General features: G+C 69.1%; 56 protein-coding genes (1 of these 56 only partly in view). 38 read left to right on the plus strand and 18 right to left on the minus strand.

The features are described 5' to 3' along the window. Both HCA44_RS13505 and HCA44_RS13510 read right to left on the minus strand, forming a co-directional pair. A partial coding sequence (locus HCA44_RS13505; RefSeq protein WP_206038114.1) for a DUF6542 domain-containing protein occupies positions 1 to 582 on the minus strand: 582 nt, incomplete at its 3' end. Between the two features lie 24 nt (positions 583 to 606). Beyond that, positions 607 to 1770, minus strand: coding sequence for a DNA recombination protein RmuC (locus HCA44_RS13510; protein ID WP_169649160.1), 1164 nt, complete (start codon positions 1768 to 1770; stop codon positions 607 to 609). Positions 1771 to 1866: 96 nt separating this feature from the next. On the opposite strand from HCA44_RS13510, the gene HCA44_RS13515 reads away from it, so the two are divergent. Together HCA44_RS13515 and HCA44_RS13520 are read left to right on the plus strand one after the other, a co-directional pair. Then, on the plus strand, positions 1867 to 3045 hold the full coding sequence (locus HCA44_RS13515; RefSeq protein WP_169649162.1) for an exonuclease SbcCD subunit D: 1179 nt from the start codon (positions 1867 to 1869) through the stop codon (positions 3043 to 3045). Next, positions 3042 to 6023 carry an SMC family ATPase gene (locus tag HCA44_RS13520; protein ID WP_169649164.1) on the plus strand — a complete coding sequence of 994 codons (2982 nt, stop codon included), beginning with the start codon at positions 3042 to 3044 and terminating at the stop codon, positions 6021 to 6023. Before HCA44_RS13515 ends, HCA44_RS13520 begins: the two co-directional genes overlap by 4 nt. Positions 6024 to 6025: 2 nt before the next feature. On the opposite strand, the gene HCA44_RS13525 is transcribed toward HCA44_RS13520, so the two are convergent. The 4 genes from HCA44_RS13525 to HCA44_RS13540 all read right to left on the minus strand — a co-directional run bounded on the left by HCA44_RS13525 (position 6026) and on the right by HCA44_RS13540 (position 10714). Next, a complete protein-coding gene (locus HCA44_RS13525; RefSeq protein WP_169649452.1) occupies positions 6026 to 7153 on the minus strand; it encodes an AI-2E family transporter in 1128 nt (375 codons plus the stop codon). Between the two features lie 145 nt (positions 7154 to 7298). Further along, positions 7299 to 8168: an SDR family oxidoreductase gene (locus tag HCA44_RS13530; RefSeq protein ID WP_169649166.1), complete on the minus strand. Its 870-nt coding sequence runs from the start codon at positions 8166 to 8168 to the stop codon at positions 7299 to 7301. Between the two features lie 69 nt (positions 8169 to 8237). Beyond that, complete coding sequence (locus HCA44_RS13535; protein WP_169649454.1) at positions 8238 to 8417, minus strand: YbdD/YjiX family protein; 180 nt, start codon at positions 8415 to 8417, stop codon at positions 8238 to 8240. A gap of 20 nt (positions 8418 to 8437) precedes the next feature. Then, complete coding sequence (locus HCA44_RS13540) at positions 8438 to 10714, minus strand: carbon starvation CstA family protein (RefSeq protein WP_169649169.1); 2277 nt, start codon at positions 10712 to 10714, stop codon at positions 8438 to 8440. Positions 10715 to 10867: 153 nt separating this feature from the next. Between HCA44_RS13540 and HCA44_RS13545 the strand changes: the two genes are divergently transcribed. The 10 genes from HCA44_RS13545 to HCA44_RS13595 all read left to right on the plus strand — a co-directional run bounded on the left by HCA44_RS13545 (position 10868) and on the right by HCA44_RS13595 (position 18032). After that, the gene (locus tag HCA44_RS13545; RefSeq protein ID WP_169649171.1) at positions 10868 to 11446 is read left to right on the plus strand and encodes a class I SAM-dependent methyltransferase; all 579 of its coding nucleotides are present in this window, start codon (positions 10868 to 10870) and stop codon (positions 11444 to 11446) included. Between the two features lie 83 nt (positions 11447 to 11529). Further along, entirely contained in the window at positions 11530 to 11970 is a 441-nt protein-coding gene (locus HCA44_RS13550) for a CD225/dispanin family protein (RefSeq protein ID WP_169649173.1), read from the plus strand. Positions 11971 to 12082: 112 nt separating this feature from the next. Next, complete coding sequence (gene ychF / locus HCA44_RS13555) at positions 12083 to 13162, plus strand: redox-regulated ATPase YchF (protein WP_169649175.1); 1080 nt, start codon at positions 12083 to 12085, stop codon at positions 13160 to 13162. 33 nt (positions 13163 to 13195) lie between these two features. Next, positions 13196 to 13477, plus strand: coding sequence for a type II toxin-antitoxin system RelE/ParE family toxin (locus HCA44_RS13560; RefSeq protein WP_169649177.1), 282 nt, complete (start codon positions 13196 to 13198; stop codon positions 13475 to 13477). Further along, positions 13452 to 13772 (plus strand): HigA family addiction module antitoxin, encoded by a 321-nt coding sequence (locus HCA44_RS13565; RefSeq protein ID WP_169649179.1) that lies wholly within the window; start codon positions 13452 to 13454, stop codon positions 13770 to 13772. Before HCA44_RS13560 ends, HCA44_RS13565 begins: the two co-directional genes overlap by 26 nt. Next, positions 13769 to 14056: an antibiotic biosynthesis monooxygenase gene (locus HCA44_RS21050; RefSeq protein ID WP_169649181.1), complete on the plus strand. Its 288-nt coding sequence runs from the start codon at positions 13769 to 13771 to the stop codon at positions 14054 to 14056. The genes HCA44_RS13565 and HCA44_RS21050 overlap by 4 nt, the downstream gene beginning before the upstream one ends. Before the next feature lie 851 nt (positions 14057 to 14907). Next, complete coding sequence (locus HCA44_RS13580) at positions 14908 to 15261, plus strand: DUF1801 domain-containing protein (RefSeq protein ID WP_169649185.1); 354 nt, start codon at positions 14908 to 14910, stop codon at positions 15259 to 15261. A gap of 95 nt (positions 15262 to 15356) precedes the next feature. Next, positions 15357 to 16502, plus strand: a complete 1146-nt coding sequence (locus HCA44_RS13585) for an RNA-guided endonuclease TnpB family protein (RefSeq protein WP_169649187.1) — start codon at positions 15357 to 15359, stop codon at positions 16500 to 16502. 16 nt (positions 16503 to 16518) lie between these two features. Continuing rightward, positions 16519 to 17058, plus strand: a complete 540-nt coding sequence (locus HCA44_RS13590) for a hypothetical protein (RefSeq protein WP_206038116.1) — start codon at positions 16519 to 16521, stop codon at positions 17056 to 17058. A 23-nt stretch (positions 17059 to 17081) separates the two neighbouring features. Next, the gene (locus HCA44_RS13595) at positions 17082 to 18032 is read left to right on the plus strand and encodes an alpha/beta hydrolase (RefSeq protein WP_169649189.1); all 951 of its coding nucleotides are present in this window, start codon (positions 17082 to 17084) and stop codon (positions 18030 to 18032) included. Between the two features lie 18 nt (positions 18033 to 18050). Here HCA44_RS13595 and HCA44_RS13600 read toward each other — a convergent pair whose 3' ends face one another. Beyond that, a complete protein-coding gene (locus HCA44_RS13600) occupies positions 18051 to 18623 on the minus strand; it encodes a YdeI/OmpD-associated family protein (protein WP_169649190.1) in 573 nt (190 codons plus the stop codon). A gap of 9 nt (positions 18624 to 18632) precedes the next feature. Beyond that, a complete protein-coding gene (locus HCA44_RS13605) occupies positions 18633 to 19619 on the minus strand; it encodes a pseudouridine synthase (RefSeq protein WP_169649192.1) in 987 nt (328 codons plus the stop codon). Between the two features lie 417 nt (positions 19620 to 20036). On the opposite strand from HCA44_RS13605, the gene HCA44_RS13610 reads away from it, so the two are divergent. From HCA44_RS13610 to HCA44_RS13635, 6 genes are all read left to right on the plus strand, one after another. Next, positions 20037 to 21134 carry a HAMP domain-containing histidine kinase gene (locus HCA44_RS13610; RefSeq protein ID WP_169649194.1) on the plus strand — a complete coding sequence of 366 codons (1098 nt, stop codon included), beginning with the start codon at positions 20037 to 20039 and terminating at the stop codon, positions 21132 to 21134. Between the two features lie 101 nt (positions 21135 to 21235). Beyond that, entirely contained in the window at positions 21236 to 22096 is an 861-nt protein-coding gene (locus HCA44_RS13615; protein ID WP_169649196.1) for a GGDEF domain-containing protein, read from the plus strand. Further along, positions 22093 to 23448 (plus strand): poly-gamma-glutamate synthase PgsB, encoded by a 1356-nt coding sequence (gene pgsB / locus HCA44_RS13620; RefSeq protein WP_169649198.1) that lies wholly within the window; start codon positions 22093 to 22095, stop codon positions 23446 to 23448. Before HCA44_RS13615 ends, pgsB begins: the two co-directional genes overlap by 4 nt. Next, entirely contained in the window at positions 23441 to 24454 is a 1014-nt protein-coding gene (locus HCA44_RS13625) for a poly-gamma-glutamate biosynthesis protein PgsC/CapC (RefSeq protein ID WP_169649200.1), read from the plus strand. The genes pgsB and HCA44_RS13625 overlap by 8 nt, the downstream gene beginning before the upstream one ends. A gap of 22 nt (positions 24455 to 24476) precedes the next feature. After that, positions 24477 to 26612 (plus strand): CapA family protein, encoded by a 2136-nt coding sequence (locus HCA44_RS13630; protein WP_169649202.1) that lies wholly within the window; start codon positions 24477 to 24479, stop codon positions 26610 to 26612. Further along, complete coding sequence (locus HCA44_RS13635) at positions 26609 to 27538, plus strand: hypothetical protein (RefSeq protein ID WP_169649204.1); 930 nt, start codon at positions 26609 to 26611, stop codon at positions 27536 to 27538. Before HCA44_RS13630 ends, HCA44_RS13635 begins: the two co-directional genes overlap by 4 nt. A 159-nt stretch (positions 27539 to 27697) precedes the next feature. On the opposite strand, the gene HCA44_RS13640 is transcribed toward HCA44_RS13635, so the two are convergent. Continuing rightward, a complete protein-coding gene (locus HCA44_RS13640) occupies positions 27698 to 29152 on the minus strand; it encodes an MDR family MFS transporter (protein WP_169649456.1) in 1455 nt (484 codons plus the stop codon). Positions 29153 to 29444: 292 nt separating this feature from the next. Here HCA44_RS13640 and HCA44_RS13645 point away from each other — a divergent pair, with 292 nt between their 5' ends. Continuing rightward, positions 29445 to 30401 carry an alpha/beta hydrolase family protein gene (locus HCA44_RS13645; RefSeq protein WP_169649206.1) on the plus strand — a complete coding sequence of 319 codons (957 nt, stop codon included), beginning with the start codon at positions 29445 to 29447 and terminating at the stop codon, positions 30399 to 30401. On the opposite strand, the gene HCA44_RS13650 is transcribed toward HCA44_RS13645, so the two are convergent. Both HCA44_RS13650 and HCA44_RS13655 read right to left on the minus strand, forming a co-directional pair. Then, the gene (locus HCA44_RS13650; protein WP_346764708.1) at positions 30356 to 31252 is read right to left on the minus strand and encodes a PE-PPE domain-containing protein; all 897 of its coding nucleotides are present in this window, start codon (positions 31250 to 31252) and stop codon (positions 30356 to 30358) included. The genes HCA44_RS13645 and HCA44_RS13650 overlap by 46 nt on opposite strands. Positions 31253 to 31331: 79 nt before the next feature. After that, entirely contained in the window at positions 31332 to 32165 is an 834-nt protein-coding gene (locus HCA44_RS13655; RefSeq protein WP_169649210.1) for a methyltransferase domain-containing protein, read from the minus strand. A 190-nt stretch (positions 32166 to 32355) separates the two neighbouring features. Between HCA44_RS13655 and HCA44_RS13660 the strand changes: the two genes are divergently transcribed. Continuing rightward, the gene (locus HCA44_RS13660) at positions 32356 to 32967 is read left to right on the plus strand and encodes a carboxymuconolactone decarboxylase family protein (RefSeq protein ID WP_169649212.1); all 612 of its coding nucleotides are present in this window, start codon (positions 32356 to 32358) and stop codon (positions 32965 to 32967) included. Here HCA44_RS13660 and HCA44_RS13665 read toward each other — a convergent pair. Beyond that, positions 32930 to 33907 carry a sigma-70 family RNA polymerase sigma factor gene (locus HCA44_RS13665; protein WP_346764709.1) on the minus strand — a complete coding sequence of 326 codons (978 nt, stop codon included), beginning with the start codon at positions 33905 to 33907 and terminating at the stop codon, positions 32930 to 32932. The two genes, HCA44_RS13660 and HCA44_RS13665, sit on opposite strands and share 38 nt — an antisense overlap. A 137-nt stretch (positions 33908 to 34044) precedes the next feature. Between HCA44_RS13665 and HCA44_RS13670 the strand changes: the two genes are divergently transcribed. Genes HCA44_RS13670 through HCA44_RS13680 form a run of 3 tightly spaced genes read left to right on the plus strand, consistent with a single transcriptional unit; the run spans position 34045 to position 35306 of the window. Next, on the plus strand, positions 34045 to 34257 hold the full coding sequence (locus HCA44_RS13670; protein ID WP_169649214.1) for a DUF4287 domain-containing protein: 213 nt from the start codon (positions 34045 to 34047) through the stop codon (positions 34255 to 34257). A gap of 12 nt (positions 34258 to 34269) precedes the next feature. Then, a complete protein-coding gene (locus HCA44_RS13675; protein WP_169649216.1) occupies positions 34270 to 34854 on the plus strand; it encodes a mismatch-specific DNA-glycosylase in 585 nt (194 codons plus the stop codon). Positions 34855 to 34910: 56 nt separating this feature from the next. Beyond that, on the plus strand, positions 34911 to 35306 hold the full coding sequence (locus HCA44_RS13680; protein WP_169649217.1) for a hypothetical protein: 396 nt from the start codon (positions 34911 to 34913) through the stop codon (positions 35304 to 35306). Positions 35307 to 35361: 55 nt separating this feature from the next. On the opposite strand, the gene HCA44_RS13685 is transcribed toward HCA44_RS13680, so the two are convergent. Beyond that, positions 35362 to 37059 (minus strand): fumarate hydratase, encoded by a 1698-nt coding sequence (locus HCA44_RS13685; RefSeq protein WP_169649219.1) that lies wholly within the window; start codon positions 37057 to 37059, stop codon positions 35362 to 35364. A 136-nt stretch (positions 37060 to 37195) separates the two neighbouring features. Here HCA44_RS13685 and HCA44_RS13690 point away from each other — a divergent pair, with 136 nt between their 5' ends. Continuing rightward, the gene (locus tag HCA44_RS13690) at positions 37196 to 37975 is read left to right on the plus strand and encodes a CPBP family intramembrane glutamic endopeptidase (RefSeq protein ID WP_169649220.1); all 780 of its coding nucleotides are present in this window, start codon (positions 37196 to 37198) and stop codon (positions 37973 to 37975) included. A 9-nt stretch (positions 37976 to 37984) separates the two neighbouring features. On the opposite strand, the gene HCA44_RS13695 is transcribed toward HCA44_RS13690, so the two are convergent. Beyond that, positions 37985 to 39151 carry a winged helix DNA-binding domain-containing protein gene (locus HCA44_RS13695; RefSeq protein WP_346764710.1) on the minus strand — a complete coding sequence of 389 codons (1167 nt, stop codon included), beginning with the start codon at positions 39149 to 39151 and terminating at the stop codon, positions 37985 to 37987. A gap of 124 nt (positions 39152 to 39275) precedes the next feature. Here HCA44_RS13695 and HCA44_RS13700 point away from each other — a divergent pair, with 124 nt between their 5' ends. From HCA44_RS13700 to HCA44_RS13710, 3 genes are all read left to right on the plus strand, one after another. After that, on the plus strand, positions 39276 to 39809 hold the full coding sequence (locus HCA44_RS13700; protein ID WP_169649224.1) for an OmpA family protein: 534 nt from the start codon (positions 39276 to 39278) through the stop codon (positions 39807 to 39809). Between the two features lie 55 nt (positions 39810 to 39864). Then, complete coding sequence (locus HCA44_RS13705; RefSeq protein ID WP_169649226.1) at positions 39865 to 40788, plus strand: restriction endonuclease; 924 nt, start codon at positions 39865 to 39867, stop codon at positions 40786 to 40788. 63 nt (positions 40789 to 40851) lie between these two features. Continuing rightward, positions 40852 to 41565: a DUF1906 domain-containing protein gene (locus HCA44_RS13710; protein ID WP_169649228.1), complete on the plus strand. Its 714-nt coding sequence runs from the start codon at positions 40852 to 40854 to the stop codon at positions 41563 to 41565. A 29-nt stretch (positions 41566 to 41594) separates the two neighbouring features. On the opposite strand, the gene HCA44_RS13715 is transcribed toward HCA44_RS13710, so the two are convergent. Both HCA44_RS13715 and HCA44_RS13720 read right to left on the minus strand, forming a co-directional pair. After that, positions 41595 to 41918, minus strand: a complete 324-nt coding sequence (locus HCA44_RS13715; RefSeq protein ID WP_169649230.1) for a hypothetical protein — start codon at positions 41916 to 41918, stop codon at positions 41595 to 41597. Between the two features lie 86 nt (positions 41919 to 42004). Further along, complete coding sequence (locus HCA44_RS13720; protein ID WP_169649460.1) at positions 42005 to 42736, minus strand: hypothetical protein; 732 nt, start codon at positions 42734 to 42736, stop codon at positions 42005 to 42007. A gap of 455 nt (positions 42737 to 43191) precedes the next feature. Between HCA44_RS13720 and HCA44_RS13725 the strand changes: the two genes are divergently transcribed. Then, positions 43192 to 44475, plus strand: coding sequence for a mannosyltransferase (locus HCA44_RS13725; RefSeq protein WP_346764726.1), 1284 nt, complete (start codon positions 43192 to 43194; stop codon positions 44473 to 44475). On the opposite strand, the gene HCA44_RS13730 is transcribed toward HCA44_RS13725, so the two are convergent. Continuing rightward, on the minus strand, positions 44420 to 44707 hold the full coding sequence (locus tag HCA44_RS13730; protein WP_169649232.1) for a 4a-hydroxytetrahydrobiopterin dehydratase: 288 nt from the start codon (positions 44705 to 44707) through the stop codon (positions 44420 to 44422). The two genes, HCA44_RS13725 and HCA44_RS13730, sit on opposite strands and share 56 nt — an antisense overlap. 16 nt (positions 44708 to 44723) lie before the next feature. On the opposite strand from HCA44_RS13730, the gene HCA44_RS13735 reads away from it, so the two are divergent. The 8 genes from HCA44_RS13735 to HCA44_RS13770 all read left to right on the plus strand — a co-directional run bounded on the left by HCA44_RS13735 (position 44724) and on the right by HCA44_RS13770 (position 53592). Continuing rightward, positions 44724 to 45179 carry an NUDIX domain-containing protein gene (locus HCA44_RS13735; RefSeq protein WP_169649464.1) on the plus strand — a complete coding sequence of 152 codons (456 nt, stop codon included), beginning with the start codon at positions 44724 to 44726 and terminating at the stop codon, positions 45177 to 45179. A gap of 183 nt (positions 45180 to 45362) precedes the next feature. Next, positions 45363 to 47258: a translational GTPase TypA gene (typA, locus tag HCA44_RS13740; protein ID WP_169649234.1), complete on the plus strand. Its 1896-nt coding sequence runs from the start codon at positions 45363 to 45365 to the stop codon at positions 47256 to 47258. A gap of 88 nt (positions 47259 to 47346) precedes the next feature. Further along, positions 47347 to 49233 (plus strand): ABC transporter family substrate-binding protein, encoded by a 1887-nt coding sequence (locus tag HCA44_RS13745; protein WP_346764711.1) that lies wholly within the window; start codon positions 47347 to 47349, stop codon positions 49231 to 49233. Then, on the plus strand, positions 49230 to 50093 hold the full coding sequence (mshB, locus tag HCA44_RS13750) for an N-acetyl-1-D-myo-inositol-2-amino-2-deoxy-alpha-D-glucopyranoside deacetylase (protein ID WP_169649235.1): 864 nt from the start codon (positions 49230 to 49232) through the stop codon (positions 50091 to 50093). The genes HCA44_RS13745 and mshB overlap by 4 nt, the downstream gene beginning before the upstream one ends. Positions 50094 to 50177: 84 nt before the next feature. Continuing rightward, positions 50178 to 50336, plus strand: a complete 159-nt coding sequence (locus HCA44_RS13755; RefSeq protein ID WP_169649237.1) for a hypothetical protein — start codon at positions 50178 to 50180, stop codon at positions 50334 to 50336. A gap of 14 nt (positions 50337 to 50350) precedes the next feature. Continuing rightward, on the plus strand, positions 50351 to 50782 hold the full coding sequence (locus tag HCA44_RS13760; protein WP_169649239.1) for a hypothetical protein: 432 nt from the start codon (positions 50351 to 50353) through the stop codon (positions 50780 to 50782). Between the two features lie 53 nt (positions 50783 to 50835). Next, a complete protein-coding gene (locus tag HCA44_RS13765) occupies positions 50836 to 52362 on the plus strand; it encodes a catalase (protein ID WP_169649241.1) in 1527 nt (508 codons plus the stop codon). Positions 52363 to 52446: 84 nt separating this feature from the next. Then, complete coding sequence (locus HCA44_RS13770; protein WP_169649243.1) at positions 52447 to 53592, plus strand: RNA-guided endonuclease TnpB family protein; 1146 nt, start codon at positions 52447 to 52449, stop codon at positions 53590 to 53592. A gap of 157 nt (positions 53593 to 53749) precedes the next feature. On the opposite strand, the gene HCA44_RS13775 is transcribed toward HCA44_RS13770, so the two are convergent. Continuing rightward, positions 53750 to 54436: a fasciclin domain-containing protein gene (locus HCA44_RS13775; RefSeq protein WP_169649245.1), complete on the minus strand. Its 687-nt coding sequence runs from the start codon at positions 54434 to 54436 to the stop codon at positions 53750 to 53752. Between the two features lie 192 nt (positions 54437 to 54628). On the opposite strand from HCA44_RS13775, the gene HCA44_RS13780 reads away from it, so the two are divergent. Together HCA44_RS13780 and HCA44_RS13785 are read left to right on the plus strand one after the other, a co-directional pair. Next, on the plus strand, positions 54629 to 56203 hold the full coding sequence (locus tag HCA44_RS13780; RefSeq protein ID WP_169649247.1) for a molybdopterin-dependent oxidoreductase: 1575 nt from the start codon (positions 54629 to 54631) through the stop codon (positions 56201 to 56203). Between the two features lie 20 nt (positions 56204 to 56223). Next, positions 56224 to 56901 carry the 5' portion of a uroporphyrinogen-III synthase gene (locus tag HCA44_RS13785; RefSeq protein WP_169649249.1) on the plus strand. It continues 144 nt past the right edge of the window, so only the first 678 of its 822 coding nucleotides appear in the window; the start codon lies at positions 56224 to 56226; its stop codon lies off the right edge, out of view.

A 56901-nucleotide genomic window follows, 5' to 3' on the forward strand; every position in this document is an offset into this window, starting at 1 on the left:
GGCAGGGCCGGACGCGGGCCGTGCGCGCCGACGGCGTCGCTCCGCGTCGGGCGCCGACGGCGCCGCCCGTCGGGCTGCGGCCTTCTTCTCCCGTGCGCCGGAGCGGGCGACCCGCGCACGGTCGTGCGACCGCGCGGGACCGGCGCGCCGCTGCGAGAGCAACAGCAACCGCAGCCCGCCGACGAGCGCGGTGAGCACCGTTGCGGTGAGCATCACGGGAAAACGGTCGATGAGCGGATAGGCGACGTTGATCGCGAGGTCGCGCAGCGCGGTCGAACTCTCGTCGGACACGACCATCTGCGCGAGGGGGACACCGACGAACAGGATCAGCGGTGGCTGCACCATCGCGGTGAACACCGCGCGGTTGGACGCGAACACCACCGCGAGCACGCATCCGAGCACGTAGAGCGTCGAGAACACCGAACTGAGCTCGCTACCGCGAGCGGTGTCGACGACGAACCCGACACAAGTCAGGCCGGCAGCGAGGCAGACGACACCCCACCAGGGCAGTCCCGGGACCGTCGGGAACGTGGACCGCCGATCGAGCGGCACCCCCGAACGTGCTCGTTGGATTGCAGACACACGAACGACAGTAGCCGCATTTGCTCAACTCGCTTCGTTGGCATGACCACGGGGTGTCGGGGCTTCGGCCGTCGTGGGCCTGCGTGGCCACGACTCGATCCGTTGTGCTTCCCGGACCTCGGAGTCGAAAATCTCCAGGTCGTGCAGCTTGCGCGCGGTGACGGTGACTCTGGATTCCATCGATGCAACTGTGAGATTGAACGAGTCGACGGCTTTGCCCAGTTGGCCGCCCAGTTTGTCCAGATGTCCGGCGACGGTGCCGAGCCGCCCGTACAGCTCGCGGCCGAGGCGATGGATCGTGGCGGCGTCGCGCGACAGGGCTTCCTGACGCCACGTGTGCGCGATGGTGCGCAACAAGGCGACGAGGCTGGTGGGCGTCGCCAGGACGACATTGCGCGCGAAGGCGTACTCGAGCAGTTCCGCGTCGGCGCCGAGGGCGGCGTCGAGAAACGGATCGCCCGGCACGAACAACACGACGAACTCCGGGCTCGGATCGAACAGCTCCCAGTACGCCTTGGCCGACAGCTGGTCGACGTGGGTGCGGAGCTGCCGGGCATGACGTGCGAGATGCCGATCGCGGTCGCCGACGTCCTCCGCCTGCGCGGCGTCGAGATACGCCGCGAACGGCACCTTCGCGTCGACCACGATCTGCTTCCCGCCCGCGAGATGCACCACGAGGTCGGGTCGCGCGCCGGGGGCGGTGACCTGGGTGTCGAAATCGCAGTGCCGCACCATGCCCGCCAGCTCGACGACTCGCTCGAGCTGGATCTCGCCCCACCGGCCGCGCACCTGCGGGGCACGAAGTGCGGTGACGAGCTGCCCGGTCTGCGACGACAGCGCGTGCGACGTGCGGTGCATACCCTCGACCTGTTCGGTGAGCCGTGCGTACGCATGGATGCGATGCCGCTCGACGTCCTCGACCTGATCGGCGAGCGCGCCCACCGCATGTTGCAGCGGGCCCACGAGCTCGGCGATCCGGTCGCCGAACGCACCCGAGTGGCTGCGCGCGGCGTCCTCGCCCGCCGACCGCACCGACTCGCGCACGAGCGCCTCGTTCTCCCGCACCGCCCGCAATTCGGCCCGAGCGGCCGCGAGCGCGGCGCCCGCGCGCGCCGAGTGGGCGAGCCAGCCGAGGGCGGCGCCGAGCACGAGGGCGCCGAGCATCGCGAACATCACGGCCGCACTCATGCCGCCATCGTGCAACGTGCCCCCGACAAGTACCGGCTCCGACACGGCACACCGGCGGCGCATCGGTGTCCGGCCCGTGCTCTACCGTTTCGGGTCATGCGGATCCTGCACACCTCGGACTGGCACATCGGGCGCACCTTCCACGGCGTCGACCTGCTCGCCGACCAGGCCTCTGCACTCGAATCCGTCGCGGCGCTCGTGCGCAGCCACGAGATCGACGTCGTGGTCGTGCCCGGTGACGTGTACGACCGCGCGATCCCCAGCGCCGACGCCGTCGCGGTGTGCCAACGCGCGTTCGAGGCGATCCGCGAGGCGGGCGCCGTGATCGTCGCGACCTCGGGCAACCACGATTCGGCGACGCGTCTCGGCGCGGGTGCGGCGTTCACCGGCGCGGGCGGGTTGCACCTGCTCACGTCGGTCGACGGCCTCGACCGTCCGGTCGTGCTGCAGGACGCGCACGGCGACGTCGAGTTCTACGGGATCCCCTATCTCGAGCCCGAGATCAGCCGCACGCGGCTGGACGCTCCCGACGCCCGCTCGCACGCCGACATCCTCTCGGTGGCGATGGCGCGGGTACGCGCGCGGCACGGCGACAGCTCCCCGGGCACGCGGTCGGTGGTCCTCGCGCACGCGTTCGTCGTCGGCGGCGAAGCCACCGGGTCCGAGCGGTCGATCTCGGTCGGTGGTGTCGAGACCGTGCCCGCGGGAGTGTTCGACGGCGTCGACTACGTCGCGCTCGGGCACCTGCACTCGCCGCAGACCGTCGTGGAGCACGTGCGGTACTCGGGCTCCCCGTTGCCGTACTCGTTCGGCGAGCGCAGCCACCGCAAGGCCGTGTGGATCGTCGACCTCGACGCAGCGGGGCTCGCGTCCGTCGAACGCGTCGACCTGCCGGTCGTGCGGGGGCTGAGTCAGCTCACCGGCACCCTCGACGAGTTGACGGCGTCGGCCGAGTTCGACGACGCGGAAGAGCATTACGTGTCGGCCGTCCTCACCGACCCCGTGCGCCCGGTCGACGCGATGCGGGTGCTGCGCGAGCGGTTCCCGCACGCGATCCACCTGGAATGGCAACGGCCCGGCGGTCTCGACGACCTCGAGTACCGGCGCAAGGTCCGCGGCCGCAGCGATCTCGACGTCGCGCGCAGTTTCGTCGCGGACGTGCGCAGCGACGCCACCGACGGCGAGCTCGCGCTCCTCGAACGCGCCCTCACTCACAGCCGAGTCTCCGGCGAGCACGCGGTGACGGTGGAGCGCGCGGCGGGCGCGGGCGAATGAGGCTGCACCACCTGCGCGTGCAGGCATTCGGTCCGTTCGGCCGCGAGGTCGACGTCGACTTCGACGCGCTCGGCGCCGACGGGCTGTTCCTGCTGCACGGTCAGACCGGCGCGGGGAAGACCACGATCCTCGACGCCGTCGCGTTCGCGCTGTACGGCACCGTGCCGGGCGCACGACGCGAGGGCAAACGGTTGCTCTCCGATCACGCCGCGCCCGGCTCGGTGCCGAAGGTCCGGCTCGAGGCGACGCTCGGGGGGCGGCGGGTGCGCATCGAACGCAGCCCCGAGTACACACGTCCGAAGCTGCGCGGCAGCGGCACCGTCGTCGAGAACGCGAAGGCGACGCTCGAGTGGCTCGACGGCAGCGGCGAGCCGCTGTCTCGGATCCCCGAGATCGGGGCCGAGATCGGCCGCCTCCTCGGCATGAGTGCCGACCAGTTCTTCCAGGTCGTGCTACTGCCGCAAGGCGAGTTCGCGCGGTTCCTCCGTGCCGACAACGACGAGCGCGGCGCGCTGCTCGAGCGATTGTTCGACACGTCCCGGTTCGGCGACGTCGAAACGTGGTTCGTCGAGCGCCGCCGCGAATCGGGGCGCGCTCTCGAAGCCGCCGAGCGCGACGTCGACCTCCTGGTCGCGCGCATCGCGGCGGTCGCGGGGCTCGACGCGGGAACCGACGAGGACCCGTCGACGTGGGCGGGAAGGCTCGTCGAGGACGCCACCGACGCGCAATCCGCCGCGAACCTCGACCTCGAGACGGCCCGCGGGCACGCCACCCGTGCGCGTGGCGCGCTCGAACACGCGCAGCGCATCGCCGACGCACAGCACCGCGCCGCGCAGGCGCGGCGGTCGCTCGCCGAACTCGACGCCGACGCAGACCGCGTGCGCGCGGCCGAGGCCGAAGCCGATGCGGCGCGCCGCGCGGCACCGATCCACGCGGCCGACCGCGAACTGCGCGCGGCCGAGGCCGCGGTCGCCGACACCGAACTCGCGCGCACCGCCGTGACGGCTGCGCTCGAAGCCGATCCCGACGGCCGCGCCGTCGCGGCATCGCTCACGTGGCCGCCACGCGAAGCCGACCGAGCCGCGTTGCGGGACGCCGTGCGGGCGTGGAGCGACGAGGTCGTGCGCCTCGACGTCCTCGTCGACGATGCACGCCGCGCACAGGGCCTCGCCCGCGAACTCGACACGCTCGGGCAGCGCCGCACGGCACTTGCGTCGGCAGAGGCCGAATGCCGTCGACGTGCCGAGTTGCTCCCCGGGGAGATCGCCGAGGCCGACGCGGCACGGGCGGCCGCGCAACGCGCCGACGGCGAGGTCGCCGCCGCGCGGCACGAGCACGAGCGGGCCGTCGACGCGCTCGACGCGTCGCGCGAATGGCAGCGTGCACAGGCCCGGCGTACCGACGTGCGGGCAGCGCACGTCGAGGCGCGCGAGGCGCAGCAGAGCGCCTACGCGCGGGTGCTCGAGCTACGGGGGCGCCGACTGGCCGGTATGGCGGCCGAACTCGCGGCGGGCCTCGAAACGGGTCAGGCGTGCGTCGTGTGCGGTGCCACCGAACACCCGCGCGTCGCCGAGCCCGCGGACGACGCCGTCACCAAGGCCGACGAGGAGGCCGCGGCCGAGGCGCACACCGCGGCGACCGCGGAGGTCGAGCGGGTCGCAGGCGAACTCGCCGCGCTCGACCGGACACTCGACGTCCTCGCGCAGCGCGGCGGCGACGCGGACCCGGACGCGCTCGCGGCCGCCGAGGCCGACACGCGGAGCCGGTTTGAGTCCGTCGGGTCGTCGGCCGCCACGCTCGCCGCGCGCGAGCAGGCGCTCACTGCGCTGCGCGCCGAGGACACCGAACTGCGCACGCGGCTCGCCGATCTCGACGTCGAGGCGGCATCGTTGCGCGAGAAGACCGCGGCCATCACGGCCGAGCTCGACGCGACCCGCGCACGCGTGGACGCGGCTGCAGGCGACGACGCGTCGGTGTCGGTCCGGCGCGACCGGCTCGCGCGGCTTGCGGAAGCCGGCGGGCGGCTCGCCGAGGCGCGCGACGAGGGAGCTCGCGCGGAGGCACGAGTGCGGGAAGCGGTCGAGCGACGCGACACGGTCGCGCGCGACGCCGGTTTCGGCGACGCGGCCGAGGCCTCCGCGGCGGTGCGTCCGGACGACCGCGTCGCGCAGCTCGAGAGCGCCGTCGCGCAGGCCCGTGATGCGCGTGCGGCGGCGCGGGCGGTGCTCGACGACCCGCACGTGCGCACCGCGGAGGAGGCCGATCCGGTCGACGTGGCGGCTGCGCGGACGTCGGCCGACGCTGCGACTGCGGCGAGCGACGCGGCCCTCACCCGGGCGAGCGAAGCCGAGCGGCGCCTCGCGGATCTCGAGCGGTACCTGTCGCGGCTGCACGCGGCCCTCGACGCGCTCGCCCCGATCCGCGCGGGGCACGACGAGCTCGCGGGCCTCGCGGACGTCGTCGCCGGCCGCGGGCAGAATGCGCGCCGGATGTCGCTGCGTTCCTATGTGCTCGCGGCCCGGCTCGAAGAGGTCGCGTTGTCGGCGTCGGTCCGGTTGCGGCGCATGTCGGGTGGCCGTTACGAGTTCGTCCACACCGACGAAGCGGGCCCGCGGGGAAAGCGAGGCGGCCTCGGGCTCGACGTCCGCGACGATTTCACCGGTGCGGTTCGCTCGGCGAAGACCCTGTCCGGCGGTGAGTCGTTCCTGGCGTCGCTGTCCCTCGCACTCGGCCTCGCGGACGTCGTGGCCGCCGAGAGCGGCGGCGTCGTGCTCGACACGATGTTCATCGACGAGGGCTTCGGCACTCTCGACGCCGAGACCCTCGACGAGGTGATGGGGGTGCTCGACGAGTTGCGCGACGGCGGCCGTGTCGTCGGCATCGTCAGTCACGTCGACGAGATGCGTCAGCGCATCCCGAGCCGGCTCCACGTCGTACGGGGGCGCACCGGGTCGGTGCTCGAGATGACGGCCGGCTGACGTCAGTCCTCGGTGCGCTTCGCGCTCGGGTCGTCGTCCTTCATGAGGCCGTCCGGGTCCGGGTCGGGGCCCGTCTCCTGCGCTGCCTCCGGGGACACGCCGTCGACGGCGCGCGCGTCGATCTGTTCGTTGATGTAGCGCAGCAGTACTGCGGCAACGGCCGCGGTGGGCACGGCGAGGAACGCGCCGACGATGCCGAACAGCGAACCGCCCGCCGTCACGGCGAGCAGGACGACGACGGCGTGCAGCTTCATGCTGCGGCTCTGCAGCACCGGCTGGAGCACATTGCCTTCGATCTGCTGGACGGCGATGATGATGCCGAGCACGATGAGCGCGGTGGTGAATCCGTTCGCCACCAGTGCGATCAGTACGGCCAGCGCACCCGCGACGAAGGCGCCGACGAACGGGATGAAGCCGCCGAAGAACGTGATGATCGCGAGGACGGGGGCGAGCGGCACGCCGAGGATCAGCAGGCCCGCCCCGATGAACACCGCGTCGATGAGGCTCACGAGCGCCTGCGTGCGGATGAATCCGCCGAGCGTGTCCCACATGCGGGTCAGCACGGCTTCGATGTGCCTGCCCGCACGGCCGCCGCTGATCGAGTGCAGCCACGGCAGGAAGCGCGGCCCGTCCTTGATGAAGAAGAAGGACAGCACGACGACGAGCAAGGCGGTGATGATCAGCGAACTCGCGGTGCTCACCCCGCTGAACACGCCGGACGCGATGGCGCTGCCGCTTTCCTGGATCTTCGCCACGATCGTGTCGACGAATCCCTCGATCTGCTCTTCCTGCAGATTGACCGGCGGACCCTGCACCCAGTCCTGAACCTGGTTGATGCCGTCGGTGGCCTTGTCGGTGAGCTCGGGCACCTGGTCGACGACCGCGGGCACGATGAGCGCGACGACGCCGGCGACGATCGCGACGAAGAACAGCAGGGTGGCGGCCGCGGCGAGCGCGGGCGGCACGCCCCGCTTGGTCATCATCCGCGTCGTCGGCCACAGGACGGTGCTCACGACGACCGCGAGGAGGACGGGCAGCAGGATGACCCACAGCTCGGCGACGATCCAGCCGAGCACGACTGCGCCCGCGGCGATCGCGACGAGCACGAGCGACCATTTCGCGAGGGCCATGCCACCGATGCCGATCAGCTGGACGCGATCGCGTCCCCGGGTCTGCGACTCGTCGGCCGCATGTGGCGTGCTCTCGCTCACGACTTTCCCTCCTGGCGTGTTTCCCGCCCGCTGTTCTCACGATGCGGACGCACAGCCGCCGATCCTATCCGCCGCGGCCGGTGCGCCGGGAGAACCGAGCGAAGCGAGCCAGATAGCGCGGGACCTGGCGCACCGGGACGGGGCGGGGCCAGTCGTCGGTGCGTAGATACGCATCGGATCCACCGTCGACGAACACGACCGAGCCGCACAGAAAGTCGGCGCTCGGCGACAGCATCAGCTGAACCCAGTCGGCGATCTGGTCGGGAGTGCCGAATCCGCCGACCGGCACCGGGAACGAGCGCACGGCGCGGCCTTCGCTCGGGCTGTCGAGCTGTCGTTCGAGCAGGGGTGTGCTGACGGCGCCGGGGGCGATCGCGTTGAGCCGGATGCCCGCTCCGGCCCATTCCGGTGCGATCGCGGTCCGCCGGACCCAGCGGCTGACCGCGACCTTCGACGCTGCATACACGAGCGGGGACGCGCGTTTGCCGAGCCGCCGGACCCGGCGTACCGCCGACTCGGTGTCGCCGTCCAGGAGTGCGCGCACGGCGCGTCGCGACACGAAGGGGACGGTCGTCGACGAATTGCTGCCGAACACGACCACTTTCGCGTTGCCGCTCGCAGCCAGCGCGGGGCGCCATGCCTCGAGCAGATCGACGACGCCTCGGTAGTTGACGTTCGCGATGGTGCCGAACATCGTGGCGTCGGGCGTGGGGCCGAGGCCTGCTGCCATGACGGCACCGTCGAGCCGGTTGTCGGTCGCCGACAGGACCTGCTCGATCGCGGCATTTCTGCCGTCCGCCGTCGACAGATCCGCCACGACGTCGGCCGTCGCACCGATGTCGACGCCGACGACGGTGTGCCCGTCGGCGCGTAGCCGGGTGACGACGGCGGCACCCATGCCGGATGCGGAGCCCGTGACAGCGTAGATACCCATCGGGTGAAGGTCCTTTTCGTCGAGGAAGTGGCGCTCCGCGCGAGGTCGTCGCGGGAGAGGCGCGCGCTGTCAGCAGCAGCGCGCGCCGGGCGTGGCGTCGGCGTCCGCGTGCCTGCGGCGCCAGTACTCGCGTTCGGTCAGCACGGGCGCGTGTGGGTCGTGCCTGCGGGTGAACTCGACGTAGCGCGCGTAGTCGTGATCGCCCATGAGCGCGCCCACCCACCACCACGCGCGGCGCACCGAGCGCAGGGGGGCCGCGAGCGCCCGCGTCACGACGAGCCGTCCGTGTGCGCCGGGGCCCCGGGGGCACGCACCTTGCCCGCGGCGATGAGGTCGTTCCACTCCTTCTCGACTTCCTTCTCGGTCGGCGTCGCGATCAGCCCCGCAGGCGCGAAGATGCGTGACGGCTCGGGAGGTGCCTCGGTGGTGGGCAGCCCGCCTGCGCGAATCGACTTGGCGCACACGTACACACCGGCCACGACGACGATCAGCACGAGCACGGCGAACACGATCGACAGCGTGCCCTGGATGAACGTGTTGCGGATGACGGCGTCGATCTCGTCGGGAGTCTTCGCCGACCCGAAGCTCGTCCGGCCTGCGGCCTTCGCGTTCTGGAATGCCGCATGCTGCGACCAGTAGCCGACCGAGGTGTCGCCCGAGAAGATCTTCTGCCACGACGCCGTCATCGTGACCACGAGATCCCACGCGAGCGGGACGCCCGGGATCCACGCCCACTTCAGCAGGCCGCGTTTGACGACGACCGTGAGCACCACGGTGAGCGCGATCGCGGCGAGCAACTGGTTCGCGATGCCGAACAGCGGGAACAGGGTGTTGATGCCGCCCAGGGGGTCGGTGACGCCCATCAGCAGGATCGCGCCCCACGCCGCGACCACGATGAGCGAACAGATCCAGGCGCCGACCCGCCACGACGGGTCCTTGAAGCGCCGCGCGCCGCCGGGGATGTTGCCGAGCGAGTCCGACAGCATGAAGCGCGCGACGCGGGTGCCCGCATCGACCGTCGTGAGGATGAACAGCGCCTCGAACATGATCGCGAAGTGGTACCAGAACGATTTGAGGCTTTCGCCGCCGATGAACTGATGCATCACCTCGGACATACCGAAGGCGAGCGTGGGGGCGCCGCCCGTGCGCGAGATGATGCTGTCCTCGCCGACGTCGGCCGCGGCATTCGAGAGCACCGACGGGTCGATGTCCGGACCCGAGAGGCCGAGGCCGTTGACATAGGCGGCGGCGGTCTCGGGGGTGCCGCCCGTGAGGGTCGCGGGTGCGTTGAGCGCGAAGTAGATGTGCTGGTCGATGATGCACGCCGTCACGAGCGCCATGATCGCGACGAACGATTCGGTGAGCATGCCGCCGTAACCGATGAAGCGCGACTGCTTCTGCTTGGCGAGCAGTTTCGGTGTGGTTCCCGACGAGATCAGCGCGTGGAATCCGGAGAGCGCGCCGCACGCGATCGTGATGAACAGGAACGGGAACAGCGAGCCCGCGAAGGCGGGGCCGTCGCCGGCGATCGCGAACTTCGTGACGTCGGGCATCTCCAGGTTCGGGCGCGCGAACAGGATGCCGATCGCGAGCAGCACGATGGTGCCGACCTTCATGAACGTCGACAGGTAGTCGCGCGGCGCCAGCAGCAGCCACACCGGCAGGACCGACGCTGCGAAGCCGTAGGCGATCATGAGCCACGCGATCGTCACCTTCGACAGCGTGAACCAGCTGCTGCCCCAGTCGGTGTCGGCGACCCATTCGCCCGACACGATCGCCAGGAGCAACAGCACCAGGCCGATCAGGGACACCTCGGACACCTTGCCGGGCCGCAGGTAACGCAGGTAGACGCCCATGAACAGCGCGATCGGGATCGTCATCGCGATCGAGAAGACGCCCCACGGGCTCTCGGCCAGTGCGTTGACGACGACGAGCGCGAGGACCGCGATCAGGATGATCATGATGACGAACACGCCGAGCATCGCGGCGATACCGCCGACGCGGCCGAGTTCGTCCCGCGCCATCTGGCCGAGGCTGCGGCCGCGGCGTTTCGTCGACATCCACAGCACGAGGTAGTCCTGCACGGCGCCCGCGACCACGACACCCACGACGATCCACAGCGTGCCCGGCAGGTAGCCCATCTGCGCGGCGAGGACCGGACCGACGAGTGGGCCCGCGCCGGCGATCGCGGCGAAGTGGTGGCCGAACAGCACCCGACGGTCCGTCGGCATGTAGTCCTTGCCGTTCTCGAGCACCTCGGCCGGGGTCGCCTCGTCGTCCCGCGGTTGCACGATCTTGCGTTCGATGAACTTCGAGTAGAAGCGGTACGCGATCAGGTAGGTGCACACCGCGGCGACGACGAACCACACCGCATTCGGATTCTCGCCGCGGACGACCGCGATCATCACCCACGAGAGACCGCCGAGGACCGCGATCACGAGGAACGTGATGCGGGCCGTGATCGACATCGGGCTGCGATCCTCGACGCCCACGGGTGGGAGGTCGGGATCGGTGCGCAGATACTCGACGTCCGGCCGCACGGTCATCGACAGGCTCCTCTCGACGAGTCCCGTTCCCGCGGTGGCGGGCGCGAACTCTGGCGTGAATCGACTATGGCGTGAATCACTGTATGCGCCCGGGGTGTTCTGCACGTGAGGCCGGGGAGGGTGTCGCGTCCCCATCGGTCCTACGCTGCCCCAATGCAGAAGACGAGGTGGCAGAGCGAGCGCGACGCGGACGATTCGCGCCGGTACGTCGAACGATTCGCCGAACTCGAGGCGTCCGGCGCGGATCTGCACGGCGAGGCCCGGTTCGTCGACGTCCTGCTTCCGAGAGGTGCCCGGGTGCTCGATGCGGGCTGCGGCACCGGGCGCGTGGGCGCCGAGTTGCTGCGGCGAGGGCACCGCGTCACGGCCGTCGACCTCGACCCGGTGCTGCTGGCCGAGGCCCGCAGGTGTCCGGGACTCGACGTGCGCGCGGCCGACCTCGCCGAACTCGATCTGGAGGAGCACTTCGACGCCGTCGTCGCGGCGGGCAATGTGATGGTCTTCGTCGCGCCCGGCACCGAGGACGACGTGGTGCGGCGCGTGCGCCGCCATCTCGACGCCGGTGGACGGTTCGTCGCCGGGTTCACGACCGACGCGCGCTACGGCGTGCGCGAGTTCGACCGGGATCTCACGGCGAACGGTTTCGAACTCGTGCATCGTTTCGCGGGGTGGGCGATGGAGCCGTGGCACGACGACGCCGAGTGGGTCGTCACGGTCGCCCGGGCGATGTGACCGTCTCCACGTCGTGACCCCGCTGGCCTGCTAGGTTTTTGGCGCCGGGCACGACCGGCATCATCGACACGAGGGGGAGATTCATGACCGAGACGCCAGGAAGCGGCGATTCCTCGAACCAGTACGGATCGGGGTACCCGCAGTACCAGGCCTACGGTTCGACGCCGTCCGGCCAGCAGTACCCGGCGTACGGCCAGGGGCAGCAGTCCGGGTACGGCTACCAGGGGGCCACCACTCCGGCGGGCGCGCCGCCGCTCCCGCCGTCGAACGCGGGCTGGGCCGTGGCCGCGGTGCTGTTCTTCTGGCCCGTCGCGTTCTCGGCGTTCAACCACGTTCATCAGGTGTACCCGCGGTGGGCGATGGGGGACTACCAGGGCGCGCAGTACGCATCCGACCGTGCGAAGTACCTCGGCAAACTGTCGCTCTGGATCTTCATCGGCCTGTGGGTGCTGTTGATCGTCTTCTACGTCGTCGTCATCGCGGCGATCGTGTCGAGCACGGGCAGTTCGACGTCCGACTGGTGACGCCGCCCGCCGGGTCGACATCCGTCCGGCCGGACACGATGTCGCAGCGTGTGCGCTCGATGCACACGCTGTGACATCGCGCCCAGGGGTAGGGCCGTAGAATCCGGTAACCGTGAGCCTTACTCTCGGAATCGTCGGACTGCCCAACGTCGGCAAGTCCACACTCTTCAACGCCCTGACCAAGAACGACGTGCTCGCCGCGAACTACCCGTTCGCCACGATCGAGCCCAACGTGGGTGTCGTCGAGCTGCCCGATCCGCGGCTGAACAAGCTCGCCGAGATCTTCTCGTCGGAGCGGATCATGCCGGCGACGGTGTCGTTCGTCGACATCGCGGGCATCGTCAAGGGAGCGTCCGAGGGCGCTGGGCTCGGCAACAAATTCCTCGCCAACATCCGTGAGGCCGACGCCGTGTGCCAGGTGGTGCGGGTGTTCGCGGACGACGACGTCGTCCACGTCGACGGTGAGATCAACCCGCTCGCCGACATCGAGGTCATCGAGACCGAGCTCATCCTCGCCGACATCCAGACCCTCGAGAAGGCCGTGCCGCGGCTCGAGAAGGAAGCGAAGAAGAACAAGGACCTCGAGGCGCAGCGCAAGGAGGCCGTCAAGGCTCAGGGCATCCTCGACGGCGGCAAGACGCTGTTCAGTGCCAAGGACCAGCTCGACTTCGCGCTGCTGCGCGAGCTGAACCTGATGACGACGAAGCCGTTCCTGTACGTCTTCAACGCCGACGAGTCCGTCCTCACCGACGACGCGCGCAAGGCCGAGCTCGCGGCCGCCGTCGCACCCGCCGACGCGGTGTTCCTCGATGCGAAGGTCGAGGCCGAACTCCTCGAACTCGACGACGAGTCCGCGCTCGAACTGCTCGAGTCGATCGGCCAGACGGAGCCGGGCCTGCATGCCTTGGCCCGCACCGGTTTCCACACCCTCGGCCTCCAGACCTACCTCACGGCGGGCCCGAAGGAAGCGCGTGCCTGGACGATCCGCAAGGGCGACACCGCGCCGCAGGCCGCAGGCGTCATCCACACCGACTTCGAGCGCGGCTTCATCAAGGCCGAGATCGTGTCCTTCGACGATCTCGTCGAGGCCGGCTCGATGGCCGCGGCCAAGGCTGCGGGCAAGGTACGGATGGAAGGCAAGGACTACGTCATGCGTGACGGCGACGTGGTGGAGTTCCGGTTTAACGTATAGCGTTATTGACGACTGTCGTTATAGAATGTCGGAGTGATCAGATCCTTCGGCGACAGGAACACCGAACGGATCTGGCACGAGCAGTATGTGAAGGGTGTAGACCAGAAAGTTCAGCGCGCAACGCTGCGGAAGCTGGAGATGATCCACGCGGCAAAAGTCGTGGATGACCTTCGGGTACCACCGGGTAATCGCATGGAACGTCTTGTCGGCGACCGCCGTGGGCAGCACAGCATCCGCGTGAACTCTCAATGGCGTATCTGCTTTGTCTGGACGGAAGGAGGTGCAGAAGATGTCGAACTCGTCGACTACCACTGAGGACGGTCGGATCGAGCCGGTTCATCCGGGTGAGATCCTGATGGAGGACTTCATCGCGGCCTTTGGGATAACCCAGAACAAGCTGGCCGTGTCCATCGGTGTTCCGCCTCGGCGGATCAACGAGATCGTGCACGGCAAGCGCGGGATCACTGCAGACACAGCTATCCGGCTGGCGCGCTACTTCGGGACCTCGGAAGAGTTTTGGATGAATCTGCAGTCGAACTACGAGTTGCGGACGGAGCGTCGTTCGTTGAGGCAGGCAGTGTCCGAGATCGTGCCCCTGGGAGCTGCGTGAGTGTCGTCGTGCTCGCAGGTCATCTGATCTGCGCGAATGGCGATGACGCGGCTGTTGTGCGGCAGCAATTGAACCGACACGTCGAACTCACGCGTGCCGAAGAGGGGTGCCTGCACTTCGATGTTGAGCCCACACAGGATCCGCTCGTGTGGACTGTCTCCGAGCGATTCGTGGATCAGGCGGCGTTCGACGCACACCAGAAGCGAGTCCGATCGAGCGAATGGGGTCAGGCGACCGCAGACATACAGCGGGACTACATGATCATCACCGTCGGCGGTAGGTAACAAGTCGTGCTGGAAGCGGGACGTCGTGGAGTTCCGCTTCAACGTGTAGTCGAACCTCATTTCACTTTCTCGCGCCGCCGATTTCCGCGAGTCGGGACAGCACTGTCGAGACCGGACGGTCGACTCCCTCCGCGGTGTCGACACGCAGGACCTGCTCGCTCCATGGTTCGTAGCGTCGTTCCCGGACTTGTTCCCACGTCGGCACGGTCAAGCCGGTGAGGTCGGACTCACGTGATTCGACTCGGCTCCTGTGAAGTTCGACGTCGCCGCACGCCACTTCGATGTTCACGAGTTGTGATCCGGTATCGCGAGCACAGCTCGACCAGGATTCTCGCGTCACTGCGAGAGGATTCACGGAGTCCGCGACGACATCGTGCCCCGCCACGAGATGGTCGTGGGCGAGTGCCCAGGCGATGCGATAGCCGACCGCGGGAAACGCTTGCCAACCCCCGGCTCGCTCGATGATTCCCGAGCTGGTGAGTGCCGCCTCGATCGTGTCGAGTCGTAGATGGATGGCTCCGATTGCTGCACTCAGACGCTTCGCAAGGGTGGTCTTCCCGACGCCGGGTAGTCCGGACAGGACGATGAGTGTCGACGGCCGAGCAAGCATCCTGCGAGGCTACGGCGCTCGACCACTCGGCGCCGCATCCGGGCACAGGCGAGGGCGCCGGCAACCGTGCGCAGGTATTCTGGGGGCGGTGGTTCCACCACCGACGGCACTTCCACGTGAGGACCACGTGAATCATCGCGGAGAGGCCTGAGTAGCTCAGGACATGTCCGGATGGGGTGCGGCGCGTCGATGCGCCGACTTCATACTGCCGATGGCACATCGGCCGACGGAAGGACATGACATGTCGTCGAAGGACGAGAAGAACCTGCAACAGGTCGTGGACAAGATCGCGAAGATGGACGAACCGCGCCGGTCGGTGGTGCAGCGCGTGCACGAGGTCATCCTGGCTGCCGCTCCCGGCTTGAAGCCGCGGATCTGGTACGGGATGCCCGCCTATGCGGAGTCGGCAGGCACGCCTGCGCTGGTGACTCTGCGTAACGACGACCGCCTGAACCTCGCGATCACCGAGAAGGCGGCGTTCCGGCCTGCCGGCGGGTCGGACGGGGCACTGATGCCCGCCGCGTGGTATTTCGAAACCGTCGACGAGGACACGGAGAAGCGCATCACGGAGATCGTCCGTTCGGTGGTCTCCTGACCGTTCGGTGACCAGGGGACGTAGCGGGCAAGCCCGGTCGTTCAGGGCCGGGTTAGCGCATCAACTGCGTCGGTGGTCAGGGATAGGGTGCGCCTGTGCAGCTTCGGTATCAGTACCGTGTCTATCCGACTCCCGGCCAGCAGAACGCGCTGGCTCGGTCGTTCGGGTGTGCGCGGGTGGTATTCAACGATGCACTGCGTGCCCGCCAGGACGCGTTCGCCGCTGGGATGAAGATCAGCGACACCGAGGTTCAGAAGCGGGTCGTCACCAACGCCAAGAACACGCCCGAACGCGAATGGCTCGCCGGCGTGGCGTCGGTGGTGTTGGTGCAGTCGGTGCGCGACTCGGCGACGGCCTGCAAGAACTGGTTCGCTTCCCTGTCGGGGAAGCGGAAGGGGCGCAAGGTCGGTCCGCCGCGATTCAAGTCCCGCAAGGACAACCGTCAAGCGATCCGACTCACTCGCAACGGCTTCACGCTGCGCCCGAACCGGAAGCTGTATGTCGCGAAGGTCGGCGAGCTGAAGGTGGCATGGTCGAGGGATCTGCCGTCCGACCCGTCGTCGGTGACGATCATCAAGGACTCTGCGGGCCGGTACTTCGCGAGTTTCGTCGTCGAGGTCGACCAGCAACCACTGCCGGAGATCAACACCGAAGTGGGTATCGACCTGGGGCTCACCACGTTCGCTGTCCTGTCGAATGGCAAAACGATCACGTCGCAGAAGTTTCTGCGACGCGCGGAGCGCAAGCTCTGCAAGGCTCAGCAGACCCTTTCCCGCAAGGAGAAGGGCAGCAGGAATCGGGCGAAGGCCCGGTGGAAGGTCGCTCGGGCGCACGCCCGAGTGGCCGATTCGCGTCGCAACTTCGTGCACCAGCAGTCCACGGCGATCATCCGCGACAGCCAAGCGGTGTATGTCGAGGACCTGGCGGTGTCGGGGTTGGCGCGAACACGGTTTGCGAAGTCGGTGCACGACGCGGGATGGGCGATGTTCACTCGCATGCTCGAGGAGAAAGCCGCACGATATGGGCGGACGTTCGTGAAGATCGACCGCTGGTTCCCGTCGAGCCAGACGTGCTCGGCGTGTGGAGTGGTCGACGGGCCGAAGCCGCTCTCGATTCGAGAGTGGACGTGCCCGTGTGGCGTGGTCCACGACCGCGACCTGAACGCTGCGAAGAACATCCTCGCCGCCGGACGGGCGGAGAGACGAAACGCCTGTGGAGGGACCGTAAGCCCTGCCGCGTAGCGGAAGGCAAGTCCCGGTGAAACAGGAACCCACCGAAGCGGCACGACGTGCCGCTGTAGGAATCCCGGTCGTTCACGACCGGGAGGACGTCAACGTCGAACTCATCCGATCGGCGGCTGTCGCCGACATCTTTCGAGCCGGGGTGCGCTCGCTCGCGGCACAGCCGAAGCCCGTCGCCGTCACCGGATTCGGTACAGCGACATGGCGTGGCGCGGGCGATGTGGCGCCGCGCAGCATGGAGATCGTCGACAACGACGAGACGGGTGCGCCGCTCCGTCTGAACGACGCGTACGAGCGCGACGAAGCCGGGCAGGCCGCCTACCTCACCGAACTGCTGGACATCTTCGACAGCGAGGGAGTGGACAGCGCCTTCGTCTTCCTCTTCGCCCTCGACAACATGCCGCACCGGCCCGACGGCGACCCGCGCGACGATCTGGATCTCGCCAGTTTCGGCATCGTGAGAGTCCTCGAAGACCGCAGGGGCAGCAGCTATCCCGACATGCCGTGGGAGCCCAAGGCCGCCTTCGCGGCAATTGCCGATTTCTATACTCGATGACGTCCGCACCCTAAGATTTCAGGATGAGACTCGCGCTGTCTTCGTTGATCGACCCGACGCTGTGGCCGCTCGTCGACGAGGCCCGCGAGTTCTATGCGCGCCGGCGGCCCGGCCGCGGGCCGGCGAACCTGGACGAGCTGCTCGCTGCGCGCGGGGCCGCGGCGGCGCCTGTCGAATGCGATCCACCGCCGTCGGTCGAGACGGTGCGCGCGGGCGGCCGGGACGCGCGCGTCCGAATCCATCGTCCGGAGGGCCGGCCCGCTGCGGGCGTACTCGTGGAGATGCACTCCGGCGGCTTCTACCTCGGGTCGGCGGCCGGCAGCGACGTGCGCAACCGTCACCTCGTCGACGCATGCGGTGTCGCGGTGGTGAGTGTGGACTACCGGCTCGCTCCGGAGCACCCGTGGCCCGCCGCGCCGGACGACTGTGAGACCGCCGCGTTGTGGGTCGTCGAGAACGCCGAGGCGAGATTCGGCACGACGCGGCTCGCGGCGAGTGGCTTCTCCGCCGGTTCCACCCTTGCGTTGACGACGCTGCTGCGCCTGCGGGACAGAGGGATTCCCGCGTTCGACGGCGCGGTGCTCCAATGCGGAACGTACGACCTGTCGACACGAACCCCCGCCGGACGACTGATCGCCGACGAGTTCTTCCTCGATGCGTACGCAGGCGGCGTCGCCGACCGGACCCACCCGGACCTCTCGCCGGTGTTCGCCGAGTTGAACGGGCTGCCACCGCTGCTGATGGTGATCGGCGCCGACGACATCCTTCTCGACGACAACCTTGCCATGGCGGCGAGGCTGGTGGCCGCGGATGTCGACGTCGACCTGCGGGTGTATCCGGCGTCGCCGCACGCGTTCACGGCGCACCCGACGCCGATGGCGGCTGCTGCTCTGGATTCGATCGCCGAATGGCTTCGAGCTCGCCTCGACGCTACTCGGTTGCCGTCGTCGGGCGCGCAGGGACGCGCGACATAGGAAATCGACTGGCGACGCTCACGTGGGGCGTTCGTTGCGGCCGGCCTTCTCGACGATTCCGGCGATGCGCCTGGTCTTGGTCGCCGATTGCTTGGCGAACGCGATCTGGCTGAGGGCGTACTTGCGGACGCTCGGCGGCCACGCGTCCCAATGGGCGCGGGCTTGCGGGTCGGCGTCGAGTGCTGCGGCGAGTTCCGGTGACTCGACGAGTGCCTCGGCGTCGTCGAGGAGAGTCCACAAGCCGCGTCGCTTCGCGTCGTCGACGACGGCCTGTCCGGCCGGCTGCATCCGTCCTTCGGCGAGCAGATCGGCCACCCGGGCCTTGTTGGACGCGGCCCACGCACTGTTGCGACCGCGACGGGTGAACCACATGCCTCGGCGGTGCTCGTCGATGGTCCGGGTGTGGCCGTCGACCCATCCCCAGCAGAGTGCTTCTCGCACGGCCCCGTCGTAATCGAGGGGGGTTTTGCCGGACTCCCTGCGCCAGAACACGAGCCAGACGCCGGGTGATCGGTCGTGGTTGTCCCGGAGCCAGGCGTGCCACTCGTCGAGGGATCCGGGATGCAGGTGTTCGGCGTTCGGATCGGCCATGGTGGAAGGCTAGTACGTCCGAGCGTGCCGGTCGGCGATCGGAACCGGTGCTTCGCTCAGCGAGCGGTGGGTGACGAACCGCCGCTGCACTTCCGACAGCGGGTCGGTGAACTCGAGCTCCCGTGCGAGCAGCTGCAGGGGGAGAGCGTGGTCGTCCGCTTCCTCGGGCAGCAGATCGGGGTACCAGCGGTCGCCCAGGATTCCGATGCCGAGTGCTGTGAGGTGCACGCGCAACTGGTGCATCCGGCCGGTGCGGGGACGCAGGGTGGTGTGCAGAACGTCGCGTCCGGACGCGCTGGTTCCGCTGCCGCGCAGGTCGACGACCGTCTCGGCGTTGGGTTCGCGGGAATCGTCGACGACGACCCGCAGTCGGCCGCGTCGCGCGTCGAGGTGATTGCGGTACTCGAGCGGCAGGGCGCGCCCTCCGAGAGCAGGGGAATCGGCGTCCCATCCGGGCGGGAGCGCCGACACCGCCTCGTACACCTTGGTGACCCGCCGCTTCTCGAACATCGACTGGTACGCGCCGCGGGTGGCGGGGCGAGCCGAGAACATCACCAGTCCCGCGGTGGCGCGGTCGAGTCGATGGATCGGCGTCAGCTCCGGATTGTCGAGCCGCGTCCGCAGCCGGACGAGAGCGGACTCCCGCAAGTAACGCCCGCCGGGTGTCGTAGGCAGGAAGTGCGGTTTGTCGACCACGACCAGGTCGTCGTCGACGTAGAGGATCTCCTCGTCGAACGGGACGCGTTCCTCCGCAGGGATGTCCCGGTAGTACCAGACGAATCGGTGCGCACCCAGTTCGGTGTCCCGGGTGATCGGACTGCCGTCGATGCCCACTATCTCGCCGGCGTCGAATCGTCGATCCAGGACGTCGGAATCCAGGTGGTCGAATCTGCCCACCACGTACTCGGCGATCGTCGCCCACGGACCGACGGTGGGCACGCGCAGACGCGTCGGCCCGATCCCGTCCTTGACGGGTAGCGGCGACGGCATCGGCATGACGTCATTGTCCCACCGGCGTTCATCCAGGACGTCACTCGACGCCGGGCCAGCCCCTCACTGTCGCGCATCCCGAACTCGGCTCGCAACGGAATCGCGAGTACAGGTGGTGCGATTCACGGGAGTTCGGATCGGTGACGATTGTCACCGCCGCCGATTTCCGGGCCCACGAGGCGTCCGGTTTGTCGCACTCTCGCTGTTTCCTTCTCGAAACATGCACGTAATCGAACCTTGTCGCGAGCAGCGTAAGTGCGGCGTGTGACCACTCCTCGGCTGCGCTGGAACATGTTTCGGTGCAGCCCACCGCCGAAGTTGAATATTGGAAAGCGCGTCATTTCGCGTTCACTTCGAGTTGCTTACGTTCGGACACGTCAGGTCTTGGACACGATCCTCGCCATCCATCGGAGAGAGGGAGTAATGACGGCCACTACGGACCAGCTGCACACTGTCGACGGAGATCCCGTCGGCACTCGCGGCGACGAAATACGCGGTGCCACAACGCTCGACACCGCTCCTACCGCGCCGATCCGTAGCGAGCCGCCGGGCCCTACCGCCGACCCGTTCTGTGAGTCCGTCGCGCGCTTCGCCGCGTCCGCGCTGGCAGCGCCGGTTGCCTACGTGTCGATCGTCGACGCGGGAGCCGACCGGTTGCCGGGCGCTGTCGACCGGGACAGCGTGCGACCCTCGCGCCTCGACGACATCGTCGGCATCGTGTCCCGCGCACAGCAGGAGCTGCGCATCCAGGACGGCACTCTCGTCGGATCGCTGTGCGTCGCGGACCGTCGGGAACGCACCTGGACGGAAAAGGATTTCGCGCAGCTTGCGCAGCTCGCGGAACTCCTCGTGCCGCAGATCGAGCCGCATCTCACGGCCGAACCGCAGACGGCCGACGAGGTGGGTGTCGCCGCGGACGGGGTGCTCGCCGACGACCTCGCTGTGCTCGCGAACTCGGTGCACTCTCTCACCGAGCTCGCCGAGTCGAGCGACGACCCGAGGCTGCAGAGATGCGCCGCGACCTCGCGTCGTCGTCTCGCGTCCGTGCTCGAATCGGCGAAGACGTCGGTGCCCGAGCGCGCGCCCGAGGTGCGAGAGTTCGATCTCCGTCACGTCGTCGGCCGCGCGCTCCGTGAGGCCACGTTCGTATCCGGCCGCCGAGATGTCGACGCCGCGCTCGGGCAGGATCCGCTGCCGACCGAGGGCGACCAGTTCGCCGTCGAACGTGGTGTCACCCACCTCGTCGGCGTGCTGCTCGACCACACCGGATCCGGCATGGTCCACGTCGATCTGACCGCGCCGGACGGCACGGGAGTGTTGTCCGTGCGGTCCGCCGACTGCACCATCTCGGCTGCCGAAACAGCACGTGCGGTGGCAAGTTTCGACGTACCCGGCGAGACGGAGGTGGCACGCATCAGCCTGGGGCGGGACGGCCTCGTCGCGTCGAGTGCACGTGTGCACGCCACCTCCGGGCAGTCCGGCACGCAGTTCGTCGTCAGGTGGGCCCTCGCTCGTGGATGACGTCTCGTGGGTGGATCCCGCGGTGCGCGGCGTGATCGCATCGGTGGTGTTCGGAGTGGGTTTCTTCGCTGCGCGGCTTCGCTGGAAGCGAGGTGATCGCGATGAGCAGGCCCAGGCAGGTGACTCGGGGCTGGACTGAGATCCACACCGGTGTCGCACTGTGTTTCGCGCTCGCGGTCACCGCGGGGCTTCTCGGCGGTACCGAGTCCGGGCTCATGCGGGTCGCGGTCCCCGCGCTCGCCCTGGTGTGTCTCGCGGCGGCACTGTTCTTCGATGCGTTCGTCGGGGTCGTGCTCGGTCTCGCCGCCGCCGCCGGCGCTGTTCTCCTGAAAAGGTCGCTGGGAGTGTGGGATCGCGAGCAGTTCTCGCTTGCCGTCGCCACAGCGGCGTGCCTTCTGGTCCTGGGCTGGGCGGCTGGTTTCGTCGGCACCAGGATCCGGCGCACGTTGCGCACGGCCGATGCGTCCGGCGCGGATGCCCGGCCCGTGTTCGGGGCGATGGGGCTGCTGGCGGAGGACCGTGCGCGGCCACGCCTCGACGACGAGATCCTGCGTGCTCGGGCACACCGCCGCTCGCTCGGGCTGATGATCGTGCACGTGCAGGTGATCGACCCGAACCTCGACGAGCCGGCGCGGCAGGCGGTGCACCGCGCGATCGCGCGCCTCGTCGAAAGCCTGTTGCGCGACGTCGACGTCCCGTTCGCGCTGTCGCCCGACGAGTTCGGCGCCATCCTGCCGGAAACCGATGCGGCACAGGGCTGGAGTGTCGTCGGGCCGCTCGTGGACGCGGCAGCCCGCTCGACCTTCACCGACCGCGCGGCCGGTGGCAGGCGGAGCGTCTCGGACTGTGCCGAGATCTCGGCCGGCCTCGCTTTCCTGTCCGGCGAGGACTCGGAAACGGACGGCGCCGACGCGATGATCGCGCGCGCCCGAGCCGCACGTGGAGCGCAGGTGATGGTGTGACCCGCGCAGCGATCGCACTGGGTCTGCTCGTCGTGATCGGCGCGGTGCTCCTGTTCTACTGGGCGATGTCCGTACGCGGGCACCAGCGCAGGCTTCGTCAGCTCGACGTCCGTGTGCACGTCAACGGAATTCGCGGCAAGTCGACCGTCACGCGCCTGGTCGGGGGTGTGCTCCGGGAAGGCGGCTACGTGACGGTCGGGAAGACGACCGGGAGTGCTGCACGCGTGATCGGCCCGCACGGTGAGGAGACACCGATCTTCCGCAGGGGCGCGGCCAACATCAACGAGCAGATCGACATCGTGGCCGAGCACATCCGTCCCGACGTCGAGGCTCTCGTGATCGAGTGCATGGCGGTTCGTCCGCTCTACCAGCAGTACTCGCAGGACTACATGGTCCGGTCGGACGTCACGATCATCACGAACGTGCGCGAGGACCACCAGGAGGAGATGGGCGAGACCCTCGAGGAGATCGCCGACTCGATGGCCGTGACGATCCCGCGCGGTGGCGTGGTGATCACGGCCGAGGACCGCCCGTACCTCCGGGAACGTCTCCGCAAGCGTGCCGAGGAGCGCGGCTCCGTGCTGGTGTACGCGGATCCGGAGAGTGTCGACGACGAGGACATGCGCGGGTTCGACTACCTGCAGTTCAAGACGAACGTCGCGATCGGTCTGACGATCGCCCGGCTGTGCGGGGTGAGCAGGCAGGCCGCGCTCGAGGGCATGTGGAAGTCGGTGCCCGACATCGGCGTCGTGCGGCTGCGGTCCTACGACGTGCGCGGCAAGTCGGTGCTGTGGGTGCCGATGTTCGCCGCCAACGACCGGGAAAGCGTCAAGCTCACGTTCGAGACGCTGCAGGCGCAGTTCCCGCCGGGGGCGACCGTGATCGGCATCCTCAACAACCGGCGCGACCGCGGCAGGCGGGCGGAGCTGTTCGCGCACATGGTGCCCGACGATCTCTCCGGATACCTGGATCACGTCGTCACGTTCGGGGCGTACGAGGACACGGTCACCAAGACGATGGTCGAGCGGGGCTACGGCCGCGACCGCATCCATCGGATGGGTGACACCGTGCAGCCGACGCTCGATCAGATTCTCGACAAGGTCGCCGACCTGATCGACGGGCCCAGCGGCGTCCTGGTCGGAATGATCAACATCCACACCGAGCAGGCCGAACTGCTGATCGACCATTTCCAAGAGCTGCGCGGCGCGGAACACCGCAACGAGATCGACGAGTCGCGCGACCCACGACGGGCGGCGATCGGGGTGTCGCGGCTGCGCCGCGCCGGAGCGCACCAGCCGCGTGTCGCCGCGCCCGCGGAAGTCACGGAAGAGGCTGGACGACTGAATGTTTGAGTACGACTTCGCACCCGAGGTCGTCCGTCTCGCGCTCGTCGCAGGTGTCGTCCTGAGCATGCTCTTCTACGAGCGTGTCCAGCTCACGACCGGCGGCGCGATCGTGCCGGCCTATCTCGCGCTCAGCATCACCGCGCCCCTCGCGATCGTCGTGACGGTCGGCGTCGGGTACCTGACCTACCTCGTCGTCAGCGTGCTCCTGGCGAAGAAGCTGATTCTCTACGGGCGCCGAAAGTTCGAGTGGGAGATGCTCGTCGGCCTGGCGCTGATCCTGATCTGCACCGTGGTCGCCGGTGCGCTGGGCACATTCGATCCGATGTTGTTCGCCCTCGCAGGTATCGGCTTCCTCGTCCCCGGCATCATCGCGCACGACATGTCCAGGCAGAAGCCGCTGCGGACCGTGCTCGCGATCGCCGCCACGACGTTGATTCTGGTTGGTTTCCTCGTCCTGGTCTCGTCGCTCATGTCGATCGCGCCCGGTGACGACAGCAGTGACACCGTGCGGCTCGCAGGCGTTCTCGGGTACCCCCGCGAACTGCTGCTGCTCGCGGTCGCGCTCAGTGTCGCGGTCGGCATGCTGGTATTCGCGAAGCTGGGTCTACGCTCGGGCGGATTCATCACCGGCGCCTATCTCGCACTCGTGAGCCCGCGCTGGCCGGACCTGGTCTTCGTGATCGTCGTCGCCGTCGTGACGTGGTTCATCGTCGTCAAGCTGCTGATGCCCAACCTGTTGATGTTCGGCCGCCGCAAGCTTTCGACCATGGTGCTCGTCGGCGCGATCGTCAGTTGGAGCGCGGAACTCCTGGTCACCTGGATGACGCACGGCGACTACATCCCGTGGCGCGGGCTGACCGTCGCGACGCTCATGGTGCCGGCGCTGCTCGCGAACGACGCGCAGCGGCAGGGATGGGATCGCACCGTGTGGGGTGCGACGCTCACCGCGGTCGGCGTCTACGCGGGCACCAATTTCCTGGCAGCGGCAGGCATCGCCGCCGGCCTGCTGTGACCGCGAGAGAGGAAGGCACTTCGTGGACGACAACGACACACGCGGCAGACGTATCCGTCGCTGGGTACTGCCGATCGGGGCGACGGCGGTCGTGCTCGGCGTGGCTGCGACCGCTGCACTGCAGCTACCCGAGAGTGCGGTGCCCGACGACGTCGACTACGACAAGGCGGCGCACGGGACGGTCGTCGACGAGGCTGGCACGCCGATCGAGGGGGCCAGCGTGCGCGTCGGTGGCGAGGTCGTGCGCAGCGCCGACGACGGCACGTTCACCTTGCCACTGTCCTCGGCTGCGCTCGCGTCCGCCGAAGCCGACGACCACCTCGCACGCACACAGGCGGTCGAGCCGGGCGAGACCGCTCGGATCGTATTGACCTCGCGGGCAGTGGAATCCACGGCGCTCCGGTTCGGTGGCGACGTCATGTTCGGCGACGGCTTCTACCGGCCCTCCGGCGACGCACCCGCGCAACTCGGCGAGCACGCCGACGCCGCCCAGCACGCCGACCTGCTGTCCGGCATCGCTCCGCTGCTGCAGGATTCGGACCTGTCGCTCGTCAACCTGGAATCTCCGCTCGTCGACGATCCGTCCCGGGCGGGGGACCAGCCGCGACCGCCGCAATTCCATCCGACCAAGCCGAGCGTCGTCGCGTCGGCGCGCGAAGCCGCCGAGGCGTTGCGCATGTCCGGCGTCGACGTCGTGTCGCTTGCGAACGACCGCGTATTCGACGCGCGCGAAACCGGAATGGAGAGCACGCTGTCCGCGCTCGACGATGCCGGAATCGTCCACTTCGGCGCCGGACGCACGGAAGACGACGCGTGGGCACCTGCCGTCGTGCCCGGCCGCGCCGGCAACGTCGCGTTCGTCGGATGTACCACCGTCGACGGTGAGAAGACCCCGGTGCCCTACGTCGCGGACGACGACCGCGGCGGCGCCGCAGAGTGCTCGACGAAGAAGATCGAAAGGGCGGTGCGCGACGCCAAGGGCAAGGCCGACACCGTGGTCGTGGCGATCCACGGCGGCAGCCAGTACCAGCGCGAGCAGTCGCCCACGGTACGGCGCATGTCCGATGCCGCCGCGGCGGCGGGCGCGGCGGTGGTCGCAGGCGGGCACCCGCGCGTGACCGGCGGCGTGCGCACGGTGGGTGATTCGGTGATCGCGGAGTCGACAGGCAGCCTGCTCGACGACAGGCCACGCTGGGAGTCGTCGCCGTCGCAACTGCTGCGGGTCGACGTGCGGGGCGGCAGGCCGGTGCACACCAGTGTCGACCCCGTGATGATCGAGGAATCACGGCCGGTGCCCGTCGTGGGCTCGCTCGCCGATGCGGCGTCGCGGATCACCGCAGGCTCGGTCGAGGGGGCTGCGCGATTCGGTGGTCCCGGGGTCGAGGTCGCGACGCAACCGCGCGGATTCGTCCGCGAAGCCGACGTCGCGTTGCCGGTCGGTGAGCCGCACCGCGTGGCATCGGGTTGGTCCGTGCGGGACGCGCCGCCCGGAGTCCGAGTGGGCAACGACATCCTGTGGGGTTCGGGGCGTTTCGAGGACCAGGACACCGACCCGTCGGCGAAGGGCGTCAACCTCTGGGAACTGGGCAAGGCTGCTCGCACGACCGTGACGGCGGCGTGTGCAGACGCGCGTGACCGTGACACCGAAGGCGACGGCACGTCCGAAGGCAAGGGCCTCGAGCTCGTGCGCAGCCCGAAGAGTACGCAGGACGTCTACGCGACCCCCGGGCGGCGAGTCGGAGTCGAACCGGGGCAGCAGCTGTCGTTGCTCGCGGACGTCCGCTCGGCGTCGCCCGGTTCGGAGCTCGAGCTCCGGTGGTACGACGGCTTCTCGGGTAGGAGTGTCGGCGCTGTCGAGGTGCCGGTTCCGGAGGGCGACCGGGCGAGTGCCGACTGCACGCAGGTCCGGCTCGACGCCGTCGTGCCACCCGGCGTGGTCGCGGCGCAGCCGTTCGTTCGTCTGCGACCGCCGGACGATTCGCTCAGCGGGCCGCGGCTCGCGGTCGACGACGTCCGACTGGTCGCATGGTCGCCTGCCGGATCGAGCGGCCGTCGCTTCGATACCGTGGAGGCGGCACAACCGGCGACCGTCCGCTTCGGTGACGACCGAGGGGGCGGGTCCGGACCCCTCGTCGGAAACGGAGCGGGAATCGAATGAACGCTGTCCACCGCGCGCTCGTTCGGGGCGTCGCGGCGGTCGCGGCCGTGTCGACGGTCGCGTCGTGCTCCGAGCAGGACACCCCTCGCGAGCCCGAACGTCTCGGCGCACTGGTCGACCGTGTCGTCGCCGCGTCCCCGGACCGTGAGTCGACGAACTACGTTCCGCCTTCTCCCGGGGCGGCGCAGGCGGTCGCGGCAGGGGTCGCCGAACTCCTCGACACCGGTAGCACCTCGCTCGACTCGTACGACCTCGAACCGGTGTCGATCTCCGGTGGCAATGCCGAATCGGGCGGCGAGTCGCCGGGCGTCTCGGCGCTCGTCGAGCAGGGGAAACCGACGGCGGGCAACGGCCTGTACGTCGTGCGGGACGTGACCTCGCCGCTCGTCGTGCAGATTCCGCATCCGGTGGCCGACAAGAACACCGAGCACATGGGGGCGCAGCTCTTCTCCGAAACCGATGCGCGCATGCTCATGATGGCGGGCGCGCACCGCCGCGCAGGCGACGACAGCGCCGACGTCGCGCATCGCAGCGACACGACGTTCGCGGCCGTCAACGATGCCGTCGTGCAGAAGGGGACGACGGTCGTGCAGATCCATGGTTTCTCGTCGGACAACCACGACAGTGGCAAGAAGGACGACGACTTGGGCGAGGTGGTGCTGTCGAGCACCGTCGACCAGCCGTCGCCGGTCGTGCGCCGACTCGCCGACGACCTCGAGGACAACGGCTTCGACACGTGTACGTACGACGGCAAGAAGTGTGCCGCGCTCGCCGCGACCACGAATGTGCAGGCGATCTCCGCCCGTGCGCGTGGCGCGGACTTCGTCCACATCGAAGTCGACCAGGACATCAGGAACGACAGGTCCGAACGCCGTGAGCTGATGCGCGTGATCGCCGAGTCGCTCCGTGCCTCGGGCGTCGGGTAGACGTCACGCGTAGAGCGGGACTGGCAGTTTCGCCGAGAGGGCGGTTTCCCCGGAAGTTACTCGAACGATGTCTGCGGAACCTCCCGTTCGCCGCGGGGAACGGGAGGTTCCGGCCCGAGGAGGCCACGAACGACACACGTGACCGGAACACGTGCCGCATTACGCGTGCAGCACGGCGTCTTTCGGCTTGCGGACGAACAGGCACGCGGCGATGAGAACGAACGACACGAGCCCGCCGACGAGGAACACGGCCCGCACACCCTCGGTGACGGCCTCCGGCGACGTCTCGGGTGCGCTCGAGCCTGCGGCGACGACCGTCATGACGGTGACGAACAGTGCCGTCCCCGCGGCGCCCGCCACCTGCTGGAAGGTGCCGACGACTGCCGAGCCGTGCGCGTACAGGTGCTCGTCGACGGCGCCGAGGCCGGACGTCATGAGCGGAGTGAATGTGGCCGCGAGGCCGAGGCACAGCAGCGTGTTGGCGACGAGCAGGTACCCGATGCCCGTGGACGTCGACACGGCCGTGAGCATCCATACGGCCGCGCTGACGAGGATCGCGCCGGGCACGACGAGGACACGTGGGCCTCGCCGGTCGTAGATGCGGCCGATGAGCGGACCCGCGAGCCCCATCAGGAGACCGCCGGGGAGCGTGATGAGACCGGTTTGGAGCGGATCGAGGACGAGCACGGTCTGTGCGAAGTACGGGATGATGATGAACGTGCCCATCATCGTCGCCATGCCGAGCAGCATCGCGACGACGGCGATCGAGAACTGGCCCGCGGCGAACACTCGCAGGTCGAGCAGTGCGCGGTCGTGTCGCTGCAACCGGAGCTGCCGCGCGACGAAGCCCGCCATCGCGGCCGCGCCGACCACGAACGGCACCCACACCGGCACGCCGCTGCCGCCCTCGGCCGACTCGCCGACGCCCGCGAGGCCGTAGACGAGGCCGCCGAAACCGAGCACCGCGAGGGGAACCGACACGAGATCGACGCGCGCGGACGTCGTTTCCGACACGCTGACGACATAGCGGGCACCGAGCACGAGTGCGGCAACGGCGATGGGCGCGACCAAGCCGAAGATCCATCGCCAGCCGAAATGGTCCAGGACGAACCCGGACATCGTGGGACCGAGGGCGGGTGCCACCGCGATCACGATCGAGATGTTGCCCATCATCGCGCCGCGTCGCGCGGGCGGGACGATCGTCATGATCGTGGTCATCAGCAGCGGCAACATGATCGCGGTGCCGCATGCCTGCACGACGCGCGCGAGCAGCAGCACCGCGAAGCCGGGTGAGACGAAGGCGAGGAGCGTTCCGCCGGTGAACAGCGACATCGCGAGAACGAAGAGGGTGCGCGTGGGGATGCGCTGGATCAGGAAGCCGGTGAGGGGGATGACTACGGCCATCGTGAGCATGAACGCGGTGGTGAGCCACTGGCCGACGCTCGGCGCGACCCCCAGTTCGGTCTGGAGCACGGGAATCGCGACGCTCATGACCGTCTCGTTGAGCACGACGACGAACGCCGCGACCAACAGCACCGCGATGAGCAGCACGTGTGGACGGCTGAGCCGTTCGGCGTGCGGGGGCGATTCGGCCCGTGGCTCGGCCGGCGACATGTCGGCGGGTGTGGTCAGGGCGTGGTCGGGCACGTCGGCGCCTTTCGTACGGGGTTGACGCGGTGTTCGACAGGTCCGACCGCGCGCAGGTAGGGAAACGAAACTATCTGTCGGTACCGACTCGACGCGAACGGTTTTCTCGCCGGGCGTCCCGATTCCAGCAGTGTGGGATGGGTCACAGCTGCGCATAGGTAGCGTGACGATCCTGCAGATGTGCACTGCCGGGCGCACATTCGGCTGTTACTCTCACTCGGTCAGTCTCGTGTCGGCTCGGACCAGAAGGACCTTTTCGATGGTGAAACGTGGTGTTCGGACTCTCGTACTGGGTGTGGTTGCGGTTCTGCTGTCCGGCTTCACAGCCGTCTTCTCCGGCAGCGCCGTCGCACATGCGGACTCGACCCTCACGTACGTGCACTCCGCCTCCATGGGCAAGGACATCCCGGTCAAGGTGCTCCGCGCGGCAGGCGGCGGCCCGGCCCCCACGCTCTACCTCCTCGACGGTCTGCGGGCACCCGACAACGACAACGGCTGGCTCATCAACACGAATGTCGAGCAGTTCTTCGCCGACAAGCACGTCAACGTCGCGATCCCGTTCGGCGGCGGCGGCTCCTTCTACACCGACTGGGACCGCGACGACCCGAAGCTCGGCCGTCAGAAGTGGGAGACCTTCCTGACGCGCGAACTGCCGGGCGTCATGGCAGGCCAGTTCGGCAGCGACGGTGTCAACAACGCCATCGCGGGCCTGTCGATGAGCGGCACGTCGGCGCTCACGCTCGCATCGAAGCACCCCGATTTCTACAAGGCCGTCGCGTCGTTCAGCGGCTACCCGACGGCCGCGACGCCCGGTTTCGCGCAGGGCATCCAGATGTCGGTTGCCGAGATGGGCGGCGATCCCACCAACATGTGGGGCTTCTGGCCGTCGCCGCGCTGGTTCGAGAACGATCCGCTCACCAACGTCGGCGCACTGCGGGACAAGGGTGTCTACATCTCGGCCGGCCTCGGCTCGCCCACGAGTGATCCGTCGGTCAACCCGCTGAGCCCGGAATTCGACCCGGTGTGGTTCGCGCAGATGGTGCCGCTCGAGATGGCCGCAGGCATCAGCAGCCAGACGTTCGTGCCTGCTGCCCAGCTCGCGGGTGCGCGCGTCCAGACGCACATCGAGGGCAACGGCATCCACTGGTGGAACTACTGGCAGGACCGGCTCTACGAGGCGTGGTTCGGCACGATCGCACCGAGCATCGGGGCCTGACCGGACGGGTGCGGCGGCGGGAAGCCGAACGTCGCCTGCACCCTCAGCCATTCGGCGACCATGCCGCACCCCGTCGTCCCGCGCCGATCGAACGGTTCGGTCGCGTACGACACATGCCGTCCGCCGCGCGGATTGCGCACCACGAGCTTCCGCCAGCGCAGCGTGCGCGGCAGATAGCCCGCCACCTCGCGTGCCGCGGTGCGGAGCCGGCGCACGTCGCGCACCCATTGCCGTGGATGCACACGAGTCTTCGGCGAGTTCTGCATGCGGTGGCCCCGCAGTGCGCGCCACGTTTCGCGTCGCCACCTGCTCCGGTCCTCCCACGACATCCATGCCGTGAGGTCCGCGACGTCGCGGACGAGGCTGTCGTCGCTCGCGTTGCAGATCATGTCCCGCGGGTGACCGACCCACAGCACAGGGATCGGCGGCAACGCAGGTCCGTCGCCCGCCACACCTCGGCGCCGATCGTCCGCCGACACCGGCTGCTGCGGATCCGACACGAGCGCGGCGCCCACGACGTGTTCACCCACGGGCTCGCCGTCCGCGCGCAGCCCCAGTACGTGCCGCACGACGGTGCAGCCCTGCGAGTAGCCGAGCAGGACCACCGGCCCGGCGGTGTCGTCGAGTGCGGCGCGCAGGTTCGCGACGCCTGCAGCGACGCTGTCACGGAAGCTCGAGCCACCGGTCGCGACCGGTCCGTACGACGCGGGATAGCCGACCCAGCGCGCCGCGAATCGATCGTCGAGAGCGTGCGTCACGGCGTGCAGCATTCCCGTCACCGCATGCCGGGCGTCACCCGGATACGACTCGCCGGTTCCACCGACCGCCAGCACCGTCACCTCGACTGCCACACCACCAGGCTGCCGCCCGAAGCTCGGACGAAGATGACGGGACGCTGAGAAGCGCATGAGAGCCGCCGCGGGTGCGGTGTCAGCGCAGGTGCGCCGTGCCCACGCGGGCGATCCCCGGCAGGGCGAAGGCGGCGGGTCCTGGCGCGCGATAGTCACCGAGCCGGCGCTCGACGTGCGCGGTGATCGCCGCGCGTGTCGTTTCGTCGAGCGCGTCGAGCGCCGACGCGATCGATCCGTGCAGCGCCAGTGTGCGTTCCCACCACGACGGGAAGGACAGGCCGTGCACGACGACGTCGACGTCGTGCACCTCGCTGTGTGCGAAGGCGGGAACGGACAGCAGCGACTCGAGCGCCCCGGCGGAACCGAATGCGAACACGTCGCGGGCGCGCGGCGGCGCGGAACCCGACACCGCGTCGAACGCGTCGAGAACGACGCCCAACCACGGGTTGTCGGCGCGCGGGCCCCACACCGCGACCGCGAGTCGGCCACCCGGCCGCAGGACCCGCACCATCTCGTCGATCGCGGCGGCAGCCGAGCCGGGTTCGGTGAGCAATCCGAACCGGCACACGACGGCATCGAACTCGGACGCGGGCACGTCAAGGTCGGTGAGCACGAGGATCCGGGTCGACACCTGCGTGAGGCTGCGGCGCGTCGCACGCTCCTGGGCGGCTGCGACGAGCACAGGCACGCGGTCGCCGATCACGACGTGCCCGCGTTTGCCGACCCGTTCCGCTGCGGCCAGTCCGACACCCGCCGTGACACCCGCGACGTCGAGCACCGACTCGCCGTCCGCGGGCGCCGCCGCGCCGAGCATCGCCGAGGTGACGGGTGCGAGCTCGTCGTCGATCACGTCCGCATACCGGATCCAGGCAGGGCCTTCGTCGAATGCAGGCCTTTCGTGGAACGCTGCCATGCCATTCAGGCTATGTCGCCGCCCGCGGACGCACACGGCACTTCGACGGCGCTGTCTCACCGGTGGCGCTGTCTCACCGGTCGCGCTGTTTCACCGGTCGCGCTGTCTCACCGGTCGTGCTGTCACATTCCGGAATGCGGCTTCGTCTCCCATTCGAGAAGCACTCGACCGGATCACGAAGGAGAACGCCATGGCTCGCATCGCAGGAGTCGCGCCGCAGGACGCGAACCCGTTGGTCAAGCTCGCCTACAAGTTCGCGCAGCGCAGGTACGGCGTCGTACCCGAACCGTTCGCGGTGAGTGCGCACCATCCGAAACTGTTCTTCGCCGCCGCGGTCGCCGAACTGGCCGACGAGAAGGCCGCGACCGTCCTGCCGAGCAATGTCCGCGAGATCGCTGTCTACCGCGTCGCGTGGACCGTCGGCTGCTCCTGGTGCGTCGACTTCGGCGCGATGTTGCAGCGGCTCGACGGCCTCGACATCGAACGCCTGCGCGACATCGCGGACTATCGCACCTCGCCGCACTACTCGGACGACGAGCGTGCCGCGATCGCCTTCGCCGACGCGATGACCGCGACGCCGACGACCGTGACCGACGAGCAGGTGAGCGAGCTCGTCGCACGGTTCGGCACGGCCGGAGCCGTCGAACTCGCCCACGAGATCGGGCTGGAGAACCAGCGTGCGCGCACGTACTCGGCGCTCGGCATCACCGACCAAGGATTCAGCACCGACGCGTGCCGCGTGCCGTGGGCGACCGACGCGGATGTCAGTGCTGCGGCGGCCGTCGCGCCTGTGCAGGATTGAGCCGCCCGGACCCCGGCGGCCCGGACTCCGGCCGTGCGGCCTCGGGCAGGAGGATGCCCCCGAACTTTTCGGGGTTCGCGACGTCGTAGGACGCACAGACCCGCCCGTCGCGTACCGCGTAGCCCGTGATGCGCGGCGCGATCGGCGGGTGCGTGCCGTCGCCCTCGACCATGCCGCCGTAGAAACCCAGACGGCCGTTGACGAGGACGGGAGTGCGGGTCATCAGTGCCTCCACGCCGTACATGCGGGTGAGTCCCACGAAGAAGCGCGCGAACTTCTCCGGGCCACGGATCACATTGGGTGCGGTCTTGGTGGTGCCGTTGGCGTCTCCGATGGAGACGACGTCCGGGTCGAGCGTACGGACGATCCGGTCGAGGTCGCCCGAGGCGAGTGCCTCGACGAGACGCTGCACCGCGTCGGCGTGCTCGGCGGGCGATGCGGGCGGCGGGGTCGACGCGGCCGCTCGGCGGCCCCGCGACGCGAGTTGGCGGGCAGCGGCGGGGGACACCCCGAGCAGCGCGGCGACCTCGGAAAACGGCACCGAGAACGCATCGTGCAGTACGAACGAGACACGCTGGGCCGGCGGCATCGCATCGAGCACGACCATCGCCGCCAGGTGGGCGTCCTCGTCCCGCACGACCGACTCGAGCGGGTCGTCGCTGCGTGCGCCCCCGAGGTCGGTGACGATCGGTTCGGGCAGCCACTGCCCGATGTAGCTCTCGCGGCGCACCGCCGCCGAACGCAGGTGGTCGAGGCAGAGCCGTCCGACGACCGTGGTGAGCCACGCCCGCAGGTTGTCGATGGATTCGTCCACGCGGTCGAGCCGCAGCCACGCCTCCTGCACGGCGTCCTCGGCGTCGGACACATTGCCCGTCAGCCGATACGCGACACCCAGCAGGTACGCGCGGTGCTCCTCGAACGTGCTCGCGTCGACGGTCACGAGAATCGAGTCTAGGTCCGTCGCGCGTGCGAGTGGCCGCGACGCGGTCAGGTCGGATGAGCGCGATGACAATGCGCGTCGCCGCAGGTCTACTTTTCGACGGGCGGCGAGCGCCGCCGTCGGAACAGGAGCAACTCATGTCGGATGTCCAAGGCCCCGCGTCGTACTTTCCCTCGATCGAGAAGAAGTACGGCAGGCCGATCGAGCACTGGCAGCAGATCATCCGTGCGGCAGGTCCGCGTCGGCACATGGAACTGGTCGCGATGCTGAAGAACGAGCACGGCATCGGCCACGGACACGCGAACGCCCTTGTCGCGCACACTCTTCGCGAGGACTCCGGCGGCGCGTGAGATCGTGGCCGGATGGGTTTCACGCGCGCCGAACTCGAGTCGTACCGGGACACGCTCGTTCCCGATCTGATCGGACCTGGCTGCACGCTGCTCGTCGTCGGGATCAACCCGGGGCTGTGGACCGCCGCCGTCGGCGCGCATTTCGCCCGGCGGGGCAACCGGTTCTACCCCGCGCTGTACGAGGCGGGGATCGTGGACCGGCGGATCGACGCGTCGAACGGGATGTCCGACGACGATCGGGAACTGCTCGTGTCCCGTGGAGTCGGCATCACGAACCTCGCGCCGCGCGCGACGGCTCGTGCCGACGAACTGACCGCCGACGAGTTGCGTGCGGGCCGGGCACGACTGCACGAGACCGTCGCGCGGGTGTCGCCCCGCGTCGTCGCGGTACTCGGGATCAGCGCGTACCGCACCGCGTTCGGTGTGCCTCGCGCACGGGTCGGGAAGCAGGACAACGACATCGAGGGCGTTCAGCTGTGGGTGGTGCCGAATCCGAGCGGGCTCAACGCGCACGAGAGCGTCGCGACGCTCGCACGCTGGTACGCGACGGCCGCTCGTGCCGCCGGGATCTCGCTTCTCGGCTCGGAGGGCGGCTGAGCGAGACCGTCCGAAAGTAGGAGGGCCCCCATTTCGCGTCCGGCTAGAGTAACGTCATGTCCTTTTTGTACAACTTGTTCGTGGTCTGCCACATGCTCGGTCTGGCGGCCCTGGTCGGTGGCTATTTCGTGGTGCTGCGCGCCCCACGTGTCACGGAAACGATCGTGTGGGGTGCCCGCATCCAGTTCCTGTCCGGGCTGATTCTCGTCGGCCTGGGCGAAGGTGCGCTCGACAAGGATTACGACCACGTCAAGATCGCGGTCAAGCTGGTCGTGTCGCTCGTCGTGCTGGCGCTCGCCGAGATGACGCGAGGCAAGCAGAACCGTGCCACCGAGACTCCCGCGGACGGTGCGCCCGCACAGGCGGCGGTCGCGGTGGTCAACCCGAACATGGTGCACGCGATCGGTGTCCTCGCGATCGTCAACGTGTTCGTCGCCGCCCTCTGGAACTGACCGCACCCGCTCGTGAGCACTCTGCGAGTCCAGGGACTCGCAGAGTGCTCACGGCTCACATGCCGGGACGTTTGCCGATCGTGAGCGTCACCTCGCCGGTGTGCGCGAAGAAGTCGTTGCCCTTGTCGTCGACGACGATGAACGCGGGGAAGTCCTCGACCTCGATCTTCCACACCGCTTCCATGCCGAGCTCTTCGTACTCGACGATCTCGACCTTCTTGATGCAGTCCTGCGCGAGACGCGCGGCCGGGCCGCCGATCGACCCGAGGTAGAAGCCGCCGTGCGCGTCGCACGCGTCGGTGACCTGCTTCGAGCGATTGCCCTTCGCGAGCATCACCATCGAGCCGCCCGCGGCCTGGAACTGCTCGACGTACGAGTCCATGCGGCCTGCCGTCGTCGGACCGAACGAACCCGACGGCATCCCGTCCGGCGTCTTGGCGGGTCCGGCGTAGTACACCGGGTGATCCTTGAGGTACTGCGGCATCTCCTCGCCGGCGTCGAGGCGCTCCTTGATCTTCGCGTGCGCGATGTCGCGTGCGACGACGAGCGGCCCGGTGAGCGACAGGCGGGTCTTGACCGGGTGCTTCGACAGCTCGGCGAGGATCTCCGGCATCGGCCTGGTCAAGTCGATCTTGACAGCCGCGCCCTTGCCGGTGCCCGAGATGCCGTCGGTGTCGGCGTCGAGCTGGGTGTCGGTGATCTCGGGCAGGAACTTGCCGGGGTTGAACTCGAGCTGTTCGAGGAACACGCCCTCGGGGGTGATCTTGGCCTTGGCCTGACGGTCCGCCGAGCAGGAGACCGCGATGGCGACGGGCAGCGACGCACCGTGCCGGGGGAGACGGACGACCCGGACGTCGTGGCAGAAGTACTTGCCGCCGAACTGCGCGCCGATGCCGATCTGCTGGGTGAGCTCGAATACGCGCTTCTCGAGTTCGTGGTCGCGGAACCCGCGGCCGGTGATCGCGCCTTCGGTGGGCAGCTCGTCGAGGTAGTGCGCCGACGCGTACTTCGCGGTCTTGAGCGCGAACTCGGCGGACGTGCCACCGACGACGATCGCCAGGTGGTACGGCGGGCACGCGGCGGTGCCGAGCGAGCGGATCTTGGCCTCGAGGAACTGCATCATCGAGTCCGGGTTCAGGATCGCCTTGGTCTCCTGATACAGGTACGACTTGTTGGCCGATCCGCCGCCCTTGGCCATGAAGAGGAACTTGTAGGCGTTCTCGTGGCCGGCCTGGGTGTCGGCGTACAGCTCGATCTGGGCGGGCAGGTTGGAGCCGGTGTTCTTCTCGTCCCACATGGTCAGCGGGGCGTTCTGCGAGTAGCGCAGGTTCAGCCGCGTGTAGGCGTCGTAGACGCCGCGCGCGATGGCTTCCTCGTCGTCGCCCGGCGTCAGGACGTGCTGGCCGCGCTTGCCCATCACGATCGCGGTGCCGGTGTCCTGGCACATCGGCAGGACGCCACCGGCGGCGATGTTGGCGTTCTTGAGCAGGTCGAGGGCGACGAACTTGTCGTTGTTCGACGCCTCGGGGTCGTCGAGGATCTTCGCGACCTGCTTCAAGTGATCGGTGCGCAGGTAGTGCGAGATGTCGTGCATCGCGGTTTCGGTGAGAAGCCGCATTGCCTCGGGCTCGACCTGCAGGAACGTGCGGCCGCCTGGCCCCTCTACGGTGGACACCCCCTCGGTGGTGAGCAGCCGGTACTCGGTGGGATCCTCACCAATGGGCAACAGGTCCTCGTAGAGGAAATCCGCCATCATCTTCTCCTGCAAGCACGCGTACGAAGGTCGGTTTCAGGTTAAACTGGCCGGTTTTCCCGCCCCTCGCAGGGTCGGCACGCAGGTGTGGCGTGCTTCTCGAGCAGAACCGGCACGGGTCCGTAAACTGGACGGGATGCAGCCGACACCCGCGACAGCCGACGGACCCGCCACCGAGACGCCGGGGAGCCTCGGCACCGAGAAGCAGTGGAGTCGGACGACCGCCTACATCGACATCGCCGTCGTGGTGGCCGTGCTGGTCGGCACCAATCTGATCGCCCACTTCACGACGACATGGGCGAGTATCGCGACGGTGCCCGTCGCCGCGGCGGTCCTCCTGGTGCTCACCCGCAGGCGCGGTCTGGGCTGGCACGAACTCGGACTGTCGCCGCGTCACCTCAAAAAGGGCACGCTGTACGCGCTCGCGGCCGTCGCCGCCGTCGTGACCGTCATCGCGATCGGTGCGGCGATCCCCGCGACCCGCCCGTTCTTCATGGCCGACCGCTACGCCACGATCTCGGGCGCACTCGTCGCGTCGATGGTCGTCATCCCGTTGCAGACCGTCATTCCGGAGGAACTCGCGTTCCGCGGCGCACTGCACGGCACGCTCGAACGCGCGTACGGCGCGCGCGGGGTGTTCGCGGCCGGGTCGCTGCTGTTCGGCCTGTGGCACGTCGCGTCGTCGCTCGGGCTCACCGCGGGCAATGCCGGACTGTCGGAGATCCTCGGTGGTGGGGTGCTCGGCCAGGCCCTCGGCGTCGCGGGCGCCGTGGTCGCCACCGGCCTCGCCGGTCTCGTGTTCACGTGGCTGCGCAGGCGCAGCGGCAGCCTGATCGCCCCGATCGCACTGCACTGGTCGCTCAACGGTCTCGGTGCTCTCGCCGCGGCCCTCGTCTGGCACGTCACGCTGGGCTGACACCTGCCGTCACAGGCCGCGGACCTCCGCCGCGGCGAGACCGCGGAACCCGGCGAGCCGCTGAGCCTGCTCGGTCACGCCGTCGCGGGCCGCACCGCGCAGCGTCGTCCACGGCGTCACCTCGACGGTCAGCGTGCGCCCGGCCTTCCGTGGGCGCCACACACCCACGATCTCGCCGTCCACGGTGATCGCGCCCGGCCGTCCGAGCGTCGGCCACAGCTGCTTGGCATGCGCCGCATCCGGGACGAGGAGTCCCCGATCGCGCAGCTGCAGATACGGATCGAACGGGCCGAGCAGGTGCACCGAATTGTTCGTCTCCGGCGAGTCGAGGAGCAACGGTATGTCGTCGGCGAGCATCCAGCGCCGCTCACCGTCGACGGTGACCGACTGGGCATCGGCGGGCCAGTGCGCCTTGACGTCGCGCACGGGCGCGTCGAGATACGCGGCGACCGTCTTCGGGTCGCTCGGACCGTAGAAGTGCAGATACCCACGGATGACGTCGAACCGTGGGTCGCGCACCCCGGACGCGAACGGCTCGATATCCCAGCCGGCGATGCGTTCGAGTACCGGGGGAGAAGTGCCGGGTCGTAGTGCGAGTCCCGCGTGCAGCGCGGCGAGGCGGAACGGCTGCTCGTACACGTGCACGGCATCGCACGGACGGCAGAATCGTAGATACGGCTCCGGCAGCCGTGCGGTGAGCTGCGCCGACACCTCGCCCTTCACTGTCGGGGTGCGCACGATGTCGCGCATCTCGCGCGCCACGACGCGCAGGGCGTCGAGCGCGGTGATACCCGCCGCCTTCAGGGGGCGGTTCGCGTCGAAGATGCGTTTGGCCGCGTCGGCGTCCGAAAAAGGCGCCGTGGCCACCGCGACGGCTGGTAGATCGCGGCGGCGGTAGTAGTGCGGTGCGCCGCGCAGCGTCCACACGAGGGCGAGGCCGTCGTCGCTTTCCGTACCGCCCCCTTCCTCGTCGTCGGTCTGCACGGAGGGGGTCACCGCGTAGCCGCGCTGACACAGGGCCCAGCGCGCACCGTCCGGACCGGTGTTCTGAATGCCCAGGTCGAGCAGGGCGCACCCAGCCGGTGCGTGCTGCTCCGCGGTTGTCGGCGGCTCCCGGTCGAGTTCGTGGGCGCGTACGCGCCAGCGCACGACCTGTTTCCGCGTCGTCGAGGTCACGTACCGGAGTATCGCGCCTCCGCGTCGATTCTGCGCGCCGGTCGGCCCCACACACCGCGCTTCACGCTCTATCGTCCGAACACAGGACCACGTGCAGTGCTCGACCGGACGAAAGGGGCCTTCCATGACCCGCAGGACAACCCTTCGCAAGACCGCCGTCGCGAGTGTCGCGGCGGTGTCCATCGCTCTCGCAGGTGCCGCGTGCTCGGACGATTCGGGCAACGACTCCGGCAACGGCGGCGAGGCCACCAGCCAGGAACAGAACCACGACGAACATTCCACCGAAGGCGCGAAGAGCAGCATCGAGTCCGCGACCGACTCGGCTGGCGACTCGGTGCGCGACGGCGTCAACTCGGTGATCGAGAAGACACCCGTCACCTTCGACGCGGGCAGCGCCGAACTCGGCACGATGCAGGACGTGACGCTCACGGCGGTCGCGACGGCCTTGAAGACCGGCGACGACAAGGTCGAGATCAAGACGTACGCGAGCGGCGACGACGCGGACGCACTCGCCCAGGCGCGGGGTGACGCGGTCAAGGGCAAGCTCGTCGACGAGGGTGTTGCCGAGGATCGCCTCACGGTCACCGCGCAGGGCGACCCCGATTCGCCGGACGTCGACGTCGACAAGGTCGAATTCGTCGTCGGCGGCGAAGGCTGACCCGCCCGCCGGCCCCGGGCGGGACCAGCCGTCACCGCCCGCGGGCTGCTGCGGCATGCTTGTCGGCATGACCGCCACCGTTCCTCAGTACGTCGACCTGCTCTGGCCAGCGCTGCAGACGGCGATCGCATTGGGCGGATCGGCGTCCAACGACGAACTCGACAGCGCCGTCATCGAGCGCGAGGCATTGTCGTCCGAGGTGCAGGCCGTGCTGCACGGCGACGGCCCGAGCACCGAGATCGAGTACCGGCTCGCGTGGGCGCGCACCTATCTCAAAGGCATGGGTCTGCTGACGAACAGTCGCCGCGGCGTCTGGAGTGTCACCGAGAAGGGCCGCGAGGTCACCGAAAAGGACATCCGGCCGCTGCACGCCGAATTCTCGGCGGAGAATCGCAAGAAGAATGCGGCGCGCAAGTCGGCGCGTGCCGCGTCGCGTCGTGCGGCGTCGGCCGAGGACACGCCCGTCGAGGAGCCCGACGCCGCGATCGCGGAAGCCGAGAACGACGTCGACTGGAAGGACCGGCTGCTCGAGACGGTCCTGAAGATGTCGCCCGACGCATTCGAGCGGCTGATCCAGAGGTTGCTGCGCGAGGCGGGCTTCTCGAGTGCGTCGGTCACCGGCCGGAATGCCGACGGCGATGTCGAAGGCTTGGGGCTGTATCAGGTGTCGCTGCTGAGTTTTCCGGTGTTCTTCCAGTGTCGCCGCTACAGCGGCAGCGTCGAGGCCCGCGCGGTCCGCGATTTCCGCGGTGCGATGTCCGGGCGCGGCGAGAAGGGCCTGCTCATCACCACCGGCACGTTCACCGGCGACGCGCGGGCCGAGGCGAAGCGCGACGGCGCGCCGCCGATCGATCTCATCGACGGCGATCGGCTCTGCGAGCTGTTCAAGGAACACTCACTGGGCGTCACCACCCGCACCCGCGTCGTCGAGGACGTGGAGATCGAAACCGAGTACTTCACCTCGCTCGAACCGAAGTAGCGGCGCACACCGGGTTGCCGAAGTGGCCCACGAGGTGCGTGTGGCTGTGGTGCAATTCGATTCGTGCCTGTTTCACGACGCAACCTGTTCCGATACGCCGCAGCCGGTACCGCCCTCGCGGGCCTCGGCGCCGTCGGGGTACGCACGCCGCTCGCGGGCGCGCGGAGCCTCGGCACCCTGATCGACTACTCCGGCGGTGTGCCGTCGGCGTCCGCGATCGCCGAGGCCGGCTACGCGGGCGTCATCCGGTACGTGTCCGACCGCCGTCCGGGCGCCGAGTGGATGACCGGCAAGCCGATGCGCGCCGACGAAGCCGACGAACTCCGCGAGGCCGGGCTCGCCATCGTGTCGTGCTACCAGTACGGCAAGGGCGAGACCGCCGATTGGCGCGGCGGCTACCAGGCCGGGGTCGACCACGCGCAGCGTGGCCTGGAGCTGCACCGCGCAGCCGGCGGCCCGGACGACGTGCCGATCTACGCGTCGATCGACGACAATCCGAGCCCGATCGACTTCGCGACGATGATCGCTCCGTACCTACAGGGCTGGCACAGCGTGCTCGGCAAGGCGAACACCGGGGTCTACGCGAACTCCGTGACGATCGACCTCGCGCTCGTCGCGGGCCTCGGCTCGTGGTACTGGCAGCACGACTGGGGAACCCCGGAAGGCTACGTGCATCCCGCCGCGCATCTGCACCAGTTCGAGATCGACGAACGCAGCGTCGACGGCGTGGGCATCGACCGCAACTCGATCCTGAAATCCGCATACGGGCAGTGGTGAACTGCCTGACGGCAGTGTCGACGTGACGATCACGTCTGAGGCGACTCCTCGTCGTCCGACACCACGACGAGGCGGGGGCGCGTCGCAGGTGTGGCGCCGTCGCCCTTGAACGCCATGAACGATCGGCGCGACAGCGCGGAGAACGCGGAGCCGACGCTCGCGAACGACCCCGTGCTCAGCGCCGACGCGAACGACGTCATCGATCCGAAGGACAGGATCGACCCGAAGCTGCCGATCGACAGGATCGAGTACGCGGACCCGATCGACAGAATCGAGCCGACCGATCCGATCGACAGGATCGAGTGCGGGGACCGGGCGCGGTGGCGGAGTGCATTGTCGGATAGTCGAGGCATGCGCGCGGATACCACGCACGCACTCCGGATAAACGAACGGAGCGGGTCACCTGTCGAGGTGACCCGCTCCGTTGTGTGTCGAACTGTCAGGCGACGTGGAACATGCCGACGACCGGGAGGAACGAGCACGTGATGGGTGCTTCGCCCTCGGGCTGCGTCGTGATCTCGCCGGAGATGACCGCGAGCACGCGGCCCGAACCCGTGTGGCCGATGCCCGAGAGGGTGGCCGGGCCGTCGGGATTGATGCGCGCCTGGTTGGTGAGCGGCACATTGCCCCGCTGCTGCGTGTCGATGTTGATCCAGTCGACCGACAGGCCCTGCTGGTCGGTGGCGGGCGCGGTGCCGAGTGCGGTGAACACGAAACCGGCTTCGCCCGCGGCCGGACCCGGAGGAGGCAGGTGCGCCGGGCCGGGAACCGCGAGCGCGGTGCCGATCGCGTCGGAGTCCGGGCCGATGCAGCCCGCGCCGAGCGTGGGGTAGAGGAACTGCGCGATGACCGGGCCGTTCTGCGGGATGTCGGGGCCACCGCCGCCGCTCCCGTCGAGGAAGGTGATGACCCGCTCGAGCGTCGACTTGATCTCGGGCGGAATGCCCGGCGTGTCGAGGAGCGTGCGGACCTGGTCGAGAAGCGCCGTCTGACCGTCGGCGACGTCGGTGGGGCCCGCTGCTGCGCCGATGATCGCCGGCGCGAGCGACGCGAGTGCGTCGATCGGGACACCTTCGGGCACCGGGGGCGGGGTGGGCTGTGCGAATGCCTGTGCCGGCACCGCGAACGTGGCTGCCGCCGCTATCGCGAGGGCGGTGACGCCCCGGCGCATTCCTCGGGTTCGTAGCACGGTCTTCCCATCCTTCGGTCGTACAGCGCGGACGAAAATCCGGTCCACGTGTCATGGCTCGGGGCCGCTCGTCTGCAACGTCCCCCGGGGCGGCACGCCCGCACGGCGCCCGGTCCCGCAGGGAGTGTATGGCATAGCGATCCTTGTGGTGACTCGCTGGTGACCATACGACTACCCACGAGTTGTGTTCGGGGCTGGTGATGCAACTGTTACGGATGTGAACGGACTCCGTTACGGCGGAGCGGTCATCGGAGTGCGCCGGTGAGCACGAAGCGGTCACGGCAGTACGTCTAGGCTGTCTCGGACCCCTCGATGCGGAGCGGTGGGCGCGTGCCCTCGTGCTGTCATCGCCCGACGACCGACCGGGAGTGCACAGAACAGTGTCCGACCGCAGTACCTCCACTCCGGAAGCCGACGACTTCTTTCCGGGTGCAGGCGTGCGCGGCCGGGCAGGTGCGCGACTGCGCACCGTGCTGCGGTGGTCGCCCGTGCTGCTCGTGGTGTCGATCGCCGCGCGTCTCGTGTGGACGCTCGCGACGCCGAACGGCATGAACCTCGTCGACCTCCACGTGTACGTCGACGGGTCGGGCTCGCTGTTCGACGGCGACCTGTACGACTACACGTACTCGGAAGAGACGCCCGACTTCCCGCTGCCGTTCACGTATCCGCCGTTCGCGGCCCTCGTGTTCTACCCACTGCACTACCTACCGTTTCCGGTGGTCGGTGTCGGCTGGCAACTTCTCATCGCCGCGGCGCTGTTCGCACTGGTGTGGCTGAGCCTGCGCCTGCTGTTCGGCGAGCGCGTCCAGGGCAGGCGCTGGCTCGAACTCACCGCGGTCTGGACCGCGGTCGGGTTGTGGACCGAGCCGGTGCGCACCACTCTCGACTACGGCCAGGTCAACGTGTTCCTCGCGCTGGCGGCCGTCGGCGCCGCGAGTACGACGCGCTGGTGGCTCGCCGGTGGGCTCGTCGGCCTCGCGGCGGGCGTCAAGCTCACGCCCGCGGTCACCGGGCTGTATCTCGCCGGGCAGCGCAGGTGGGCAGCGGCGGTCGCGTCGGCCGTGACGTTCGCCGGCACGGTCGGTCTCAGTTACCTGCTCGTGGGCTCGGCCGCGCACGAATACTTCACGACTCTCCTCGGCGACGCCGACCGGATCGGCCCGGTCGGGTCGGTGTGGAACCAGTCGTTGCGCGGCGCGCTCAGCAGGCTCGTCGGGCACGACGTCGGCTCCGGACTCGCGTGGGCTGCGGCCGTTGCCGTGTCGGGTGTGCTCGCCGTGCTCGCGTGGCGCGCGATCGGCGCGGCGGACCGGCTCGGCACGCTGCTGATCGTGCAACTGTTCGGTCTGCTGCTCTCGCCGATCTCGTGGTCGCACCACTGGGTATGGGTCGTGCCGCTGCTCGTGTGGCTCGTGCACGGTCGCTACCGACACCGCCTGGGCGCCCGCATCCTCGCCGGCTACTGGCTCGTGACGTCCCTCGTGGGTGTCCCGTGGGTGCTGTCGTTCTTCCAGGACTCGATCTGGATCGTGTCGCGGCCCGGGCTGCTCGCGTGGATCGGCGCCGTCGACGTCCTCGGCGCGCTCGCGACGTTCGTGTGGCTCGCGTGGACGGAGCGCGGCGTGGGCGGCGCGAAGGGTGCGCGCCGAAGGGGAGAAGCGGGACTCACGAAGCGATCAGGTCGTCGATCTTCGACACCAGATCCAGATCCAGCTGTGTGATGCCGCCCGCGGAGTGTGTGGTGACGCGATAGGTGACCTTGCGCCAGCGGATGTCGATGTCGGGATGATGGTTCAGCTCTTCGGCGACCTCGGCGACTCTGCGCACGAGGTCGATCGCCGCGGGAAACGACTCGGATTCGACGGTGCGCGAGAGCTCGTCACCGCTGCGACGCCACCCGGGCCGCTCGGCGAGTCCCGCGTCGATCTCGCCGTCGGACAACAATTCGGCCATGAACCATGATGTGACGATGCCGCACGCACATGCAACGGGTCGGGCACATCCCGACGATCCGCGGGAAGTGGTGGCGGCGGCGATCGTCCGCGACGGACTGCTGCTCCTCGCGCAGCGCACCCGCCCGGCCGAACTCGCCGGGCTGTGGGAGCTGCCCGGCGGCAAGGTCGAGCCGGGCGAGCGGCCGTCGGCCGCGCTACGACGCGAGCTCGCCGAAGAACTCGGCGTCGACGCGCGCGCGCACGGCCGGGTGGGAGCCGACGTGCCGCTTCCGGGCGGCATGGTGCTGCGCGCGTATCGCGCCGAGCTCGTGGCAGGCGAGCCCGCCGCGCTCGAGCATGCGGCGGTGCGCTGGGTCGACCGTCCCGGACTCGAGGAGGCCGACCTCGTGCCCAACGATCGCGCCTGGCTGCCGGACCTGGTCGCGCTGCTGGAATCACCACCGCACGGTCGGCCACCTACGAGCGGGTAGGATGAGTCCGGCCGCGTATGCGTGGTCGGCCTGTTGCTCACCGTGGGAGGTCGCCCCCGCTGCACACTCCGGGACGAGCCCGGGGCGTGTGCCGAGCACGGCCGCCCACAGCCGCACGACGGTGCTCCTGCGTTCCTCCGCAAGCCCCGCGTGGCAAATCGACCCAGCCAGGAGAGCTCACGCGTGTCCACCACCAGCTTCCGTAACGTCGCCATCGTCGCGCACGTCGACCACGGCAAGACCACCCTCGTCGACGCGATGCTGCGTCAGTCGGGAGCATTCGCGGAACGCGCGGAACTCGTCGACCGCGTGATGGACTCGGGAGACCTCGAACGCGAGAAGGGCATCACCATTCTCGCGAAGAACACCGCCGTGCACCGCCACAACGCCGACGGCACGGTCACGGTCATCAACGTGATCGACACTCCCGGCCACGCCGACTTCGGTGGCGAGGTCGAGCGCGGCCTGTCGATGGTCGACGGTGTCGTGCTGCTCGTCGACGCGTCCGAAGGCCCGCTGCCGCAGACCCGGTTCGTGCTGCGCAAGGCGCTCGCCGCGTCGCTGCCGGTCATCATCGTCGTCAACAAGACCGACCGCCCCGACGCCCGCATCGAAGAGGTCGTCACCGAGAGCCAGGACCTGCTGCTCGACCTCGCGTCCGATCTCGACGACGCCGCCGCGACGGCCGCCGAGGCGATGCTGGACCTGCCCGTGCTGTACGCCTCGGGCCGTGAGGGCAAGGCATCCACCGAGCAGCCAGCGGACGGCCAGGCACCCGCCGCCGAGAACCTCGATGCGCTGTTCGACGTGCTGATGGAGCACATCCCGGCCCCCAAGGGCGACGTGTCCGCACCGCTGCAGGCACACGTCACCAACCTCGACGCGTCCGACTTCCTCGGCCGTCTCGCGCTCGTGCGCATCCACAACGGTGAGCTGCGCAAGGGCCAGACCGTCGCGTGGATGCACGAGGACGGCGTCAAGAACGTCAAGATCACCGAACTGCTCGCCACCGAAGGCGTCGAGCGCCATCCGGCCGAGTCGGCCGTCGCGGGCGACATCGTCGCCGTCGCCGGCATCCCGGAGATCATGATCGGCGACACGCTTGCCGACTCGGAGAATCCCGTCGCGCTTCCGCAGATCACCATCGACGAGCCCGCCATCTCGATCACGATCGGCACCAACACGTCGCCGCTGGTCGGACGAGTGCAGGGGCACAAGCTCACCGCGCGCATGGTCAAGGCGCGTCTCGATGCCGAACTCGTCGGCAATGTGTCGCTGCGGGTCGTCGACATCGGACGGCCCGATGCGTGGGAGGTCCAGGGGCGTGGCGAGCTCGCGCTCGCGATCCTCGTCGAGCAGATGCGCCGCGAAGGCTTCGAGCTCACCGTCGGCAAGCCGCAGGTCGTCACGCGCCAGATCGACGGCAAGGTCCACGAGCCGTACGAAGAGCTCACCATCGACACTCCCGAGGAACACCTCGGCTCGATCACGCAGCTGCTCGCCGCGCGCAAGGGCAAGATGGTGCAGATGAACAACCACGCCGCCGGCTGGGTGCGCATGGAGTTCATCGTGCCGTCGCGCGGACTCATCGGCTTCCGCACCGACTTCCTCACCGAGACCCGCGGCACCGGCATCGCGAACGCGGTCTTCCACGGCTACGCGCCCTGGGCGGGCGAGATCCGGGCCCGGCACACCGGTTCGCTCGTGTCCGACCGACAGGGCACCGTCACTCCGTTCGCGATGATCCAGCTCGCCGACCGCGGCACCTTCTTCGTCGAGCCCGGTGCCCAGACCTACGAGGGCCACGTCGTCGGTATCAACCCGCGCGCCGAAGACCTCGACATCAACGCCACCAAGGAGAAGAAGCTCACCAACATGCGGTCGGCGACGGCCGACGCGACGGAGACCCTCGCGAAGCCGATCGAGCTGACCCTCGAAGGCGCGATGGAGTTCTGCGCCGCAGACGAGTGCGTCGAGGTGACGCCGGAGATCGTCCGCGTCCGCAAGCTGCACCTGAACGCCACCGAGCGTGCGCGCGAGCGTTCACGCGCCAAGCAGCGCGACAAGGCAGCGCTCTAACCTGCCTTCGGCGGCGGGTCCGCGGCAACAACGACAGTCGGAAGACGGGACGGTTCGTGGAGAGCGGTGACGTGATCAGGGGTTCGGTGTGAGAAGAGGATCGGTGCTGGTCGGGGGGCTGGCCACGCTCGTGGCGCTGCTCCTGCTCACGGCGTGCACCGCGGACCCGCCACCGCCGGTCGAGAGCACCGAGACTCCCGAGCCGATCGTGCCCACCACGGAGCGCGAGCCGTTCGTCGTCGCGATCGACGACGTCGGCAACGGGTTCAACCCGCACCTGCTCGCCGACCAGTCGCCCGCCAACGCGGCCGTCTCGTCGCTGGTGTTGCCGAGCCCGTTCCGTACCGCGCCTGTCGCGGATCGGCCGGGCGAGGTGCAGCGCGTGCCCGACCCGTCGCTGCTCGTCTCAGCCGAGGTCACGTCCGAAGCGCCGTTCACGATCACCTACCGACTGCGCACCGACGCGCAGTGGTCCGACAGCGCACCGGTCGCGGCCGAGGACTTCCGCTATCTGTGGCAGGAGATGATCAGCAAACCCGGTGTCGTCGACCCCGCGGGTTACCGGCTCATCGACGACGTCCGCTCGTCCGGTGGCGGCAAGACCGTCACGGTCGTCATGAAGTCGCCGTACCCGGCGTGGCGCGAGCTGTTCTCCGATCTGCTGCCGTCGCACCTGATCAAGGACTCGCCTGGAGGATTCGAGACGGGGCTGATGGACGGCATCCCGGTGTCGGGCTCGTGGTTCCACGTCAAGTCGATCGACCGCGGCCGCGACGAGATCCTGCTCGAACGCAACGACCGGTTCTGGGGCACACCCGCGGTGCCGTCGCAGATCCTGCTGCGCCGGGCGGGCACGCCGTCGCAGCTCGCCGACTCGATGCGCACGGGCGACGCGCAGGTGGCGGTCACCCGCGGCGGCGCTCCCACGTCGGCGCAGCTCGCGGCCATTCCCGACGTGCGCACCGGGCAGACCTTCCAGCCCCGCATGATGGAGCTCATGCTCAACGGGCGCGTGCCCGCGCTCGCGGACATCCGGGTGCGTCGGGCGCTGCTGGCGTTCCTCGACACCGACCTGCTTGCAGCGGTGGGGGCGGGTGGTGATGCCGCGCAGGCACGTTCGCTCGTCTTCGCGCCGTCCGATCCGGCGTACGCACCCTCGGCACCGCCCCGGCCCACCCGCGACGACGCGCTCGCGCTGCTCGCCGAGGCCGGGTACGTGCTCGGCGACACGAGCAGCGGCGACGCGGACGCAGGCTCGGCCACCACGACCGCAAGCACGCCCACGGGGACCGCGACACCGAAACGTGAACCCGAACCCACCCGCACGCAGCTGGTGCGCGGCGACGAGACGCTGCGGTTCACGATCGGCGTCCCGATCGGCGACGAGGTCGCGGCCGCGGTCGCCAACACCGCCGTCGACCAGCTGCGCGGAGCGGGCGTGGACGCCTCCGTGGAGGCCGTCGAGGCGGAAGAGCTCTACAGCGAGGCACTCACCGACGAGTCGGTCGACGCGGTCGTCGGCTGGAACCGCGCGGGTGGCGATCCCGCGACGGCGGTCGCGTCGCGGTTCGCGTGCATCCCCGAGGCGGCCGCCCGTGACGAGGCGACGCCGTCCGACGGCGCCACACCGTCCCGCACGCCCGACCCGGACGACCCCGAGACGACCGACACCGTGGCCCCGGATGAGACGTCCGAGGATCTCGACGCCGAACGCGATGCGCCGTCGAACCTGTCCGGCCTGTGCGATCCGACGGTGCAGCCCGCGCTCACCGCGGCACTGCGCGGCGACGGCGACGTCACCGCGACGCTGCGCGACCTCGACGCCCGGCTGTGGGGGCTCGCGACGGTCGCGCCGCTGTTCCAGGATCGGACGGCCGTTGCCGCGGGCCCGTCCGCGGGCGGCGTGACGCTCACCGGTGTACTGCCGTCCGGAGTGTTCGCCGACGCCGCGCTGTGGGAGCGGGAGACGCCGTGACCGCATTCGGCAAGCGCCTGTTGCTCGTCCACGCGCATCCCGACGACGAGACGCTCACGACGGGCGGCACCATCGCGCGGTACGTCGCCGAGGGGGCCGAGGTCACCGTGCTCACGTGCACGCTCGGCGAGGAAGGCGAGGTCATCGGCGAGCGCTGGTCGCAGCTCGTGGCCGACGAGGCGAATCAACTGGGTGGCTATCGCATCGCAGAGCTCACCGCGGCGCTCGCCGCACTGGGCGTCGGGGCGCCGCGGTTCCTCGGTGGCGCGGGCCGGTTCCGCGATTCCGGTATGGCGGGCACCCCGTCGGCTCGGCACCCGCGCGCATTCGTCGCCGCCGACCGCGACCGCGTGATCGACGCCGTCGCCGACGTGATCGGCGAGCTCCGCCCGCACGTGGTCGTCACGTACGCCGCCGACGGTGGCTACGGCCATCCCGATCACGTCCGCGCCCACGAGGTCACGCGCGCGGCCGTCGACGTGGCGGCGGAGCGGGGGTGGGACGTGCCGAAGATGTACTGGACGGTCGCCGAGGCATCGGCCGTCGAGGACGGCGTGTGCCGCATCGGTCGCATTCCGGAGCACTGGCGGCTGCCGGAACCGGGCGAGCTGCCCAGCCTCGCCGATCACCTCGTGACCGCGCAGGTCGACGTCCGCGACCACCTCGTCGCGAAGCGAGCCGCATTCGCCGCGCATGCGACGCAGATCGAGTTGTCCGATGTGGGGCCCGAGTTCGCGCTGTCCAATCGCATCGCCCAGCCGGTCCTGACGACCGAGTATTTCGTGCTCGGCCGGGGCGCTGCGGGTCCCGTCGACGCGGCCGGACGCGAAACGGACCTGTTCGGTGGTCTCGACATGTGATCCCGGACGCCACCCACCCTCCTCTGTGATGTGCGCCATAGGGCGTCTACACTGTGTCGACAGTCACCGTCACGGGGAGGGCGCATGTTCAACTGGGACGTCCAGAATGCGATCGTCGCGTTCGTCGACACTCAACGACCGTTCTTCGCGCAGCAGCACGAGATGTACTACAGCGCGCTCTACCACTTCGCCGACACGCAGAGCCATCTGCTGACCCTGCTCGGCTACCCGCCGGTTCCATGACCCACAATTGAGGAATGACCAGCAGTCCGCCGCAGACCGGTCCTGAGCGCTCGCGCCTGCGCGCCGCCGCGGTGGCGGTGCTGGTGTTCGACGGTTTCCTGTGTGCCGTGCTCTCGGCGCTGTTCCTGCCCGCCTATCTCGGCGGCACGCCGTTTCCGATCGCGATCGTGGCCGCGGGCGTCGTCAACGTGCTGCTCGTGATGGGCGTACGAGCCGTCACGCCGCGTGTGCGTACCGCATTCGCTCCGCTCGCCGCGTGGCTCGTCGGTTTCGTCCTGTGCATGGCAGGCGGTCCGGGAGGCGACGTGATCCTCCTCGCGACACCGTGGACGCTGTTGCTGTTCGTCGTGGGGCTCGTCCCCGCGCTGGCGTATCTGTGGTTGTCGAGCATGCGCGCCGTCGTCGCGGCGGGGCACCAGCCTGCTGCTGTTTCCCGGCACGGGTAGCCGGGTAGTCGCTCCGTGCCGGCATTCCTGCAGGACGCCGTAAAGGAGCGACAATGACGGATGCGAATTTCACCACCGACGACGCCGGGATTCCGGTCGAGTCGGACGAACACTCGTTGACCATCGGCGCGGAGGGCCCGGTCCTTCTCCAGGACTTCTACCTGATCGAGAAGATGGCTCAGTTCAACCGCGAGCGGGTCGTCGAGCGGCAGCCGCACGCCAAGGGCGGCGGTGCTTTCGGACACTTCCAGGTGACGCACGACATCAGCCGATACACCAAGGCCGATCTCTTCCAGCCCGGCAAGAAGACGGAACTGTTGATCCGGTTCTCGACGGTGGCAGGCGAGCGGGGCAGCCCGGACACGTGGCGCGACCCGCGTGGATTCGCGATCAAGTTCTACACCGAGCAGGGCAACTACGACATGGTCGGCAACAACACGCCCGTGTTCTTCGTCCGCGACCCGATGAAGTTCCAGGACTTCATCCGGTCTCAGAAGCGCCGCGCCGACAACAACCTGCGCGATCACGACATGCAGTGGGACTTCTGGACGCTGTCGCCCGAATCCGCCCACCAGGTCACGTGGCTCATGGGTGACCGCGGTATCCCGCGCTCGTGGCGCCACATGAACGGGTACACGAGCCATACCTACCTGTGGGTCAACGAGGGGGGTGAGAAGTTCTGGGTCAAGTACCACTTCCGCACCGATCAGGGCCATCAGTTCTTCACACAGGACGAGGGCGACCAGATGGCCGCGATGGACACCGACTATCACACGCGCGACCTGTGGGAACACATCGACGCGGGCGAGTACCCGTCGTGGACGTTGTACGTGCAGGTGATGCCGTTCGACGAGGCCGCGAGCTATCGGTTCAACCCGTTCGACCTGACGAAGGTGTGGTCCAAGAAGGACTATCCACTGATCGAGGTCGGCAAGATGACGCTCGACCGCAATCCGGACGACTACCACTGTGAGATCGAACAGGCCGCCTTCGAGCCGAGCAATCTGGTGCCCGGGATCGGCGCGAGCCCCGACCGGATGCTCATCGGCCGGTTGTTCTCGTATGCGGACGCGCACCGCTACCGGATCGGCTCGAATTACGCGGAGCTGCCCGTCAACCGCCCGCACGTCCCCGTCCGCTCCTACACCAAGGACGGGCACATGCGGCATCACAATCCCGGCGACCCGGTGTACGTGCCCAACTCGAAGGGCGGGCCGCACGCCGACCCGTCGCAGGTGGGCACGACCGCATACTGGCCGTCGCAGGGCGGCGACATGGTCCGCGCGCCGTACGTCCAGCACGCCGAGGACGACGACTGGATCCAGGCGGGCACGCTCGTGCGCGAGGTCCTCGACGACGCCGCACGCGGACGGCTCGTCGACAATGTCGTCGGGCACCTGCTCAACGGCGTCACCGAGCCGGTGTTGGTGCGAGCGTTCGAGTACTGGCACAACATCGACAAGGACATCGGCGACCGCATCGAGGCCGGTGTCCGCGAGAAGCAGCGTGCAGGGGTCAAGGACCCGAAGGCCGAAGGGCAGGCGAGCCCGGCGCGCACGAGCGCGCAGAAGAACGCCTGACCGGACAAGGTAGCGCGCAAGCCCGGTCGTTCAGGGCCGGGTTGGTGCGTCAATCATGTCGGTGGTAGTGGCTATGGTCCTGCTGTGCAGCTGCGATACCAGTACCGCGTCTATCCGACGCCGCGCCAGCAGGACATGCTGGCTCGGTCGTTCGGGTGTGCGCGGGTGGTGTTCAACGATGCACTGCGTGCCCGCCAGGACGCGTTCACTGCTGGGATGAAGATCAGCGACACCGAGGTTCAGAAGCAGGTGGTCACCGAGGCGAAGAAGGCCCCGGAGCGGGTGTGGCTGGCCGAGGTGGCGTCGGTGGTGTTGGTGCAGGCGTGCCAGGACGCTCGGCGCGCGTACCGGAACTGGGTCGACTCGATGTCGGGGAAGCGTAAGGGCCGCAAGGTCGGGGCGCCGCGGTTCCGGTCCCGCACGGACAACCGGCAGGCGCTCCGGCTCACCCGCAACGGCTTCTCGATCCGCCGGAACCGGAAGCTGTATGTCGCGAAGGTCGGCGAGCTGAAGGTGGCGTGGTCGAGGGATCTGCCGTCGGTGCCGTCGTCGGTGACGATCATCAAAGACTCTGCGGGCCGGTATTTCGCATCGTTCGTCGTCGAGGTCGACCAGGCTCCACTGCCGGAGGTCGATTCCGAAGTGGGTATCGACTTGGGTCTGACCACATTTGCGGTGCTCTCGGACGGGAAGGTCATCGACTCGCCGAGGTTTCTGCGACGCGCGGAGCGCACGCTCCGCAAGGCGCAGCAGACCCTTTCCCGCAAGGAGAAGGGCAGCAGGAATCGGGCGCAGGCCCGGTTGAAGGTCGCTCGGGCACACGCCCGCGTGGCCGATTCGCGTCGCACCTTCGCGCACCAGCAGTCCCCGGCGATCATCCGCGACAGCCAAGCGGTGTTCGTCGAGGACCTGGCGGTGTCCGGGTTGGCGCGAACACGGTTGGCGAAGTCGGTACACGACGCCGGGTGGGGCATGTTCACCCGCATGCTCGAGGAGAAGGCCGCCCGGTATGGGCGGCACTTCTCCAAAGTGGACCGCTGGTTTCCCTCGTCGCAGCTCTGCTCGGCGTGCGGAGTAGTCGACGGGCCGAAGCCGCTCGACGTTCGTGAGTGGACGTGCCCGTGTGGCGCGGTCCACGACCGCGACCTCAACGCTGCAATCAACATCCTCGCCGCCGGACGGGCGGAGAGACGAAACGCCTGCGGAGGGACCGTAAGTCCTGCCGCGTAGCGGAAGGCAAGCCCCGGTGAAACAGGAACCCACCGAAGCGGCACGACGTGCCGCTGTTGGAATCCCGGTCGTTCACGGCCGGGAGGACGTCAAGCCCGTCACCTGTTGCACGAGATCGACGGCCCCGGTGGACGCCGCCGGGCCGTCGACCTGTCGATCACTGCATGGGGGGCATCAGAACCGAGTCGATCAGATACACCGTGGCGTTGGCGGTCCGGACGCCGCCGCACACCACCTTCGCGCTGTCGTCGACGGTCAGGTCGTCGCCGGACCCGGTGACGTCGAGATCGGCGCCCTCCGCTGTCGGATGCATGCCTGCGACCTGGTCGGGGCTCAGGCGGCCGGGCACCACGTGGTAGGTGAGGATGCTGTTCAGCATCGCCGAATCCGTCTTCAGCGAGTCGAGCGTCGCGGGATCGATCTTGTCGAATGCCGAGTCGACGGGTGCGAACACGGTGAACTCGCCACCGTTGAGGGTGTCGACGAGGTCGACGTCCGGGTTCAACTGGCCGGAGACCGCCTGGGTAAGGGTCGTCAGCATCGGATTGTTGGACGCAGCCACGGTGACGGGGTCCTGAGCCATTCCGTCGACCGAGCCGGGGCCGTCGGGTACCTGCTCGGCATACGTCGTGCAGCCCGGGCCCACGAGGTTCGCAGGCTCGGCCATCGAACCCGACTGCATCGACCCCGACTGCATCGAATCCGTCTGCATCGAGTCGGACTCCCTCGCGCCCGACTGCATGGTGTCGGACTCGCCCGAGTCGTCGGACGAACAGGCCGAGATGCCGAGCAGGGCGACCGCGGCGAGCGCGGTGGCTGCTGCGGTGCGATTCTTCGTGATCATGGTTCCCACCTTCGTCGTGACCGGTTGTGGGCCCGGCACATCGCCGAGGCCCGGTGTCACGAGTCCTTCGGCGCGGGTGGGTGTTCCGGATGGGTCTGTCTCGAAATCTTCTGCGGTCGCGGGTTCTCGACCGCATCACCCATCCGTGGGCACGGCGGCATCGAATAGCTCACACGGACGAAAGGTGGGCCGATGGGAACTGGGGCGGACGGCGAGCAGGCGACGAAGACGGCGCGCCTGCGCACGGTGGCACCACGTGCGGCGGCAGGCGTGCTCGCGGCCGGGACCGCGCTCGGCGTGGGAGAGTTGGCCGCGGCGGCCGTCGGAGACGAGTCGTCGCCGTTTCTGGCCGTCGGAGCGACGACCGTCGACCGCAGCCCGGCATGGGCGCGCGAATTCGCGATCACGACTTTCGGTACCGACGACAAGGCGGCCCTGTTCGTCGGGATGACGATCGTGATCGTCGCGCTGGCGGCGCTCGCGGGTGTCGTCGAACGCTCCCGCAGGCCCTACGGGAGTGTCCTTCTCGCGGCCCTCGGCGCGGTCGGGGTCTACGCGGCAACGTCCCGGCCTGGCGCCGGCATGTCCGCGGCCCTTCCCACGATCGTCGGCGTTGCGGCGGGGATCGTCGTCCTGCGCGTGCTCACCGTGCGTTCACGGGCCCGAGAGCGGGGCGAGGCCGATTCGGCGACGATGTCGAGGAGGCGCTTCCTCGCGCTCGCGGGCGGAGTGGTGGTGGCCGCGTCCGCAGCGGGCGCGGCGGGGCGGCATCTCGCGAGCACGGCTGCGGGCGCGGTGCGCAACCGGATGGCGTTCGTCGTCCCCGCCGTCGCACAGCGGAACCGGGCGCGGCCGATTCCCGCAGGCGCCGATCTCGCCGAGACCGGCGCGGAGCCGTTCGTGACGAGCAACGACGCGTTCTACCGCATCGACACCGCGTTGCGGGTGCCGCGGATCGGCACCGACGAGTGGAGCCTGCGGATCCACGGCATGGTCGAGCGCGAGATCACGCTCGGCTGGGACGAACTCGTCGCACGCGAGCCTCTCGAACGCGTCATCACCCTCACCTGTGTGTCGAACGAGGTGGGCGGCGATCTCGCGGGCAATGCGACCTGGATCGGATACTCCATCCGCGACCTGCTCGACGAGGTGGGGGTCCTCGACGACGCCGACATGCTGCTCTCCACGAGCGTCGACGGATTCACCGTCGGGACACCCCTTTCGGCATTGCGGGACGGGCGCGACGCCCTGCTCGCGGTCGCGATGAACGGTGAACCGTTGCCGTTCGAACACGGCTACCCGGTGCGTCAGGTGGTGCCCGGCTTGTACGGGTTCGTGTCGGCCACCAAGTGGGTCGTCGACTGGGAGCTGACGAGGTTCGACCGTGCTCAGGCATATTGGACCCGTCGCGGTTGGGCGGAGCAGGCGCCGGTCAAGACAGCATCGCGGATCGAGGTGCCCGCGTCCTTCGCGAGGGTTCCGAGTGGCGAGGTGCTCGTGGCGGGCAGCGCGTGGGCCCAGCACCGGGGGATCGCGCGCGTCGAGGTGCGGGTGGACGACGGCCCCTGGCAGGAGGCGACGCCCGCGACCGGGTACTCGATCGACACGTGGCGGCAGTGGTCGTGGCGGTGGCAGGCCACGCCAGGAACACACACCCTGTATGCGCGGGCGACCGACCTCGACGGCCTCGTGCAGACCGAGGAGCGCGCCGCTCCGATTCCGGACGGGGCGAGCGGGTGGCACACCCGATCGGTCACGGTGCTCTGACCGGCAGGCACACTGGTGTCATGCCTGCCGACCTGTCCGGACTCACGGTCGCCGTCACCGCCGAGCGCCGCGCCGACGACCTGGCGGCGCTGCTCGAGCGGCGCGGTGCGCGCGTGCAGCAGGTTCCCGCGCTGCACATCGTGCCGCTCGCCGACGACGCCGAGTTGCGCTCGGCCACCGACGCGGCGATCGCGAGTCCACCGGATCTCGTCGTCGTCAGCACCGGAGTCGGCTTCCGCGGATGGCTCGACACTGCGCGCTCGTGGGGAGTCGCCGACGACCTGCTCGGGGCGCTCGGCCGCAGCCGCATCGTTACCCGCGGCTCGAAGGCGACCGGCGCGGTGCGCGGCGCAGGCCTGCGCGAATCGTGGTCACCCGACTCGGAGTCGTCGGAGGGCGTGCTCGCACGGCTCCGCGGCGACGGCGTCGCCGGCCTGCGGGTACTGGTGCAGGTCCACGGTTCGATGAGCAAGTGGGAGCCGACGGTCGACCTGCCTGCCGCGCTCGCCGAGGCAGGCGCGGACGTGCGCGCGGTCGCGGTCTATCGGTGGATACGCCCGCGCGATCAGGAGCCGCTGCGCGGCCTTGTGCGTGCGATCGTGGCACGCGAGGTCGACGCGGTGACGTTCACCAGCGCGCCCGCTCCGTCGTCGCTGCTGTCGACGGCCGAGGATCTCGAGGTGCTCGACGACCTGCTC

It is taken from the genome of Rhodococcus sp. HNM0569, assembly GCF_012726205.1.
In the GTDB taxonomy this organism is placed as follows: domain Bacteria; phylum Actinomycetota; class Actinomycetes; order Mycobacteriales; family Mycobacteriaceae; genus Rhodococcus_F.

Coding starts and splice junctions, on each gene's coding strand:
- HCA44_RS13530 (WP_169649166.1), bottom strand. CDS start 8,168: ATGGGTATCTACGCTGTCACGGGCTCCGCATCCGGCATGGGTGCCGCC.
- HCA44_RS13730 (WP_169649232.1), bottom strand. CDS start 44,707: ATGGCCGAATTGTTGTCCGACGGCGAGATCGACGCGGGACTCGCCGAG.
- HCA44_RS13600 (WP_169649190.1), bottom strand. CDS start 18,623: ATGGCCGATCCGAACGCCGAACACCTGCATCCCGGATCCCTCGACGAG.
- HCA44_RS13610 (WP_169649194.1), top strand. CDS start 20,037: ATGACGGCCACTACGGACCAGCTGCACACTGTCGACGGAGATCCCGTC.
- HCA44_RS13550 (WP_169649173.1), top strand. CDS start 11,530: ATGACCGAGACGCCAGGAAGCGGCGATTCCTCGAACCAGTACGGATCG.
- HCA44_RS13645 (WP_169649206.1), top strand. CDS start 29,445: ATGGTGAAACGTGGTGTTCGGACTCTCGTACTGGGTGTGGTTGCGGTT.
- HCA44_RS13565 (WP_169649179.1), top strand. CDS start 13,452: ATGTCGAACTCGTCGACTACCACTGAGGACGGTCGGATCGAGCCGGTT.
- HCA44_RS13545 (WP_169649171.1), top strand. CDS start 10,868: ATGCAGAAGACGAGGTGGCAGAGCGAGCGCGACGCGGACGATTCGCGC.
- HCA44_RS13705 (WP_169649226.1), top strand. CDS start 39,865: ATGCTTGTCGGCATGACCGCCACCGTTCCTCAGTACGTCGACCTGCTC.
- HCA44_RS13660 (WP_169649212.1), top strand. CDS start 32,356: ATGGCTCGCATCGCAGGAGTCGCGCCGCAGGACGCGAACCCGTTGGTC.
- HCA44_RS13595 (WP_169649189.1), top strand. CDS start 17,082: ATGAGACTCGCGCTGTCTTCGTTGATCGACCCGACGCTGTGGCCGCTC.
- HCA44_RS13635 (WP_169649204.1), top strand. CDS start 26,609: ATGAACGCTGTCCACCGCGCGCTCGTTCGGGGCGTCGCGGCGGTCGCG.
- HCA44_RS13520 (WP_169649164.1), top strand. CDS start 3,042: ATGAGGCTGCACCACCTGCGCGTGCAGGCATTCGGTCCGTTCGGCCGC.
- HCA44_RS13670 (WP_169649214.1), top strand. CDS start 34,045: ATGTCGGATGTCCAAGGCCCCGCGTCGTACTTTCCCTCGATCGAGAAG.
- HCA44_RS13510 (WP_169649160.1), bottom strand. CDS start 1,770: ATGAGTGCGGCCGTGATGTTCGCGATGCTCGGCGCCCTCGTGCTCGGC.
- HCA44_RS13685 (WP_169649219.1), bottom strand. CDS start 37,059: ATGGCGGATTTCCTCTACGAGGACCTGTTGCCCATTGGTGAGGATCCC.
- HCA44_RS13780 (WP_169649247.1), top strand. CDS start 54,629: ATGGGAACTGGGGCGGACGGCGAGCAGGCGACGAAGACGGCGCGCCTG.
- HCA44_RS13525 (WP_169649452.1), bottom strand. CDS start 7,153: ATGGCCCTCGCGAAATGGTCGCTCGTGCTCGTCGCGATCGCCGCGGGC.
- HCA44_RS13655 (WP_169649210.1), bottom strand. CDS start 32,165: ATGGCAGCGTTCCACGAAAGGCCTGCATTCGACGAAGGCCCTGCCTGG.
- HCA44_RS13765 (WP_169649241.1), top strand. CDS start 50,836: ATGACGGATGCGAATTTCACCACCGACGACGCCGGGATTCCGGTCGAG.
- HCA44_RS13580 (WP_169649185.1), top strand. CDS start 14,908: ATGTCGTCGAAGGACGAGAAGAACCTGCAACAGGTCGTGGACAAGATC.
- HCA44_RS13715 (WP_169649230.1), bottom strand. CDS start 41,918: ATGCCTCGACTATCCGACAATGCACTCCGCCACCGCGCCCGGTCCCCG.
- HCA44_RS13625 (WP_169649200.1), top strand. CDS start 23,441: ATGTTTGAGTACGACTTCGCACCCGAGGTCGTCCGTCTCGCGCTCGTC.
- HCA44_RS13775 (WP_169649245.1), bottom strand. CDS start 54,436: ATGATCACGAAGAATCGCACCGCAGCAGCCACCGCGCTCGCCGCGGTC.
- HCA44_RS13515 (WP_169649162.1), top strand. CDS start 1,867: ATGCGGATCCTGCACACCTCGGACTGGCACATCGGGCGCACCTTCCAC.
- HCA44_RS13615 (WP_169649196.1), top strand. CDS start 21,236: ATGAGCAGGCCCAGGCAGGTGACTCGGGGCTGGACTGAGATCCACACC.
- HCA44_RS13605 (WP_169649192.1), bottom strand. CDS start 19,619: ATGCCGATGCCGTCGCCGCTACCCGTCAAGGACGGGATCGGGCCGACG.
- HCA44_RS13680 (WP_169649217.1), top strand. CDS start 34,911: ATGTCCTTTTTGTACAACTTGTTCGTGGTCTGCCACATGCTCGGTCTG.
- HCA44_RS13760 (WP_169649239.1), top strand. CDS start 50,351: ATGACCAGCAGTCCGCCGCAGACCGGTCCTGAGCGCTCGCGCCTGCGC.
- HCA44_RS13735 (WP_169649464.1), top strand. CDS start 44,724: ATGCCGCACGCACATGCAACGGGTCGGGCACATCCCGACGATCCGCGG.
- HCA44_RS13755 (WP_169649237.1), top strand. CDS start 50,178: ATGTTCAACTGGGACGTCCAGAATGCGATCGTCGCGTTCGTCGACACT.
- HCA44_RS13720 (WP_169649460.1), bottom strand. CDS start 42,736: ATGCGCCGGGGCGTCACCGCCCTCGCGATAGCGGCGGCAGCCACGTTC.
- HCA44_RS13540 (WP_169649169.1), bottom strand. CDS start 10,714: ATGACCGTGCGGCCGGACGTCGAGTATCTGCGCACCGATCCCGACCTC.
- HCA44_RS13675 (WP_169649216.1), top strand. CDS start 34,270: ATGGGTTTCACGCGCGCCGAACTCGAGTCGTACCGGGACACGCTCGTT.
- HCA44_RS13690 (WP_169649220.1), top strand. CDS start 37,196: ATGCAGCCGACACCCGCGACAGCCGACGGACCCGCCACCGAGACGCCG.
- HCA44_RS13640 (WP_169649456.1), bottom strand. CDS start 29,152: ATGTCGCCGGCCGAGCCACGGGCCGAATCGCCCCCGCACGCCGAACGG.
- HCA44_RS13700 (WP_169649224.1), top strand. CDS start 39,276: ATGACCCGCAGGACAACCCTTCGCAAGACCGCCGTCGCGAGTGTCGCG.